This window comes from Terriglobus saanensis SP1PR4 (assembly GCF_000179915.2).
Lineage (GTDB): Bacteria > Acidobacteriota > Terriglobia > Terriglobales > Acidobacteriaceae > Terriglobus > Terriglobus saanensis.
Genome location: NC_014963.1, coordinates 4,304,226 through 4,361,896 on the forward strand (window position 1 = coordinate 4,304,226; position 57,671 = coordinate 4,361,896).

Annotated in this window: 48 protein-coding genes and 1 tRNA gene (2 of these 49 cut by a window edge); 16 read left to right on the forward strand and 33 right to left on the reverse strand. The window is 58.4% G+C overall.

Features of this window, described 5'->3' with window-relative positions; genetic code table 11:
• On the forward strand, positions 1 to 2,073 hold the 3' portion of the coding sequence (locus ACIPR4_RS17755) for an ADOP family duplicated permease (protein WP_013570047.1). 387 nt of this gene lie to the left of the window's left edge; only the last 2,073 of its 2,460 coding nucleotides appear in the window; its start codon lies beyond the left edge, outside the window; the stop codon is at positions 2,071 to 2,073.
• Between the two features lie 94 nt (positions 2,074 to 2,167).
• Here the strand turns inward: ACIPR4_RS17755 and ACIPR4_RS17760 are convergent, their stop codons facing one another.
• Positions 2,168 to 3,133: a helix-turn-helix transcriptional regulator gene (locus ACIPR4_RS17760; RefSeq protein WP_013570048.1), complete on the reverse strand. Its 966-nt coding sequence runs from the start codon at positions 3,131 to 3,133 to the stop codon at positions 2,168 to 2,170.
• A gap of 92 nt (positions 3,134 to 3,225) precedes the next feature.
• On the opposite strand from ACIPR4_RS17760, the gene ACIPR4_RS17765 reads away from it, so the two are divergent.
• A complete protein-coding gene (locus ACIPR4_RS17765; protein ID WP_013570049.1) occupies positions 3,226 to 3,708 on the forward strand; it encodes a DinB family protein in 483 nt (160 codons plus the stop codon).
• Between the two features lie 76 nt (positions 3,709 to 3,784).
• Here the strand turns inward: ACIPR4_RS17765 and ACIPR4_RS17770 are convergent, their stop codons facing one another.
• The 5 genes from ACIPR4_RS17770 to ACIPR4_RS23000 all read right to left on the reverse strand — a co-directional run bounded on the left by ACIPR4_RS17770 (position 3,785) and on the right by ACIPR4_RS23000 (position 7,428).
• Positions 3,785 to 4,906, reverse strand: coding sequence for a tetratricopeptide repeat protein (locus ACIPR4_RS17770; RefSeq protein WP_013570050.1), 1,122 nt, complete (start codon positions 4,904 to 4,906; stop codon positions 3,785 to 3,787).
• Positions 4,907 to 5,046: 140 nt separating this feature from the next.
• Positions 5,047 to 5,757, reverse strand: a complete 711-nt coding sequence (gene queC, locus ACIPR4_RS17775) for a 7-cyano-7-deazaguanine synthase QueC (protein WP_013570051.1) — start codon at positions 5,755 to 5,757, stop codon at positions 5,047 to 5,049.
• Entirely contained in the window at positions 5,738 to 5,992 is a 255-nt protein-coding gene (locus ACIPR4_RS17780) for a putative signal transducing protein (protein ID WP_013570052.1), read from the reverse strand. The genes queC and ACIPR4_RS17780 overlap by 20 nt, the downstream gene beginning before the upstream one ends.
• A gap of 75 nt (positions 5,993 to 6,067) precedes the next feature.
• The gene (locus ACIPR4_RS17785) at positions 6,068 to 7,108 is read right to left on the reverse strand and encodes a purine nucleoside permease (RefSeq protein WP_013570053.1); all 1,041 of its coding nucleotides are present in this window, start codon (positions 7,106 to 7,108) and stop codon (positions 6,068 to 6,070) included.
• A 116-nt stretch (positions 7,109 to 7,224) separates the two neighbouring features.
• Complete coding sequence (locus ACIPR4_RS23000) at positions 7,225 to 7,428, reverse strand: hypothetical protein (RefSeq protein ID WP_144312476.1); 204 nt, start codon at positions 7,426 to 7,428, stop codon at positions 7,225 to 7,227.
• Positions 7,429 to 7,468: 40 nt separating this feature from the next.
• Between ACIPR4_RS23000 and ACIPR4_RS22610 the strand changes: the two genes are divergently transcribed.
• Positions 7,469 to 8,125, forward strand: a complete 657-nt coding sequence (locus ACIPR4_RS22610) for a hypothetical protein (RefSeq protein ID WP_222829243.1) — start codon at positions 7,469 to 7,471, stop codon at positions 8,123 to 8,125.
• Positions 8,126 to 8,128: 3 nt separating this feature from the next.
• Here ACIPR4_RS22610 and purU read toward each other — a convergent pair whose 3' ends face one another.
• The 8 genes from purU to ACIPR4_RS17825 all read right to left on the reverse strand — a co-directional run bounded on the left by purU (position 8,129) and on the right by ACIPR4_RS17825 (position 16,437).
• Positions 8,129 to 8,986 carry a formyltetrahydrofolate deformylase gene (purU, locus tag ACIPR4_RS17795; RefSeq protein WP_013570055.1) on the reverse strand — a complete coding sequence of 286 codons (858 nt, stop codon included), beginning with the start codon at positions 8,984 to 8,986 and terminating at the stop codon, positions 8,129 to 8,131.
• A gap of 30 nt (positions 8,987 to 9,016) precedes the next feature.
• Complete coding sequence (locus ACIPR4_RS17800; RefSeq protein WP_013570056.1) at positions 9,017 to 9,706, reverse strand: 7-carboxy-7-deazaguanine synthase QueE; 690 nt, start codon at positions 9,704 to 9,706, stop codon at positions 9,017 to 9,019.
• Between the two features lie 2 nt (positions 9,707 to 9,708).
• Positions 9,709 to 10,086, reverse strand: coding sequence for a 6-carboxytetrahydropterin synthase QueD (gene queD, locus ACIPR4_RS17805; protein WP_013570057.1), 378 nt, complete (start codon positions 10,084 to 10,086; stop codon positions 9,709 to 9,711).
• A 44-nt stretch (positions 10,087 to 10,130) separates the two neighbouring features.
• Complete coding sequence (locus ACIPR4_RS17810; RefSeq protein WP_013570058.1) at positions 10,131 to 10,388, reverse strand: hypothetical protein; 258 nt, start codon at positions 10,386 to 10,388, stop codon at positions 10,131 to 10,133.
• A 44-nt stretch (positions 10,389 to 10,432) separates the two neighbouring features.
• Complete coding sequence (locus tag ACIPR4_RS17815; protein WP_013570059.1) at positions 10,433 to 10,675, reverse strand: hypothetical protein; 243 nt, start codon at positions 10,673 to 10,675, stop codon at positions 10,433 to 10,435.
• 56 nt (positions 10,676 to 10,731) lie between these two features.
• On the reverse strand, positions 10,732 to 11,688 hold the full coding sequence (locus ACIPR4_RS17820; protein ID WP_013570060.1) for a VWA domain-containing protein: 957 nt from the start codon (positions 11,686 to 11,688) through the stop codon (positions 10,732 to 10,734).
• On the reverse strand, positions 11,685 to 11,858 hold the full coding sequence (locus tag ACIPR4_RS22845) for a C1orf53 family protein (RefSeq protein ID WP_013570061.1): 174 nt from the start codon (positions 11,856 to 11,858) through the stop codon (positions 11,685 to 11,687). The genes ACIPR4_RS17820 and ACIPR4_RS22845 overlap by 4 nt, the downstream gene beginning before the upstream one ends.
• Positions 11,859 to 11,967: 109 nt before the next feature.
• Entirely contained in the window at positions 11,968 to 16,437 is a 4,470-nt protein-coding gene (locus ACIPR4_RS17825; RefSeq protein WP_013570062.1) for a DEAD/DEAH box helicase, read from the reverse strand.
• 443 nt (positions 16,438 to 16,880) lie between these two features.
• Between ACIPR4_RS17825 and ACIPR4_RS17830 the strand changes: the two genes are divergently transcribed.
• Positions 16,881 to 20,042: a TonB-dependent receptor gene (locus ACIPR4_RS17830; protein WP_013570063.1), complete on the forward strand. Its 3,162-nt coding sequence runs from the start codon at positions 16,881 to 16,883 to the stop codon at positions 20,040 to 20,042.
• A 172-nt stretch (positions 20,043 to 20,214) separates the two neighbouring features.
• Here ACIPR4_RS17830 and ACIPR4_RS17835 read toward each other — a convergent pair whose 3' ends face one another.
• The 3 genes from ACIPR4_RS17835 to ACIPR4_RS17845 form a co-directional block, all read right to left on the reverse strand.
• Positions 20,215 to 21,954, reverse strand: a complete 1,740-nt coding sequence (locus ACIPR4_RS17835) for a tetratricopeptide repeat protein (protein WP_013570064.1) — start codon at positions 21,952 to 21,954, stop codon at positions 20,215 to 20,217.
• Between the two features lie 75 nt (positions 21,955 to 22,029).
• On the reverse strand, positions 22,030 to 22,722 hold the full coding sequence (locus ACIPR4_RS17840; RefSeq protein ID WP_013570065.1) for an anti-sigma factor family protein: 693 nt from the start codon (positions 22,720 to 22,722) through the stop codon (positions 22,030 to 22,032).
• Positions 22,719 to 23,351, reverse strand: coding sequence for a sigma-70 family RNA polymerase sigma factor (locus ACIPR4_RS17845; protein ID WP_013570066.1), 633 nt, complete (start codon positions 23,349 to 23,351; stop codon positions 22,719 to 22,721). Before ACIPR4_RS17845 ends, ACIPR4_RS17840 begins: the two co-directional genes overlap by 4 nt.
• 296 nt (positions 23,352 to 23,647) lie before the next feature.
• Here ACIPR4_RS17845 and ACIPR4_RS17850 point away from each other — a divergent pair, with 296 nt between their 5' ends.
• Positions 23,648 to 23,953: a YXWGXW repeat-containing protein gene (locus ACIPR4_RS17850; protein ID WP_013570067.1), complete on the forward strand. Its 306-nt coding sequence runs from the start codon at positions 23,648 to 23,650 to the stop codon at positions 23,951 to 23,953.
• A gap of 32 nt (positions 23,954 to 23,985) precedes the next feature.
• Here ACIPR4_RS17850 and ACIPR4_RS17855 read toward each other — a convergent pair whose 3' ends face one another.
• A complete protein-coding gene (locus ACIPR4_RS17855) occupies positions 23,986 to 24,879 on the reverse strand; it encodes a LysR substrate-binding domain-containing protein (RefSeq protein WP_013570068.1) in 894 nt (297 codons plus the stop codon).
• A 102-nt stretch (positions 24,880 to 24,981) separates the two neighbouring features.
• Here ACIPR4_RS17855 and ACIPR4_RS17860 point away from each other — a divergent pair, with 102 nt between their 5' ends.
• Positions 24,982 to 25,449 (forward strand): GNAT family N-acetyltransferase, encoded by a 468-nt coding sequence (locus tag ACIPR4_RS17860; RefSeq protein WP_013570069.1) that lies wholly within the window; start codon positions 24,982 to 24,984, stop codon positions 25,447 to 25,449.
• A 16-nt stretch (positions 25,450 to 25,465) separates the two neighbouring features.
• On the opposite strand, the gene ACIPR4_RS17865 is transcribed toward ACIPR4_RS17860, so the two are convergent.
• Together ACIPR4_RS17865 and ACIPR4_RS17870 are read right to left on the reverse strand one after the other, a co-directional pair.
• The gene (locus ACIPR4_RS17865; RefSeq protein ID WP_013570070.1) at positions 25,466 to 25,963 is read right to left on the reverse strand and encodes a DUF2165 domain-containing protein; all 498 of its coding nucleotides are present in this window, start codon (positions 25,961 to 25,963) and stop codon (positions 25,466 to 25,468) included.
• Positions 25,960 to 26,844, reverse strand: coding sequence for a class I cytochrome c (locus ACIPR4_RS17870; RefSeq protein WP_013570071.1), 885 nt, complete (start codon positions 26,842 to 26,844; stop codon positions 25,960 to 25,962). The genes ACIPR4_RS17865 and ACIPR4_RS17870 overlap by 4 nt, the downstream gene beginning before the upstream one ends.
• A gap of 257 nt (positions 26,845 to 27,101) precedes the next feature.
• Here ACIPR4_RS17870 and ACIPR4_RS17875 point away from each other — a divergent pair, with 257 nt between their 5' ends.
• From ACIPR4_RS17875 to ACIPR4_RS17895, 5 genes are all read left to right on the forward strand, one after another.
• Positions 27,102 to 30,350 carry an efflux RND transporter permease subunit gene (locus ACIPR4_RS17875; RefSeq protein ID WP_013570072.1) on the forward strand — a complete coding sequence of 1,083 codons (3,249 nt, stop codon included), beginning with the start codon at positions 27,102 to 27,104 and terminating at the stop codon, positions 30,348 to 30,350.
• A 10-nt stretch (positions 30,351 to 30,360) separates the two neighbouring features.
• Positions 30,361 to 32,037, forward strand: coding sequence for an efflux RND transporter periplasmic adaptor subunit (locus ACIPR4_RS17880; RefSeq protein WP_013570073.1), 1,677 nt, complete (start codon positions 30,361 to 30,363; stop codon positions 32,035 to 32,037).
• Complete coding sequence (locus tag ACIPR4_RS17885) at positions 32,034 to 34,175, forward strand: TolC family protein (RefSeq protein ID WP_013570074.1); 2,142 nt, start codon at positions 32,034 to 32,036, stop codon at positions 34,173 to 34,175. Before ACIPR4_RS17880 ends, ACIPR4_RS17885 begins: the two co-directional genes overlap by 4 nt.
• Before the next feature lie 37 nt (positions 34,176 to 34,212).
• Positions 34,213 to 34,470 (forward strand): hypothetical protein, encoded by a 258-nt coding sequence (locus ACIPR4_RS17890; RefSeq protein ID WP_144312477.1) that lies wholly within the window; start codon positions 34,213 to 34,215, stop codon positions 34,468 to 34,470.
• Between the two features lie 151 nt (positions 34,471 to 34,621).
• A complete protein-coding gene (locus tag ACIPR4_RS17895; protein ID WP_013570076.1) occupies positions 34,622 to 35,683 on the forward strand; it encodes a bifunctional glycosyltransferase family 2/GtrA family protein in 1,062 nt (353 codons plus the stop codon).
• A 9-nt stretch (positions 35,684 to 35,692) separates the two neighbouring features.
• On the opposite strand, the gene ACIPR4_RS17900 is transcribed toward ACIPR4_RS17895, so the two are convergent.
• The 5 genes from ACIPR4_RS17900 to ACIPR4_RS17915 all read right to left on the reverse strand — a co-directional run bounded on the left by ACIPR4_RS17900 (position 35,693) and on the right by ACIPR4_RS17915 (position 41,188).
• Positions 35,693 to 37,978 carry a tetratricopeptide repeat protein gene (locus tag ACIPR4_RS17900; RefSeq protein WP_013570077.1) on the reverse strand — a complete coding sequence of 762 codons (2,286 nt, stop codon included), beginning with the start codon at positions 37,976 to 37,978 and terminating at the stop codon, positions 35,693 to 35,695.
• 60 nt (positions 37,979 to 38,038) lie between these two features.
• Positions 38,039 to 39,514 carry a GDL motif peptide-associated radical SAM/SPASM maturase gene (locus tag ACIPR4_RS17905; protein ID WP_144312478.1) on the reverse strand — a complete coding sequence of 492 codons (1,476 nt, stop codon included), beginning with the start codon at positions 39,512 to 39,514 and terminating at the stop codon, positions 38,039 to 38,041.
• 81 nt (positions 39,515 to 39,595) lie between these two features.
• Positions 39,596 to 39,961 carry a DUF1843 domain-containing protein gene (locus tag ACIPR4_RS22270; protein ID WP_013570079.1) on the reverse strand — a complete coding sequence of 122 codons (366 nt, stop codon included), beginning with the start codon at positions 39,959 to 39,961 and terminating at the stop codon, positions 39,596 to 39,598.
• Between the two features lie 18 nt (positions 39,962 to 39,979).
• Entirely contained in the window at positions 39,980 to 40,156 is a 177-nt protein-coding gene (locus ACIPR4_RS22275) for a DUF1843 domain-containing protein (protein WP_013570080.1), read from the reverse strand.
• Positions 40,157 to 41,098: 942 nt separating this feature from the next.
• Positions 41,099 to 41,188 (reverse strand) — tRNA-Ser (locus ACIPR4_RS17915).
• A gap of 254 nt (positions 41,189 to 41,442) precedes the next feature.
• Here ACIPR4_RS17915 and ACIPR4_RS17920 point away from each other — a divergent pair.
• Positions 41,443 to 43,278: an ABC transporter ATP-binding protein gene (locus ACIPR4_RS17920; RefSeq protein ID WP_013570081.1), complete on the forward strand. Its 1,836-nt coding sequence runs from the start codon at positions 41,443 to 41,445 to the stop codon at positions 43,276 to 43,278.
• On the forward strand, positions 43,275 to 47,735 hold the full coding sequence (locus ACIPR4_RS17925; RefSeq protein ID WP_013570082.1) for a glucoamylase family protein: 4,461 nt from the start codon (positions 43,275 to 43,277) through the stop codon (positions 47,733 to 47,735). The genes ACIPR4_RS17920 and ACIPR4_RS17925 overlap by 4 nt, the downstream gene beginning before the upstream one ends.
• Before the next feature lie 71 nt (positions 47,736 to 47,806).
• On the opposite strand, the gene ACIPR4_RS22615 is transcribed toward ACIPR4_RS17925, so the two are convergent.
• The gene (locus ACIPR4_RS22615; RefSeq protein WP_144312479.1) at positions 47,807 to 48,040 is read right to left on the reverse strand and encodes a hypothetical protein; all 234 of its coding nucleotides are present in this window, start codon (positions 48,038 to 48,040) and stop codon (positions 47,807 to 47,809) included.
• Between the two features lie 244 nt (positions 48,041 to 48,284).
• Positions 48,285 to 48,845, reverse strand: a complete 561-nt coding sequence (locus ACIPR4_RS17935; protein WP_187290209.1) for a chorismate mutase — start codon at positions 48,843 to 48,845, stop codon at positions 48,285 to 48,287.
• 248 nt (positions 48,846 to 49,093) lie between these two features.
• On the opposite strand from ACIPR4_RS17935, the gene ACIPR4_RS23355 reads away from it, so the two are divergent.
• From ACIPR4_RS23355 to ACIPR4_RS17950, 3 genes are read left to right on the forward strand one after another with little or no spacing between them, the layout of a single operon-like run.
• Entirely contained in the window at positions 49,094 to 49,216 is a 123-nt protein-coding gene (locus tag ACIPR4_RS23355; protein ID WP_013570085.1) for a hypothetical protein, read from the forward strand.
• Complete coding sequence (locus tag ACIPR4_RS17945; protein ID WP_013570086.1) at positions 49,210 to 50,178, forward strand: sterol desaturase family protein; 969 nt, start codon at positions 49,210 to 49,212, stop codon at positions 50,176 to 50,178. Before ACIPR4_RS23355 ends, ACIPR4_RS17945 begins: the two co-directional genes overlap by 7 nt.
• Positions 50,175 to 50,921: a YqcI/YcgG family protein gene (locus ACIPR4_RS17950; protein WP_013570087.1), complete on the forward strand. Its 747-nt coding sequence runs from the start codon at positions 50,175 to 50,177 to the stop codon at positions 50,919 to 50,921. The genes ACIPR4_RS17945 and ACIPR4_RS17950 overlap by 4 nt, the downstream gene beginning before the upstream one ends.
• Before the next feature lie 166 nt (positions 50,922 to 51,087).
• Here the strand turns inward: ACIPR4_RS17950 and ACIPR4_RS17955 are convergent, their stop codons facing one another.
• The 6 genes from ACIPR4_RS17955 to ACIPR4_RS17980 form a co-directional block, all read right to left on the reverse strand.
• Entirely contained in the window at positions 51,088 to 52,896 is a 1,809-nt protein-coding gene (locus ACIPR4_RS17955; protein WP_013570088.1) for a TonB-dependent receptor plug domain-containing protein, read from the reverse strand.
• Positions 52,896 to 53,819 carry a biotin synthase BioB gene (bioB, locus tag ACIPR4_RS17960; protein WP_013570089.1) on the reverse strand — a complete coding sequence of 308 codons (924 nt, stop codon included), beginning with the start codon at positions 53,817 to 53,819 and terminating at the stop codon, positions 52,896 to 52,898. Before bioB ends, ACIPR4_RS17955 begins: the two co-directional genes overlap by 1 nt.
• Positions 53,820 to 54,070: 251 nt before the next feature.
• Positions 54,071 to 54,793, reverse strand: a complete 723-nt coding sequence (locus ACIPR4_RS21870; RefSeq protein ID WP_013570090.1) for a hypothetical protein — start codon at positions 54,791 to 54,793, stop codon at positions 54,071 to 54,073.
• A gap of 4 nt (positions 54,794 to 54,797) precedes the next feature.
• Positions 54,798 to 55,547, reverse strand: a complete 750-nt coding sequence (locus ACIPR4_RS17970) for a hypothetical protein (protein WP_013570091.1) — start codon at positions 55,545 to 55,547, stop codon at positions 54,798 to 54,800.
• Positions 55,544 to 56,818, reverse strand: a complete 1,275-nt coding sequence (locus ACIPR4_RS21875; protein ID WP_013570092.1) for a hypothetical protein — start codon at positions 56,816 to 56,818, stop codon at positions 55,544 to 55,546. The genes ACIPR4_RS17970 and ACIPR4_RS21875 overlap by 4 nt, the downstream gene beginning before the upstream one ends.
• An 81-nt stretch (positions 56,819 to 56,899) precedes the next feature.
• A protein-coding gene (locus ACIPR4_RS17980; protein ID WP_013570093.1) for a hypothetical protein crosses the window boundary here: on the reverse strand, positions 56,900 to 57,671 show its 3' portion. It continues 416 nt past the right edge of the window; 772 of the gene's 1,188 nt are visible here — the last part of the coding sequence; the start codon falls outside the window, past its right edge; the stop codon is at positions 56,900 to 56,902.

Sequence of the window (57,671 nt, forward strand, 5' to 3'; positions counted from 1 at the left end):
GTGCTGGGACGCCTGCTGACTCCGGCCGATGACGGTCAGGGGGCCGCCGGAGCTGTGGTGCTGACCTATCCCTTCTGGAGGGATTCGCTTCACTCCGATCCGAGCGTGCTGGGAAGGCCGGTGCGGCTGGAGAGCCAGACTGGCGCTCGTTTGGCGACCGTAATTGGTGTTTTGGAACCATCCGTTCCCTATCCGGTGGCGACGGAGATCATCGCCAATATCGTCACCAGTCCGCATCATCTTTCCGCCACGATGGTGACGGGACGCGAGCATCGCATGACGGAAGTCTTCGGGCGGCTCGCCCCCGGCGCGAGTGTCGATCGCGCGCGTGCCGAGCTGCGCAGCGTATATGGCGCCATGGTGGCAGCGCACCCGGAGGTTTACAAGCCGGAGAGCCATTTCAAGATCGACGTAACCCGAATGCACGAGCAGATCAACTCGCGCGCGAACACGATCCTGTGGATACTCTTCGCGGCTTCGGGCCTGCTGTTCATGATTGCAAGTTCGAACGTCGCCAATCTGATGCTGGCGCGAACGGTGCGCCGCGAACCGGAGCTGGCGATCCGCTCGGCACTGGGCGCAAGCACAGCGATCCTGCGTCGTTCCCTGCTGGCGGAAAGCCTTGTGCTCTGCGGGAGCGGAGCGGTGGCGGCAGTGGCCCTCGCCATACCGATGGTGGCCGTGCTGGGTCGTTATGCTTCGCGTTTCTCCGTGCGCGCCAGCGAGCTTACGCTCGATTTCAGCCTGGTGTGGTTTGGGATTGGGCTGGCGCTGATCGCCTCTGTCTTCCTGGCATTTATTCCGCGGCTTCCATCCGCAGATGCGCCGCAAGGTGGGCTTACTGGCCGGGGGACACGTGTGGCCGGAGGGAGCAGCCGGCGGCTTCGCGTCTTTGCCGTGACACAGATCGCAGCCTCCTTCCTGCTGCTTGCTGGGGCGTGTGTGCTGATGAAGACCCTGTTTGTCCTGGAGCAGACGCGGCCGCCGTTCGACTCAGCCAACGTTCTGGCACTGAATCTTCCTCTGATGTCGTTTGGGCGAACATCCCAGCAGGTGGATGCGTTCTATCGCGACGTGCAACGGCGGATCAGCGCACTGCCGGGAGTGGAGCACGTCTCTTCGGGGTTCAGCGCTCCCTGGCGTGACGACCAGAGGCTGAGCATCGCCTTTCAATTTGCTGCGCAGGGCGCGAAACGGGCGGACAGTCAGGATTTCCGCGCAAAGTTCCGTACGGTCTCGCCGGGGTTCTTCGATACGTTTGGCGTACCGATCCAGGAGGGTCGCGACTTCAACGACGGGGACAAAGAAGGTTCAGAACGCGTGGTCATCATTAGCCAGAGCCTTGCAAAGATGCTCTATCCGGGGCAGGATGCGATGAACCATACTCTGCGGTGGACGGACGGCGTGATGAAGTTTATTGGTGTCAGCACCGAACCAAGGCGAATCATTGCGGTGGTGCCGGATTTCGATGATGAAAATATCATCCCGTCATCGGCCATGACGATCTATGAGCCGATCGAACAGGAGCAAGGATGGAACGGCCGCCTGTTCGTGCGCGCACATCAGGATGCTTACGCGCTTGTTCCAGCGATCTCGCAGACCATTCACCAGATGTCGGCAGACCAGCCGGTGGAAAAGGCCAGTACGCTCGGAGACGTTCGCGCGGAGGTGCTTTCGCCCGACCGCCTGAACGCGGTTGTGTTTGGAGGATTCGCCGCCGTAGCGCTACTGATCTCGGTGGTGGGCGTAGGTGGCGTTCTTGCGTTCTCTGTGAGCGGACGTACGCGCGAGTTCGGGATCCGCATGGCGCTGGGTGCTCCACCGCTCAACATCCTCGGCATTGTTCTCGTAGAGGGCGTAGCGATGGCCGGCATCGGCGTCGGCGCGGGTGTGATGCTGGGACTTGCGCTGGCACGCGTCATTGCCAGGTACGTCACGGCGATCCATCAGCCGGGGCCGCTCGCGTTTGTGGGGTCCGCTGTGGTCATTCTGGGTGCGGCCATCGTTGCTTCGGCTGTTCCTGCGGCCCGTGCGGCAAGAGTGGACGCCGTGGAAGCGCTGCGGTCCGAATAACTCGATTCTTTTCGATAGCATGGTTCTTGCTGAGGACGTTGAGGAATCGGCTGCGTGGCTAGGCTTTGCTTTTTGGGGAACTCCGCTGCACTCATCAGAGATCCGCGCAAGGGCCGTCCGCAACCTGTATCGCCAGTCGGGCCAGTTCGCGGAAGGTCTCTCGCAATTCGGAGGGACTATGGACAACGATCCGGCGTCTCATGCTAAGGAGCACGGCTGCGAACATCTCAAGGTGATCCCGACCACAACGCAGGCGTGTGCCGCCTTCATGTGCTTCCGTAGCCACTCTCCAGAGTGCGAAGCTGCGATTGGCCTCCTCAATGGGCATGTCGATCCACACATCGATCTGGTAGTCGGATTGAACGAAGGGCATGTGCTCTGCCAAGTAGCGGCGGGCATCGAAGCTGGTCGGCGGTTGGAACGTCGCGGTACAGATTTCGAGGTTCGTCAAACGGTCGAGGCGAAAGGTGCGCATTGCCTGTCGCGACAGGCAGTGGCCGATCAGATACCAGCGTCCGTCGGTGTGCATCACGGCGTAGGGCTCGATCTCCCGGTGAGAGGTCGTTTCGTTGTGGGATTGGTAGCCGAAGCGGATGCACTGGCCGGTGCGAATTGCGGTGGAAGCGCCGATGAGAGATTCCACCGACGCCGGAACCACCCAGGGACTTGGCTCCATGGACACCACATCCTCCACGGTCCGGATACTTTCGCGCAGCGTCTCGGGCAGGACACGTCCCAGCTTGGCGAGGGCGCCTTCGGTGGCAGGTGCAAACGCCGCCAAGCCCACCTGGCGCAGAGCGCGCAGCCCCAAGGCCAGCGCGAACGCCTCCTCGTTCGTCAGCAGCAGTGGTGGCAGTCGATAGCCCGGCCGCAGGCGGTACGCCCCACCTACACCGGAAGAAGAGCTAATGGGAATCCCGAGGTCCTTCAGACGAACGATGTACCGCTGCACGGTGCGCAGGTCGACTTCCAAACGCTCGGCGAGTTCCGCGCCGGTTACATGGTCGCGCGTCTGCAGAATTTCGAGGACGGTGAAGACGCGCATGATCGGGTCGTACATACGATTTCCATTCTTTCTGGAATTGACGACACAGTCTGTCGGGAATGCTGCCTACGCTAAGGCTAAGCCCAAATGGGGCATGGAGGATGGAAATGGCAACGGAAACGACATCAGTCAATCTGGTCACCGCAGACACGCTGCTGCAGAACTGGCAGGGACACAGACGACTCACGCGCAAGATTATCGAGACATTTCCGGAAGACAAGTTGTTTCAGTTTTCCCTGGGTGGCATGCGGACCTTTGGAGAGATGGCCCAGGAGTTAATTGGCATGACGATGCCTGTAGTGGACGGCGTGGCCACTGGAAAATGGGAAGCCTTTCAATCCGGGAAGCCCGCAACCAAGAGCGAACTTCTGCGCCTCTGGGACGCTCAAACCGCGAAGTTGGATGAGGAGTTTCCGAAGATCCCGCTGGCCCGATTCTGGGTCGTAGAAAAGGCGTTCGGCCAATGGGAGATGCCTGGAATCGTCATGATTCAGTACGCCATCGACAACGAGATTCATCATCGCGGAGAGGGATACGTTTACCTGCGGGCGCTGGGCATCGAGCCTCCGCCATTCTGGGAACGCAACTAACTTGCATCTGGGGCTCGTATTCGCGGGCATGAAAACGCCCCGAACACATGTGCGTCCGGGGCGTTCGGTGAGTGACTTACTTCTTCTTGCCAGCCCTATAGTTCGAGACGACCTTGTCGTCAAAGGCTGCGACGATCTGCTTGATTTCCGGAGCATGGGGGCCGGTCGGAGCGATTTCGAGGTATTTCTCGTAGGCTTCGACGCATCCCGGAGGAGGAACGATCTTCTGCGACTTCGGATCCACGGTGGACTTGCCGATTAGAGACTGCGCCTTGATGTAGTAGGCATCGGCCTTGGTCGGGTCCGCAGCGATCGCCTTATCGGCGGCGACACCGGCCTCATCGCGGTTGTTCACGTTGTAGAGCGTGGCAGCTTCGTTGAAGTAGTACATGCCAGCCTTGGCGGGTTCCGCCTGGGCTGCCTTCTCGTAAGCATCAGAGGCTTCCTTCAGCTTGCTGGAGCGAGCATAGGACTGGCCAAGCTGGTTGTAGGCAGCACCCGCGAGCGTCGGCTGCGGCTTCTTGGAGGCCGCGTTAAGGTCGATCGTTTTTTGGAAGGAGACGATGGCGTCGTCATACTTTTTGGCGCCGAGTTGGGCGTTGCCGAGTTCAATCCAGAGGAGCGGTTCGTCGGGCTTAGCTGCCGTGGCCTGCTGCATGTCGGTCAGAGCAGCGTCAAAGTTGTTCGCCTTCATCTCGTCGCGCGCCTTGGTCAGAAGGGCGTTAACGTTGGCGACCTTGGAGTTGGTGGCCATGACTTCGGCGTTCTTCTTCTTGAACTCGTCGAGCTGCTTCTTCTCTTCGGGCGTGAGGTGCTTGACATATTCTTCGCGGGTCATGTCATCGTCGGCGAGCGTATCTGCGCCGGCCTTGATGATGACGTGGTCGAGGAAGTCGATGGACTTGCCCTGGTCGTAATAGAAGAGGACGTAGTCGTCGGGCTTGATGTCTTTGCCTACGAAGTTACCATTGGCGTCTACCGGGAAGGTATAGGCGTACTTGCGTGCCTTCTCTTCGGACGAGCGGTCCGTGCTGAGGCGGACTTCGCCGGTCTTGACTGCGATTCCGCCATAGTTCTGTACATGCCCGTGGATGCTACCGGGGGCGGCCTGGGCCAGAGCGCTCGTAGCCGGAACGAATGCCAGAAGAGCGAGAGCAGCGGCCGCGAGAGTTGCGCGGAAGGGGGCGGTCAGTTTCATGGAAGATCCTTCTCTCTTTCGACGCTCGATGGATCGGCGCCTTTGGAATTACGCTGTGACTCACGTTGCCACAGCCTGGGTCCCGACATATAAAGACACCTGCCGGGAGATGATGTTGTCAGCCTTCCGTATTCCGGAACTCAGACATACGGAATTGGATCTTTTTCGCCAGCTTCTTTGAAAGCACGCAGCCGGAGAGAACAACTCTCGCAAACTCCACATGCTTTTTCTTCACCGGAATAGCATGACCAACTTACATGCAACGGTGCATGAAGTTCAACTCCGAGGCGCACGATTTCGGCTTTTTTGAGGTGAATCAGGGGCGTAATGACCCGGATATTCCCTTCTTTCGTACCCTGCTGGATCAGGGCGTTGAAGGCGTCATAATACGCCGGACGGCAGTCCGGGTATCCGGAAGAATCCTGCTCCACCGCGCCAATCGAGACGGTCGGCGCACCCAGAACCTCCGCCCAGCTTACGGCTGCGGAGAGGAAATGTGCGTTCCGGAATGGGACGTAGGTCACAGGAACTTCATGACCGATGGTGGCTTCGTCCTCAGGGGCATTTGGGACCGCGATGGAGGTATCGGTGAGCGCGGAGCCACCGATCTGGCGGAAGAGGTCCATGCGCAGGGGCAGGAACTCTTTTGCGCCGATGTACTCCGCCACGGCGCGTGCCGAGGCGAGTTCCCGCGCCTCCGTACGTTGACCGTAGCTGAAATGCAGGGCGTAGACGTCGAAATCGCGCGAGGCGAGGGTAGCGCAGACGGTGGAGTCCATCCCGCCTGACAGGCAGATTACGGCCCTTTCCCTGACACTATCCTCGGTGGGGCTAGAGGTCGTTGCCGTCATCGGCCAACGAGGCCTCCGGAAGATCGTTCAAAAGGGACTTCGCTACCGCTTCATCGCCGCGGCGGACGAGCAGGCGCGCGCCCAGCGTGGCGGGCAGGAGGGAGTTGCCTTCTTCGCCGGAGAGGAAGCTGTCGATGCCCGAGCCTTCCAGGACGCTCTGCGCAAGCTGCGCTTCCGGGGGATCCGAGTACCGCGCTACTACCACCATGTCGTCGGCGTCGAGGATATCTGCCATGTCGTTCTCCATTCTAAAAGTGCATTTATAGGATGCGCCCTGAGGGGCGTTTGTGTCGCGGGCGTTGTGTCGCGGTTAACGCGTGGAGGGTAGAGCCGCCTCATCATGCGGCCAGTGGGCTACGATATCGCGAACGACTACGTCGCCCACACGGTAAGCTGCGTCCAGCGCAGGCATAAATGCGCCGTATTTGACGATTTTGGTCTCCGCAAGGCTGTCGGCGGCAGAGATGCCCTCGCGCTGCTGATCGAAGTTGGAGGCGGTCCGCAGGACGAGAACGCGGTCGATATCGACGCGGTGCGCCTGGGCCAGCCATGTGAGCGACTGCAAGGTCCCTGTGTCTTCCATGCCGCAGATGGCATAGGTGCCTTTACCGTCGGTCTGGTACTTTACCCAGTCGCGTGCCCACTGGTTCATCAGCTTGCCGTGCCAGAAGGTGCTGGCCGATAGGTTATCGCCGCGGAGGACGAAGGGAGGGCGATGGGCGTTTTCGCCTACGAATTCCATGCGGCGGGATTTTATCTCCGGTGTGTCGCGCAGTTCCACGCCTTTGGTCTTTTCAAAGGCCCAGGCCACAAGCGCCGGGTTGAGGTGGAAGACGATCCCGTTATCGTCGGTACGCGGCCCTTCGTAAGGTACGGATTTGCGCAGGGGGACATATCCCGTTTTCCAGGTGGCGGGAGCCTCGCGCGGGTCGATCTCATGCGCCAGATCGCCGTCGACGATCCATTCGGACCAGACGGCGGAGCCCAGGGAGCCCATTTTGGGATCCATGCCACCAATACCGGCAATGATCCAGTAAGCGTGCGTAAGATCGAAGCGCTCGTCGGATCCCAGAGCCATAACGGTGGCCGCCGAACGCGCGGTGCCGATGCCGGTCACAATGCCCAGGACGCCGTCTTCGTTCATCATGGCGTCGTGATACGCGCCGGGCATAGGAAAACGGCGGGTAAGATGCTCGCCGTCGTACCAGTGCTGAAACTCACCGGGGATGTCGCCGGTGTCGTTTCCGATCTCGAACATGGTCACCACGACCACTTTTACCGGGATCTTTGCAGTCTCAGCCACCGAAGAAAGAGCGAAGAGAGTAAACAATATGGCGGAAAAGAGACGCATAAAAAGATGCTATCGCAGGTAGGCTGGATTCACGCCAACTTGAGTCAGTTGAATCTTGAAGGTCTCTCTCCCCGTCTTACACGGTTAAAGCACATCCAACGCGCGCTCTTTTGCGCCTATAAGGAATGGTCCCACTTGCGTCCTGCACTCTGTCTTACGCTCTTCTGTGGATCGCTGTTCTGCGGGCTCGCCGCCGAGGTTTCCGCCCAGCAAACCACGCTGGAGTTACCTGACGCTCCCCGCCCCTCTGCCGAGGTACTGATCGCAATGGTCAGGACGTCAGAGCCTATATCGTCTTCCGTGGCGTCTCCCTTCGACATGAGTTTCGATCCGGACGATTTTCAGCAGTCCACTCCCAGGATGAGTGACAGCTCGGATCCTCCAACGAAGAAGCTGGATGAGAATGGAAAGCCCGTTTCGAGAGCGGGCCAGCAGCCGAAGCGCATTCTTGGACTGATGCCAAATTACCGCTCTGTCTCCAGCGGAACGACGCCGCCTAAACCTACCTTCAAACATAACTTTGTTATCGCGACGCATCAGTCTTTCGACTACTCGTCCTTTATCTTTCTGGGCATCACATCGCTCTCAGCAGAAGGGATTGACTCGCATCCTGCACTGGGTAAAGGCGTAGGTGGCTTCTGGGGCTACACCTGGCGCGGGTTTCTCGACAAGACGGACGGCACCTACCTGGGAGCATGGCTTCTCCCCAGCATTCTGCACGAAGACACGCGCTACTACGCCATGGGCGAAGGAAGTAAGTGGAAGCGTGCGGGCTACGTGATCAGCCGGCAGGCTGTAGCGCGTACCTACGGTGGGCATCAGACGCCCAACATCGCCGGCCTGGGAGCTAAAGTGTTGACGCAGGTGATCTCAAGGAACTACTACCCTGCGGGCAGTACCGACTTTGGGACGCTGGCGACGAAGTTCGGTTATGCGATGGCGCGCGATATTGGCTTCACGATGTTCCGCGAGTTCTATCCGGACATCGCCATCCACGTGCTGCACCGCAAGCCGTAACGTCTAAGCGAAGATGACGGTCTTGTTTGCGTAGCTGAGGATGCGGTGGCCGAGATGCCACTGCACCGCACGCGAGAGAACGAGACGTTCTAAATCGCGGCCCTTCTGAATCAGGCTGGGCAGAGCGTCGTTCTGCGAAATGCGCGTGACATCCTGCTCGATGATCGGACCTTCGTCCAGCTCTGCCGTGACGTAGTGACTGCTTGCGCCGATGAGCTTCACCCCGCGCGCGAAAGCCGCGTGGTACGGCCTGGCTCCTGTGAAGGCGGGCAGGAACGAGTGGTGGACGTTGATGATCCGCTGCGGGTAGGCGTCGACGAACTGCGGCGAGACGATCTGCATGTACCGCGCGAGGATGACGAGGTCGACCTTCGCCTCGGCCAGTAGGGCAAGCTGCCGCTGCTCGACCTGCTGCTTGGTTGCGGCGGTCACCGGCGTGTAATGAAAGGGAATCTTGTAGAACTCCGCGAGAGGCCGTGCGTCCTCGTGATTGCTGACGATCATGGTCAGGTTGCACTGAAGCTCGCCCGTCTGGTGACGGTAGAGAAGGTCGGCGAGGCAATGCAGGTACTGTGAAACGAAGATTGCGACGTTCTGCTGCGTGTCTTCAAAGTCCATGCGCCAGTGCATGGCATACTTCGCTGCGATGGGCATGAAGCGCTCACGGAAGTGGTCCACAGTACACTCCTCGTTCTCCGTAACAAACTCAACGCGCATGAAAAAGAGGCCAAGCTCGGCATCCTGATGCTGGTCCGCATTCAGGATATTGACGTCGTAAGCCTCGATGAGAAAGTTATGGATGGCAGCGACGAGTCCCTTGCGATCGGGACAGTCTACGAGGAGAACCGCGGTTTTCGACATACTGCAAAGACCTTTCATAGCGCGAAACGACTACACGCCTTTTTTCTGGGGCTCCCAGATGAACTTATGCACCTGCAACGACAGGCGCGCGTCTAGGCCATCCGCGAGCATCCAGTCCACAAGGTGCCGGGCGTCCAGCTCCATGTTGTCCGCAGAACGAAGGATGGACGGAACCTTGATAAAGGCGGGCGAAAGCAGGATGCCGCCCGCCTTTTCGTTGAGGGAGTGTTCGCGGATAAAGTCGCGCGCGAACTCGTAGTCCACCCGATCCCGAAGAACAAACTTCACCTCGTCCCGCTGCGTGAGAATATCGAGATTGCTCATACGAAAGCTGCCAAACGCGGAACCTGCGCCGGGGCACTTTACATCGACGATCTTATGCACCGCGGTGGGAACATCCTGCAAAGGACGCTCGCCGCTGGTCTCCATCATGAGGGTATAGCCCCTGGGATCGGCAAGGAGACGTCGCATGAGCGGTAGGAGCTCCTTTGCGTGGAGCATGGGCTCGCCGCCGGTAAATTCGATCAGGCGGCAGGGCGCAAGGGCCTCAATCTGCGCGACGATCTCGTCTTCCGTAAACGGGGTGCCGCCCGAGAAGGTGTACTCCGAGTCGCACCAGGCGCAGCGAAGATTGCAGCCAGCAGAGCGCACAAAGATGCACGGCATGCCGGTGAAGCTGGATTCACCCTGGACGGATTTGTAGAGTTCGATGAGATGCATGACTACTCGTAGTAAGTCGCCATCGAGGTATCGGTCTCATAGATGGTGGACTGCTTGACGCTGACTCGGCCCTCACTCATCTCGAAGAGCTGCTTGCTGGTCTCGTCGAAGAAGTACTTCGCGAGATTTTCAGCCGAGGGGTTCACAGTGGTGAACGGCTCAAGATCGTTGATCATTTGATGATCGAGGTAATCGACGACAGGGCGCATAACCTGCTTGAGAAGCTTGAAGTCGAGCAGCAGGCCGCTGGCATCGAGTTCCTTCCCTACGAGCGTAACGAGGACCTTGTAGTTATGGCCGTGCGGATTCTCGCACTTCCCGCGATAATTGCGCAGGTAATGGCCGGAGGAAAAGGTCGCTTCAACGGTGACTTCGAACATGGTTCTACCAGTTTACCTTTATGGCGCTTTGTGGCCGCTTACGCTTAGTGCTTGCGGTTCCGTTCCCGCTGATCGATGCGGTGCTTCTCGTCGCGGCGCTCCGCCTGCTCGAACATAGTCTGCAGGACCCCGAGCAGGGCTGCGATCAGTGCTCCAGCGACAAGAAAGATCCCCATGGTGCGCCACAGGACACTGTCGGACGGGGAGCCGGGTTCATGCACGAGGCCGGTAAAGGCCAGCACGAAGCAGACGGCTCCGAAGAAACCCAGTGTGGCGGCGAGGATGTAGAGATTGCGGCCCATCGTGATGTCTTCAGTCTATCGAAGCGGGGAGCTGCGTGTTTTCTCTACTCTTCGATGCGGGCCTGCTTGGCTGCGCGGGCCCTGGGAGCGGAGGTTTCGGCGACGCATTTCTCGGAAACACGCTGCGGATTGCCGCATTTGGCGGCGGCGGTACGGGTAAACGCGCGGTAGAGGCGGTTGACGTCGACTTTTCCGTTCCGCACCTCGCGCTCCACCGCGGTATGCATGGCAGAGAGGAACTCCTCGCGCAGTTCATGGAAGATTCGGTCGACGTGGATATAAGGCATGCAAACTGCTCCGCTCCTTGAAGATACAGGGGCGATGGCCCTGTGTCCCGGACGAGTCACTTTTGCGGGGCGTAATAGCCGGTACGTGCCGAGAGGGAGACTGGGCGGTAGGGTGTTCTGAGTTGGATAGAATGGAATTTGCCGTCGTTCCTGAGTCCTGCTGGCCGGTAGACAAGCTCATACTCGTCACGCAGGTCGCGTTCGATCAGATGCAGATGGGCAAGATCGCTAGCCGTCACAGGGTTGGTTCCCTGCTTTCTGATGGAGAGATAATTATCCTCTTCCTTGCTGTAGAAGATGCGGCCGCCGCTCTGCTCCGCGAGTTCGCGAAGGACGCGCTGCGGCTGCCCGTGCGCTCCGGAGTCGAGGGAAAAGATGTAGACGGCGGTGTGCGTCTGCTGGCAGATGTCGATGACGTCGCGCATGTAGGCGTGGGAGGCGTTGTCGGCACCGTCGGTAAAGAGCAGGATGAAGTTGTTGGTCGGTGCGGAAGCGTGGACCTCCTGCGGTGTAAAGCGATCCCTGCAGGCACGGTAGAGTGTATCGAAGAGTGCCGTACCCGTCATCCTGGAGTAGGCGCGTTCGTCGACGTGGCGGAGTGCGGAGATTAACTTTGTAGAGTCCGCAGTGAAGGGCTGCAGCATGGTCGCTTCAGTGTCAAAGGCTTGCAGAAAAGCTGCATCGGTCCTGAGATTCAGGACTTCTGTAACCAGCGCGGCCGCAAGTCGGCGGTTCCGGTAGAGCGCATAACCCAGCATGGAGGGCGAGGTGTCGAAGAGGATGCCCGCGCGAATCGGGAGGCTGGTATGTTTGGTCAGGCGAACGATCGAAGCTGGCGGCTTCTTGTTATCCAGCAGTTGCAGGTCGGGAATCTGGAGGTCTGTGACGAACTGTTCTGAGGCATCGACCGCACGGAAGGTCACGTGGACTTCGTTCACCGAGACGGGGATGGTGAATGGCTCCTGCGCCGCCATGGAGAGTGCAAAGCACAGGACGACCGCGAGGCGGATCACTTCGCCAGCGCTGCGCGATCTTCGTCGCTGTTGCCGTAAGGGCAGTGGCGGCAGTTGTTGCCGCAGCAGTATCCCTGCTTCAACAGGTATTGCGCCGTGAAGACGAGATAGGGCCCATCCATGTAGGAGTCGCCTGGCTCAAGCGGAATATCGGTGGGGTTCTCGGACATGGCTCAGGCTTAGATTAGAGCAAAGCGCGTTGGGCTGTGGTCGGTCCCCTTTCATTTTGTCCTCCGCTTCGCTGCGGAATGACAAAAGGTTTGCCACGGAATGTTTTCACTACGCAAAGAGATGCGCCGTTCCGGGCACAGTCCTATTCGATAGAACGGGGACGACCTCGGCATCCGGCATATTTGCAGGCCCGACATCCTCGCTCTGAATCAAGCCCGTGCCGCAGACCACAACTTTCCTTCCCGCAATCGCGGTTGCGCGATCGCCGGGGACGACCACACCGATTAGGTGCATGGGGTCAGAGGCGGCCAGCGTGATCGCAGGATCGGATGTGAGCTGGCGCGAGGCACGAAGCGAGTCGACGGCTTCGGGAAGGGCGTACTGCTCACCGGAGAAGCCTGAGACGAAGCGACCGCCGCGCACCTCGCCGCGAGCTTCCAGTCTGCGCAACATCGCGACGAGCTCACGCCAGCGGGGAACGTTCGTCTCCCGGTCCAGCAGGTCGCGAAAGACGACGCCGTAGCGGCAGAGCAGCATGCGCGCGGAAGCGGCGACGCTGGCCTCTTCTTCGCGCGCGGCCTCGGTGATGGAGAGTGGTGTGTGGAACTCTTCGGTAAAGAGCGACCATCGCCCCGCCGTGGATCGCGTGGTGCGTTTGGCAGCGTTGGCGGGTGCGGCGGTGGCGCTCTGACGGCGCTTCGGATCCATGAAACAGCGGAGCTGGTCGAAGCCATCGCTTGACGCGAGGCCTGCCGTCGCCAGCTCCCAGAGTGCAGTCTGCGTCTGCTGCTTGGTGAGCGTAGCGAGGCGCTGAATGTCGGAGGCAAAGCAGGCTCCGCGCTCTGCGAGGAGGTATCGAACGCGGTTGGCCTCCGGAGAAAGCGCCTGTGCCAGCTTGACCTCGTCGATGGACTTCTGCGACAGGGCGCGGGGAAGCCAGTCGGCCGTGTCGCGAAGGAAGAAGGTAATGGGTGCCATATTGGTCGGGATCACGCGGCGCGGCGCGGTGCCGTTGCCCACGCCCCATGCCGGATGCGGAGAGATGCGTCCCCAACCGACTGCCCCGGAGAGGCAGAGCTGGTCCAGGGCACGGGGGTCGTAGTCGTGCACACGGGCGGGAAGGATCGACCGTTCCCATTCGATGGCGGGAGCTTCGAAGCCTTCGAGCTGCGATAGAGCTTCGAGAAGGCTTTCTTCTCCGGCAAGCTGCGTCTGCGGAGCGACGTGTTGCCAGCGCAGGAGCCAGCGGTAAAACTCCGCGGGCGTGACGGCCTGAATCTGCTTCCGCAGCGTCCCCAGCGTGAGCCGATGGATGCGCTGCAGAATGCGCCGCTCGCACCATTCAATCTCTTCGTTGACCTCTGTGGCGGTGTGCTCGTAGATGCCACGCAGCACAAGCCCCTGCGCCTCGATGGCAACCATCTGCGTGAACAGATCGACGGCGTCGAGGGAGAGCGTTTCGGCGAGGCTGCGCGAGGTGACGGGCCCGAGAAGCTGGAGCCAGCCTTGCGTGACGAGGCGCAGAGCATCTTCGCGCCCTGTGACAGCTTCGGCGGATACTTCAGGCCACAGCAGATCGGCCAGCGGAAGGCGTTCCGCCGCAACCCAGAACTCCTGTGCGTTCTCTGCGGTGCCGAGTCGAAGCTGCACGGCGCGGCCAGAGCGGGCGAGGCGTTCGAAGAACTCGGGCCAGTGGCGTGCGGCCTCTGTGCGATAGGCACGCGCGTCGTCCCCGGCAAAGAGCGCGATGGGCACGGCTATCGCGGAGAAGAGCAGGTCGTGGAGCTCATGCTCGTCACGGAGATCGGGCCAGCACTCTTCGCGGATCGTGGCAATGGCTGCGGGGTCGAGGCGCGAGGCTTCACCCAGGACGGCGTCAGGAATCGTTCGGCGCAGCGAGACGGCGCGTGCGCGACGCTCTTCCAGACCGGCCTCATCGAGGAAGGCGTTCTGGTTCGCATTCAGAAGTTCATGCGCAAACTGCGATGGAACGGGCGTATCGACGGCAATGCAGGTAAGCGTTCCATCCGCGATCCGTCGCAGGATCTCTTCCAGGCCTGCAAGGTCCATCGCCTCCTGTAGAACGTCCTGCATGACCTCGCGGACGAGGGGATGGTCGGGGATCTGGATGTCCCCGACGATGGTCTCGAAACAGGCCGCCGCCTGCGGAAAGACGCTCGCCAGGAGATCTTCACCGCGCGTTCTCTGGACCTGGGGCGGGACCTTCTTGCCCTTGATGAAGCGCAGGAGTTGCAGCGACCGGTTGGCGGCCCAGCGCCAGCGCGTTTTGAAGATGGGCGAGGCAATCGCGGCCTGTTCCAGCAGTTCCTTCGCCGTCTGCTCAGTGAGGAAGTGGAAGACGTCGGCCAGAGGGAAGCTGTGCTGCTCTGCCAAACAGATGTTGATGCCGTTGTCCGTTGCCGCCGCCTGCAACTCGTAGTTGAAGCCGCGGCAGAAGCGCTTTCTGAGCGCCAGACCCCACGCGCGGTTGATGCGTCCGCCAAAGGGTGCGTGCAGGATGAGCTGCATGCCTCCGCCTTCATCGAAGAAGCGTTCTGCGATCAACACGTTCTTCGTCGGCACGGCGCCCAGCACCGCGCGGCCAGCCACGATGTACTGCACGAGCTGCAGCGCCGCGGATTCGCAGATGGCGCACTGCTCGCACAACCACGCGACCGTGCTGGCTACGTCTTCATCCTGCTTTGTGACGTGCGCATGATGCACGTTCCGCGTGCGGTCGGAGATGGCCTCGCGGAGGTTTCCTACGAAGTCTGAGAGCACATCTGTACGCTGGGGCGCTTCGCCAAACCAGAACGGAACGCTGGGCGGAGCGCCGTGCGCATCCTCTACGAGGACGCGGCCTTCTTTCTCCACCGCGAGGACACGCCAGCTCGCATTGCCCAACTGGATCACGTCGCCGGGGCCGGAGTCCACCGCGAAGTGCTCGTCCAACGTGGCGATGACCTGTTCCTCCGGCATGAGCACCACGGAGTACAATGCGGAGTCCGGAATGCTGCCGCCGTTGCCGATGGCGGTGATGCGTGCGCCTCGGCGTGGATGCAGATGCCCGGCGATGCCGTCGCGCAGGAGATAGGCGCCGTAGCGGCCGCGTGAGCTTTCGATGCCCTGATGCAGGATGGTGATGAGTTCGTCGAACTCGGTGCGCGTGAAGTTGCGGTAGGGATAGGCCCGCGTGAGCACATGAAAGAGCGCGTCTTCTTCCCATGGCTCCGCAGCGCAGGCTGCGACGATCTGCTGCATGAGGACATCGCGCGGATGTGGCGGCACTTCGAGTCTGTCCAGCGATCCCGAACGCATCGCCTGCACCAGCGCCGCCTGCTCCATGAGGTCGTCGCGCGTGGTGGCGAAGAATCGCCCCTTGGGTACAGCGCCGCGCCAATGCCCTGCTCGCCCGACGCGCTGCATGGCGACCGCAACGGCCCGCGTGCTGTTGAGTTGGATGACGAGGTCGACCGCACCGATGTCGATACCCAGTTCCAGCGACGCCGTGGCGACGAGACACTGGATCTCGCCTGCCTTCAGCCGCTGTTCCGCGTCGAGGCGCAGGCTGCGCGAGAGCGATCCGTGATGCGCCGCGACGTTTTCCTGCCCGAGACGTTCGCCCAGAGCACCGCAGAGCCGCTCCACCATCCGTCGCGTATTGACGAAGACGAGCGTGGATTTGTGTTCGCGGCAGAGCTCCGCGATGCGATCAAAGATCCCTGTCCACATGGACGTGCTGCAGACCGAACCAAGCTCTTCATTCGGAATCTCGATGCCGAGATCGAGCACGCGCCGTTGGCCCACTTGCACGATGGTTGCTGTGACGCGGTCGCGATCCACGCCGGTGAGAAAGTCTGCCACCAGTTCGATAGGGTTTTGCGTTGCGCTGAGGCCAATGCGTTGCGGGGCCTCGGAGAGGCCAGTGAGGAAAGCACCGGGCGATAAGCGGTTTTCGCCTGTCACCAGGGCGTCCAGGCGCTCCAGCGTCAGGGCCAGATGGGCTCCGCGCTTATCGTCTGCTATCGCGTGGATCTCGTCGACGATGACGGTTCGGATGTGGCGGAGGTTTTCCCGCGCACGCGCCGAAGTGATGATCAGATAGAGAGATTCCGGTGTGGTGACGAGAATATGCGGCGGATGTTTGAGCATCGCCGCGCGTTCGCTCGGCAGCGTGTCTCCGGTGCGGACGCCTGTACGGATCGGCGCGCAGAGATAGCCACGTTCCATCGCGAGTTGCTGAATCTCCCGCAACGGCTGGTCGAGATTCTTCTGCACGTCGTTGGAGAGCGCCTTGAGCGGCGAGACATAGACCACCTGCGTCGTGAGGGGCAGGCTGCCATCGATGGCTGCCCGGAGCAACCGGTCAATTGCGACCAGAAAGGCGGCCAGCGTTTTTCCGCTACCGGTTGGTGCGGAGATCAGGGTAGGTTCGCCCCGCACGATGGCGGGCCAGCCTTCGATCTGCGGCTCCGTGGGCGTTCCAAACTTCGCCGTAAACCACTCGCGCACTACCGGATGCGCCCATGCGAGGTCCTGCGCGCAATCGGAGTCGAGAAGCGGAGCGATGGTAGCCATGGAATATTTTAGCGCGCTTGTTCGCTCCTTCTTCGCCAAGAAACAAACAGGAGACAGCGCCCCATTCAGTTCTTTCAGTTAGCGGAAAGCGTCAAGCGATCCGTGAAAATTTTTCATGGACAGAGCTTATGATCTGCAGCTTTCAAGGGTCAGAGGTCCGTACGCGCTCACCCTCAGGCCTCTTTTCGATTCCGGAGAGAGCAAAGCATTTTCGACTACGAGAAGCCCGTGAATATGCGATCTGCGGAAATCAAGTGGTTAAACGTTTACCTTTACGCCTATTGACCTAGTGGAAACTCCGTCGTATGCCCGTTGCGGGTGATCCCCAGGACGAGTAGATTCCCACTAACACTTCCTTCACCTCTTTTACAAAGAAGATCCCTACGGCCTGAAAATTTTCTCGTCCAAAAAGGGCCTTACCCGTTTTTAACTTCGGAGACACTATGCGCAAGCTTCTCACTTGTTTTATTTGCTCGCTCCTTCTTTTTTTGGGCTCGGTGATGTACAGCCAGAGCGTTGATACTGCGATCCTTGGAACCGCCACCGATCCGTCGGGCGCGGTGGTCGCAGGCGCAACCGTCACTGTCACCTCGGTGACCACAGGCATTACCAAGGTCGGGACTACCGGCTCTGAAGGCCAATACTCGATCCGCTATCTCACTCCCGGCAAATACAACGTCGAGATCACAGCGCCTGGATTTAGTTCTGCAGAGCGTAAGGGAGTAGATCTTGCCCTCGCCCAGCAGGCCAAGGTGGACTTCAAGGTCGCCATTGGTGCTTCCACGCAGGTGGTCGAAGTCGAAAGCACCATGCCTCTTCTCCAGAGTGAAAGCGCGGCGCTTGGTGCGACGATCGATACCGATCGAACCGCCAATCTCCCTCTCAATGGGCGCAAGTTCAACGATCTAGCCGTTCTGACTCCCGGCGTGACCGTCAACAACCCGGATAATCATTCCTCCAGCACGGCAGGATCTGCTGTCGGCGCAAACGGCGGACGCAATCGCTGGGGCCAGATCGACGTAGACGGCATCACGATGCTGAATAATCGTCAGGCGTATGTAAACTCTTATCCTTCCGTCGACGCAATTGAAGAGTTCCGCGTGCAGACTGGCAATTACTCTGCACAGTACGGCTTTTCGGCTGGAACCAATATCGGTGTGCAGCTCAAGTCGGGCGGAAACAGCTTCCACGGCAGCGCCTTCGAGTTTATCCGCAATAACGCCGTCGATGCACGCAACTACTTCACCAGAGCACCGCAGAAAAAGAATGTCCTGAAGCAGAACCAGTTTGGTGGAACGATTGGCGGGCCGATCTTCCGCGATAAGACCTTCTTCTTCTTCAGCTACGAAGGTCTCCGTTCCATCGCAGAAGTACCGGGGACAGCCAATGTGCTCACACAGGCGCAGCGGAATGGCGACTTTTCCGCACTGCTTACCCAGGCGACACCAGTCCAGCTCAAAAATCCCTTCGGCGGATTCTATGCCGGAAACATTATCCCGGTGAATGCGGTCTCGCAGGCGCTCATCAACCAATATGTTCCCTTGCCGAACTCGACCTCCGGACAGAACTACGCGGGATCGAGCATCGGAAACGAAAAGGTTGACCAGGAGATCGTTCGCCTGGATCACCGCTTCAATGATCGGAACCAGATCTTTGTTCACTACATCCACACGTATCGCGACTTTCCCAACTCTGACTTGAATCGCAACTTCACCTTCACCGGCACGTATCCCATGCACAACGCAGCGCTCCAGTACCTGCATATCTTCACACCAAGCCTGGTGAACGAGCTGCGCATGGGCGTCAACCTGGAGCACGTGAAGCAGCTCAGCACACGCACCAACACCAGCTTTACGATCGCTTCGCTGGGCATTACCGGCTTCAAAGTCGGTGGCCCCAGCGGCCGCGATCTTACCTCCAGCGAACAGGGTTTCCCCCTGCTGAACATCTCCGGCTTCCTCGGCATGGGCGATGACAAGGCAGCGTCGAACCTTGATTACAGCCGTACCTTTCAGCTTGCAGATAACCTCACCTGGACCCGCGGACGTCACACGCTGCTCTTCGGTGGAGACTTCCGCAAGGCAGAAGACAACGCCACGACCAACAACACACCCTTCGGTTCGGAGAGCTTTACCGGAGACATCACGGGCAATGCCGCTGCGGATTACATGCTCGGCTACCCCAAGACCTCCATCACCCCCGAAGGCGTGCCCATCACGGCAGCTCGCCAGTGGCGCACCGCCGAGTACTTCCAGGACAACTGGCGCGCAACCGACAAACTCACTCTCAACCTTGGCGTGCGTTATGAGATTTACGCGCCACCGTACGACACCAACAACGTCTCCCGTACGCTGGACTTCAGCACACCCACACCGACGCTCACACCAGCTCCGGGACAGCGTTTGGATGGTATCTGGCAGATCACGCACAAGGACATTGCACCGCGTCTCGGCTTTGCCTACAGCATGACGCCGAAGACGGTGATCCGCGGCGGTTATGGCATGACCTACTTCGGTGGTCAGTTCGACAACATCAATATCCTGCAGTTGAACCCTCCGACCGCGGGAAGTTTGACCATCATCAATCCGGCCACCAATCCTGTTGCGACAATCTCTACGCCTGTTCCTGCGTCGCTCTATCCCAACCCTCCCTTCTTCAATGTCACCACGGTTCCTCCGGATCGCAAGCGTCCCGATGTAAACGTGCAGACGTACAATCTCACGGTTTCGCAACAGTTCGGCAAGAGCGTTCTTGACGTCAGCTACGTCGGCGTAAAGGGATCCCATCTGGACACCAGCCTGCAGTACTTCAACTCGCCACAGCCTGGCGGCGTCGGAGCTGTTCAGGCACGTCGCCCGTACCCCACCTTTGCCCGTATTCGCGCGTTGGATTTCACGGGCGCTTCAAACTACAGCGCTCTGCAGGCGCACTTCGAGCACCGCCTGACGAGCCAACTCAACGTCACCGTGGTTTACTCCTACTCTCACCAGTTGGATAACCAGGGTGCCGACGTCAACAGCGGTGGTTGCTCCTGCCAGAACGTTCGTGCTCCGCATGAATACGCCAGCGGAACAACAGACCAGCGCCATAACCTGGTCATCGGTTATGTCTGGCATATGCCGAAGTTCACGCAGAATCGCGCTCTTGGTACGGCCATCAACGGATGGTCGCTCAACGGTTTGGTCCTGCTCAACAGCGGCAGCCCGCTGAATGTAACGCAGAGCACGGATGCTCAGAACGATGACAACTCCTGGCAGCGTCCCAACATGGTGCAGGGCGTGAGTCCTTATGCCACGACGAAGACATCGACGAACTGGTTCAACTCTGCGGCCTACGCGCTCAGCACGGCGACCTTCGGAACAACACCGCGTAACAGCCTCGTAGGTCCTGGAACCAAGACGGTCAACGCTGCGGTGATGAAGGACTTTGCCATGCCGTACAACGAAAGCCACAAACTGCAGGCGCGCTTTGAGGCCTTCAATGCCCTGAACACACCGCAGTTCTCCAACCCGGGTACGAGCTTTGGCTCCAGTAGCTTCGGTCAGATCTCTTCTACGAAGATCAACAACCGTGAACTGCAGGCCGCGGTGAAGTACATCTTCTAAACGGACTTCAAATCAAAAGGGAAAGGCCACGAAGATTTCTTCGTGGCCTTTTCTTTGGGTGGTAACAACAGATCCCTTCGCTTTGCTGCGGGATGACAAAGGTTGCTTATGCGCTCCGCGCGACCCCACCCTTTCGCGATGAGGCTGCAAAAGAATGGGGCACAAAGAAGGGTTAGTGCGGAGTGGGTTGGTAGGCCTCTTTTTGTTTTTTCCCGGTTGGATCCAGTGGTTCCTTATCGTCATCGGCGGCAGGTGCGTTCGCATCGATCTTTGGCGTGGCGAAGGGCTTTTTCAAGCCGTCCTCAGCCGCGGTATGCGTGTCGGTGTGCGCGTCGTGCGTTGCGAGCGCAGCCTTGTACTCGGCGACTGCCTGCTCGCGGTCGGGCAGCGTGTCATATAAACGTCCGAGATAGACGTGCGCCCAGGCCACGGTGTGCGGGTCTTTCGAAAGCGAAACGACCGCGTGCAGATGGTCGACCGCCGCTTCGGGATCGCGTTGCAAGAGGTCGACACGCGCAAGGATGTACATCGCCCGTCCGGATTTTGGGTCTTTCTCCAATTCGGCTTTGGCCAGTGCCTGGGCGGCGGGTGCGTCGCGCAGGAAGAGCTTCTGCTCCGCGAGATCGAGGCCAGCGAGCTTTGGCTGCGGGCCTCTGGGACCGCGACCACGGCTCAACAACTCATGCGAGCCCTCGGCGAAGAACTGAATCTGTTTGGCGACATTGACCTCGTGCTGCACGTCCATGCCATAGACCATTTCGCCGATGTCTTCTTTCAAAGAAATACCTGCGGAGTCCATCTGCGTCAGCTTCTCGTACAGATACTGCACCAGGATCCAGCCCTGCCGCATGTCGGTTTTGACGAGACCACGGCGAACGATCTCCGCCCGCTTCTCGTAGTCGATGATGTCCAGGTTGTAGTGGTCGATCTCCTGGCGCGACTTCGGGTTGACCGGCTTCTTCGGCTGGGGGAAGCCAACATCGATCGTCCGTGCCTCCACCGCCTTGATCAGACATTCGGCCACGAGCGCTACGATATCGGTCTTGTAGATATATTCGAGCGGTGCGTCCTGCACGCTCTTCAGCAGAGGCAGCAACCGCTCTGTCGATGCGGCGCGCGCATAGACGAGAGGCTCAATCTCATAGTGCAGATAGCTGTGACGGACCTCGTCCATGTGAACTCCGCCCGGATCGAGAGGCGTGTTCTCGGTTGAAGGGGAGGTCACTACGAATTGATCGGCTCCGTAGATGCGCGCGTTGGTCGCGGACGGGGAGAGCAACGGCTCCAGCAGAATGACAAAGCGCCGACCATCGTAGCTCGACACGGGCTGCCGGAGGTAGATATTCGCGGACAGGATCATCTTCGTCAGGGGATCGTGCACGCGGGACACAGCCGCCTCATACTCCGTGCGATGTTTGATCCAGAGCACGTGCAGATCCATCTGTTCGGAGAAGGTACGCAGCAGCGGCAGAACGTTGATGACCTGAAGCGAGTCGGGCGGCATCTCTGCTTCGCCGACTGCTGCAGTCAGCTCTGGTGGCTGCGTTGTGTACAGCGCCAGCGAGACGTACTGGGCAAGGTTCAACGCGCCATTTAGCTTATGCGAGTTCACATAGGTGCAGAGGGCGTCGCGGCTGGCGCGGGCGGGGCCCGAGTTTCCCAGCGTCTCATCCATTTCGCGGCGGATTTCGGCCCGCACCGGAAGAGAGTGCTCCAGGTCGGCGTCATAGCCACAAGCATTCAGGCCGGCAGCGATATCGAAGAGGGCTTCAGAGGTATCCAGCGTAATGGCCGAACCGGCAGCTTCGACGCGCCGGGTTTCGGTGGGTGTGCTGCTGGAGCTGCTGGAAGATACCTGCGCGGCCAGAGGCAGCGCGACGAGGAAAAGCGGAAGGATGGAATGCAGTTTCAATGGGGTCTCTATCGAATGGACGTATCTGGCGAGTCTATGGAAGCAGGGGCTCCCCGCGCAAACCGTCAGGCCACGTTAAGCGTGGACTGAGATTCCAGCGTACGTCAACAGGACCCGCCCGCGCACAGGCAATCCAAAGACATGCGCCGGCTCGAAGACGGCATGCACCATCTGGTTCCGCAGACGCGATTCGGTGTCCGTATCGTGCGGACCGGAGATCACCTTGTAGTCGTAGACGCGTCCCTGCGCATTGACCTGCGCTTCGACCAGCAGAGGACGGTCGGGAGCGACCTCGATATCCGCCGCTGAGCCCTGCACGGAGTACATGTAGCGCGGAGCGGAGAAACCCGTCAGCGGGGTGTCGTTCGCTTCGACCGAGGAAGGCGCGGCAACGGCACCCAGCAGACTGAAGGTGAAGACCAGAAGCACCACCGCCACAGTGGCAACTGCTGCCTGGACGCCAAAGGGGCGCAGGGTATTGTCGCGGTAGAGTTCCCAACGATCCACAAAACACTGAAGCAGGGTTCGCTGCGCATCGGAACGCTCGTGCGAAAGCGCAACCCGCAGCCGAACCGCCAGATTTTCGGGAAGAGGAGCAGAGCGCACGGCCATCAGGGCCCGCTGCATCGACTTCCACTCCGCGAACTCCTTACGGCAGTTCGGGCAGGTATCCAGGTGGGCGCTAATCTGCTGCATCTCGAGGCCGTTGACATCGCCATCCAGATAAAAGGAGAAACGTTCGCGAATCGGTGTGCAGATATCGTTCATCGCATCGTCTCCTTTTGCTGACGTAACAGGGCTTCCCGCAGTGTCGCGCGCCCCCGGAGTAAACGGCTCTTCACCGTGCCCATGTTCAAGTTCAAAATCTCTGCAATTTCGTCGTACTGCATGCCTTCGATCTCACGCAGAATCAGAACGGACCGAAATGCCTCTGGAACCTCTCGCAGCGCCTCTTCCACACGCGCTCGCGTCTCGGCCTGGCTGGCGCACTCAAAGGGGGAATCACGCTGATCGGCCAGCGAATCCCGCAGAGAAAAGGTCTCTGTATCTTCATCCTGCGACGAGGTGTCGATATCGATGGTGACTTCCTGTTTGCGGTGCCGTGTCCACCAGCGGCGCTGGTTGGAGGCCTCGTGCAGGGCGATGCGGTAGATCCAGGTCTTCAGGGAGGAGTCGCCGTGGAACCCTCCGATCGATCGAAAGACCTTGATGAAAACTTCCTGAGTAATGTCTGCGGCGTCGGTGGGGTTTTGCAGACTGCGCGCAATCAGCGAATACAGCGGCGCGTGGTACTGGGCAATCAAGAGGTCGAAGGCATGCTCGGAGCCGGCCTGCAGTTCGCGCACGAGTTCGGCATCTTCCGCCCGCAACCCTACCGCGCTTGCAACCTCGCTCATCGCCAACCTTTGTGCCCACATACTGGAACCCTTTCAGCCTACTTCCCCGCGTACCTGCGAGGCAAACATCTACAGAAAGAAAGAATTTCGCCGCCGGCGGCAGAGTGCTCTCGCGTTCACTCTGCTTTTATAGACACCGAATGTAGCCTTTTGTTCCCAAACTTTCCCTATTCGATGCAGCACGAGGACAAAAATCGGCATCTTTTTGAAGCAAAAGATCCGCCCCCCACAGCGAAACTTGCAGTGGAAGCTCGGGTTTCAGGGAGGGTACGAAGAACGTACGAAGGAGAAGAACGATGAAATTTCAAAGCCTCTGGAAGACTCTGGCAGTTGGCGTTCTCAGTTTCGGTATGGCTGCGGCTGTGGCCGAAGCCCAGGTCTACGTGCACATCGGGCCGCCACGGCCCATCGTGGAGCGACGTCCTCCTCCCCCCCGGCCGGGCTATGTATGGCGGGCGGGATACCACCGCTGGGATGGCGGTCGCTATGTCTGGGTACCGGGCGAATATCTCGCTCCCCCGCGTCCGCACGCACATTACTACCAGGGCGCGTGGGTCCACGATGGACATGGTTATCGCTGGCGTGATGGTTATTGGCGCTAACTCTTTGAACCCACCTCAGCGGCTGAGAAAGTTCAGCCGCTGAGGTGCGTCTGGGCGATGGCGAGGAAGTTCTTGGCGGGTTGGGTGTCGTGGTCCTGGCGAAAGGCCACGTCGATGGTGGTGCGACTGATCGTACGGACTGGGCGGTAGACGGTTCCCGGTATGGTGACCGCAGTGACACAGGCGGGTGCAAGTGAGACGCCGAGGCCTGCAGCGACGAGCCGAACAACCGTAGGCCACTGCGGCGCGTTCTGAATAATGTTGGGGCGGAAGCCAGCGCGTTCGCAGCACGCGACCGTGCGGTCGAAGGCGAGCGGACCCATGCGGCGGTCGAAGAGAACGAAGGGTTCCCCGGCGAGGTCTTTGACCTGCAGCGTTTTTTTCGAGGCGAGAGGATGCTTTTCAGAAAGGATCGCGACGTACGGCTCTTTGCGGAGCGTCAGTTGCGTAAGGCCCTCCGTCGGATCTCCGTCACGGAGGAAGGCCAGATCCAGCGTTCCGTTGTGCAGAGCGGCAATCTGCCCGGAGGTGAACATCTCTTGCAGGCGAAGTTCTACGCGTGGATAGAGGCGGCGGAAGGTACGGATAGCTGCGGGGAGCGGCGTGAAGATGACGGAGCCAGCGAAGCCGACGGTAAGCGTTCCTTCTTCTCCACGTCCGATGTGGCGGACCTGTTCGATATCGTCATTCACCTTGGCCAGTGTGGAGCGAGCGCGTTCGACGAGCAGAGAGCCTGCGGGCGTGAGGCGTACGCCGCGCGTGGTGCGGTTGAAGAGCTGGTGACCGAGGATCTCCTCAAGACGCTTGATCTGCTGCGAGAGCGGAGGCTGCGCCATGCCGAGACGGCGGGCGGCTTCGCTGAAGTGAAGCGTCTCTGCAACCGCCAGAAAATATCGGAGATGGCGGAGTTCTATCTCTTCATTCATATCAAGTAAGTATAGATCGACGTCTTTTAGATATTGGACATCTTGGCTTAGGGGTTTTAGCGTTCAGATATGGGAGTGATGTGTCGTATGGAGGGAGTTGTGATGGATGTAAAGATGCGGGAGTTTATGGACGGGGATGAGGCTGCGTTTCGGGAGCTGAACGAAGCGTGGATCAAGAAGATGTTTGCCATGGAGGCGAAGGACGAAGCGACGTTTGCCGATCCGCGGAAGAAGATCCTTGAGCCGGGCGGAAGGATTCTGCTGGCAGAGGCAGACGGGGCGGTGGTAGGATGCTGCGCGCTGGTGGCGATGGGGCCGGATGAGTATGAGGTCGCGAAGATGTCTGTCGCCGAAGACCTGCGGGGCGCAGGGATCGGGCGCAAGGTGCTGCAAGGGATAATCGACCTGGCACGGAGGATCGGAGCGAAGCGGCTTTATCTGGAATCGAGCAGCAAGCTGAAGAATGCGGTCCATTTGTACGAGGCACTGGGATTTCAGCACCTGCCACCGGAGCGAATCGTGCCTTCGCCCTATGCGCGGGCGGATGTCTATATGGAGATGGCGCTATAGCCGACTCGCATTCTCTTCAGGGTTGAGCTTCGGCCTCCGGAAGCGCCAGCACGACGAGGACGATGCCGATCGATGCGAACATGCGAAAGGCCTCCTCCTGTCCGTTCCAAAGTTTGGATTGCCACATAAGAAACCACTCGCCTCCCAGCGTCAGGAAGCCTACGAACCAGAGCATGAGCCCGAACGTAAGCGCAAAGATCGGGATACGTTTGGATAAGTTGAAGGTATCGGCTGGTTCGCGAAGCGCGACCGTCAATCGAATCACACCGCACCACGTCAGCACCATGGCCGCCGCCTCCCAGATGATGATGGCGTAATAAGCCAACGTCTCACCCAGCGGCGAACGGATCGCACGGCCCAGGTGGGGACTTCCGGGAAAGACCGTATCCATCTGCAGTACATGGCGTACGAACTGATCGTTGGCTTCATAGTCAGTCAAATTATTGAAGACGACCAGTGTGTAGAACAGAGCAACAGACGCAAGCAGGGCAATTTTAGACAGACGCAGGATCATTGGGACGATGACCCGGAAGCGAAGGTTTGAAAATAGGCTGTCAATGCGGAGAGCGTTACCTCATCGTATTCCGGAAAGCCCGGCATCTGGGCGAACCTGTTTACGGAGTGAGGGTCTTTGATGTAGCGCGCAAAGTCTTCTGGATTTGTCTGGGCAAGGCGGGCGAGTGAACTCCAGGGCCTGCCCGACTTGTTTCCACCATAGTCACCAGAATTGTGGCAACGGAAGCAATTTTCCCGTGCGATCGTATAGCCCAACCTCTGGGATGAGCCTCCAGCGGAGGGGCCGCGCGGATGGATCGCCTCAAAGACCTCATGCTCTTTGGAGAATCGCAACTCAAGCACACCATTCGGTATCTGCGCCTCTTCCGCGTAACTGAGTACTCGAAACCTTGGGGTGAACGAGGCGTGCGAGATCAGATATGGACCATACGTGCCTCCGTCTCCGGTTCGAGACCGTTGGCTTAGCGGCTTACCGTTGATCTGCAGGACAAGAATGGGGTGATGCGCGGCCCGGTATGCAACGGGGTAGTGGGCTTCGTACTTGTCGTCGCAGATCGCGGCGATCAGCGTACCTTCTTCGGATATACCGAGCGCGCGCAGAACTTCTTCAAGATAAACACCGCCAATCTCCGTCGCCTCTTTGAAATTGGGATCGTCCGTTACCTTGAAATTGACCTGGGGAAGCCTGAGCAAGTCGGGGTATGAGACGAAGCGTACGGCCTTCGCAGGTAGTCCGGGCAAATCGCCGGAGACGGTCAAATCCTCTGATGCAATGCGGCTCTCATGCAACGGAAGCTTGTCATGGAACGGAGGCAGCTCTTGTATCCCAACCTTCTTCGTATCGGGCGAAACTGCGGCAAACGAGAGCAGGCCTGCCATCCAGAGATTTTTTATTCGATTAAGCAAGTTCCAACCCCAACATTCAGATCGTTTCTGTCAGGGATTAACACGGCCGATTGCATTTCTATTCCAAGGATGAAGGCAAGCGATCTCATCGATCACTTGGCTAAGCGTTTGAATAAGTAGAAACTCCAGGAACTTTGCTTCGATCACGCCGCAATACGCCTGTGACGTAACACCGAAAACTTTATCCTCGGAAGTTGCGTCCTAAGACTAATTCTGTTTTCGAGGGACCTATGTGGATCGTTCGGCTCGCGCTTAGGCGACCCTATACTTTCGTCGTCTTCTCGATGCTGATGATGCTGCTTGGGATTGCCACGTGTATTGAGGCTCCGAAAGATGTTTATCCCTACATCAATATTCCAGTCGTAAGCATTGTCTGGAGCTATAGTGGTCTGCCTCCACAGGACATGGAAGGCCGCATTGTAACGGTGTGCGAGCGTGCCCTGACCACGACGGTCAACGACATTGAGCATACGCAATCCGAAAGCTACCAGGGCGTCTCAGTCATCCGGGTCTTCTTTCAGCCGAACGTAAAGATCGAGTTGGCGCTATCGCAGATTACGGCGATCGTACAGACGATTCTGCGCAATCTTCCCCCAGGAACCTTTCCCCCGAATGTTCTGAAATACGATGCTTCCAGCGTACCGATTGTGCAACTAGGACTTTCTGGAAAGGGCCTGAGCGAAGAAGATCTTTACGATCTGGGCCTTTCGTTCATACGGCCGCGACTGGCGAACGTCGAGGGCGCTTCGGTGCCGCTACCCTATGGCGGCAAGGTGCGGCAGGTTCAGGTGGATGTCGATCCGAACCTGCTGTATGCGAAGCATCTTTCGGCAACGGATGTTTCCACGGCATTCAATCAGCAGAATCTGATTCTTCCGGCGGGCGTGGCGCGCATGGGAGATCGTGAGTTCATCGTCAAGCTGAACTCTTCTCCGGCTGTCGTTTCGGCCTTGAACGACCTTCCGATTCGAGCCACGAATGGTGCTGTGGTTCTGGTAAAGGATGTGGCGCAGGTACGCCTGGGCTATGCGCCGCAAGTCAACGTGGTGCGTCAGGATGGGAAGCGCGCGGCCCTGCTGACGGTTTTGAAGAATGGCGAGACGTCCACACTGGACATTGTGAAGAACGTGAAGAAGATGATTCCACAGGTGAAGGCTGGGCTACCGCCGGAACTGACGATCACGCCGCTCTTCGATCAATCCATCTTTGTGTCTGCATCGATCAACGAAGTCGTGCGCGAAGCCTCCATCGCGGCTGCGCTGACAGGCCTCATGATCCTGCTGTTCCTGGGATCGTGGCGCTCGACGCTGATTGTCTGTACCTCGATTCCACTGTCGATCGCAACGTCGCTCGTGATTCTGTACGCGCTGCACCAGACAATTAACGTGATGACGTTGGGTGGGCTGGCGCTTGCCGTGGGCATCCTGGTGGACGACGCAACAGTAGAGATTGAAAACACCCATCGCAACATGATGGAGAGCAAACCACTGGTGCGGGCGATTCTGGATAGCGCGCAGCAAGTGGCCGCGCCTGCGTTTGTGTCTACGCTGGCGATCTGCATTGTGTTCATGCCGGTTGTTTTGCTGTCCGGACCGGCACGTTATCTCTTTACACCGCTGGCGATGGCAGTGGTCTTTGCGATGATGGCTTCCTATTTTCTTTCGCGAACGCTTGTGCCGACGATGATGCACTTCCTGCTGGGAAGTGAGATCTTCCTCTATCAGGATCCGGAGGCTGCAAAAAAGGAAGAAGACGAGAACTGGATCTGGCGAGTGCATTCAAAATTCGACCGCTGGTTTGAGCGTCGGCGCGAGAACTACAAGGGTCTGCTGGAGTGGGCCTTGGAGAATCGCGGATTGACGGTGGGTATCTTCGGATTATTTGTCCTGCTGTCGCTGCCGCTGATCTTTATGATTGGCGAGGATTTTTTCCCCTATGTGGATTCGGGACAGATGCGGCTCCATATCTATCCGCCGCAAGGTATGCGCCCGGAAGATTCCGAGTTGTACTTTGCTGCTGTAGAAAAGGAGATCCGCAAGGTACTTCCCGCGGAAGAGACGAAGATGATTCTGGATAATATCGGGCTTCCGAATGGCGGCATCAATCTGGCGTTTTCCAATAGCGCCGTCACGTCCGATACCGACGGCGACATTATGATTTCGCTCGATCCGGGTAAGCGCCATACGCAGCTTTATATGCGACAGCTGCGCGCGGACCTTCATCAGAAGTTTCCCGATGCGACGTTCTTCTTTACTCCAGCGAATATTACGAACCAGATTCTGGATTTTGGTTTGCCTGCGCCAATTGACTTACAGGTAACTGGCCGTGGAGCGCAAAACTACCAGATCGCGCAGAAACTTCTGAAACAGGTGCAGGCGATTCCGGGAGTGGTGGACGCACACATCCATCAGCAGATCGCCCTGCCCACCATCGACGTGAATGTAGACCGAACAAAGGCGCGGCAGATTGGTCTGACGCAGCAAGACGTTGCGCAGAGCATGCTGATCTCGCTGACAGGAACGGGGCAGACAGCGCCGAATGAGTGGCTGAATCCACAGAATGGCGTGAACTACCAGGTAGTGGTCCAGACACCGCAGTACCGGATCGATTCGCTGCAATCGCTCGCGCGTGTTCCCATAACTTCGCCTGCGGGCAATGCGAGTCAGCTTCTTGGGAATGTCGCGAATTTTCAAAGAGACGTTACTCCCGTGATCATCGATCACTACAACATTCAGCCGGTCTATGACATCTACGCGGACGCAGACCAGCGCGACCTGGGCGGCGTGGCGAGCGACATCCGCAAGATCATGGACAAGGCGCAGCCCGACCTCCCCGCCAGCACGACGCTTGCGCTACGCGGCGAGGTGAAGACGATGAGCGACTCGTTCCTGCGGCTCGGCATCGGCATCATCTTCGCCATCATCCTGGTCTACCTTTTGATGGCGGTCAACTTCCAGAGCTGGCTCGACCCACTCCTGATTTTGATGGCGCTGCCCGTGGCCTTTGCGGGCGTGCTCTGGATGCTCTTCCTTACGGGGACGACCTTCAATGTGCCCTCGCTGATGGGTGCGATTATGACCATCGGCGTAGCCACGGCGAACAGCATTCTTCTGGTGGTGTTTGCGAACGATGAGCGTGCTACGGGCAAAGACAGCGTGGAGGCGGCGCTCAGTGCAGGATTTACACGGCTCCGCCCAGTCTGCATGACAGCGCTCGCGATGATCATCGGCATGCTACCGATGGCGCTGGCGCTGGGCGAAGGTGGAGAGCAGAATGCACCGCTGGGCCGGGCCGTAATTGGCGGACTTCTGTTAGCAACGATGGGAACGCTGTTTGTCGTGCCGGTGATGTACTCCTGGCTGCAGACGAAGCCGCCGCGCAACTACGACGAAGAGATTGATAAGGCGTATCACGAGGGCGATGAGCAGAGGCAGGCCGCGCCGCCGGGGCAGAGTGGGGGCGAGCCGCAGCCGGCTTGAACGGGAGACTATGAGCGACGACTTACAGCAGAAGATGTATCCCGAAGATGAGCGCCTGCATCGCGTGCAGGACGACCCCGACCGCCGCATGACGCGCGATGAGTGGGAGCACGAGGAGTCGCTGGCGCGGCAGGCTGCGCACAAGCGGCATACCGACGTTGCGCACGACCGTGAAGTGCAGCAGGAGTTCGATCGCAAGCAGCGCAGCAAACATCGCAATTGGAAGAAGATTTTTCTCTGGGCAGGTGCAGCTTTGGTGGTGTTGCTCCTGATTTTTCTGCTGGGATATCTTCCCCGGCACGCGGAGCAGAAGAAGGCGGCAACGCTGGCAGAGCAGCGCGAACACGAAGAGCCGGAGGTAGATGTGATCCAGGTAAAGCGCTCTCACGCGCCGGGTCAACTTACCGTGCCGGGAACCACGTCGCCGATTACAGAGGCTTACATTTATGCACGGGCGAATGGCTATCTGCGTAAGCGCTTCGTCGACATTGGAGATCATGTGAAGAAGGGTCAACTGCTCGCATTGATCGATGCTCCCGATCTCGATGCGCAGGTGGACCAAGCACGCGAGCAGTTGCGGCAGGCAGAGTCGCAGGTCTCACAGCAGCAGGCACAGCTTGCGCTTAGCCGCGTGACCTGGGAACGTTGGCGGACGCTGGTCGCGAAAGGTGTTTTTTCGCGGCAGGATGGGGATCAGAGAGAAGCTGATTATCTGGCCCAGGCGGCAGTGGTCGCTTCGGCGCAGAGGAATGTGGAGAGCTATCGCGCCAATCTGCGCAGGTCGATCGCGCTGCAGAGTTACGAACGCGTCACAGCACCCTTCGACGGCATCATCACTCAACGTAACTCGGACGTGGGAGCCCTTGTGGGTGCTTCTGGTGCTGCGGCGAGCATGCCCATGTCGAGTTCGCAGACGCCCAGTGGAGGCTCTGCGAACGTGGGCAGCAGCAACACGAGCGGGAGCTCCGGCACGGCCAACCAATCCGCCGCGCCCGCGACCGATCAGGCACAGGGCGGCGCGCTGTTCGGGATAGCGCAGTTGGATAAGCTGCGGATTCTTGTCTCTGTGCCTGAAGGTTATGCGTCCAGCATCCAACAGGGTATGGGCGCTCAGATCTTCGTGCAGGAGCGCGCGGGGAAACCGATCTCTGGGATTGTTGCCCGCACTTCGGGTTCTGTCGATCAGAACAGTCGCACGATGCTGACAGAGATCGATGTCGACAACAGGAACGGTTCGCTCCTTCCGGGTATGTATGCCGTCGTGACGTTTGTACAAGTGCGTGGCGTGCCTCCTTTGACCGTGCCGGGCGACGCGGTCATCGTGCGACAGGACAAAACAACCATCGCCACGGTGCGCGATCAGAAGATTCAACTGGTGCCCGTGGAGATCGGTCGCGACTACGGCCCAACGGTGGAGATCCTGAGCGGTTTGCGCGAGGGCGACTGGGTAGTGTCGACCGTAACTGACGACGTACGGCAGGGCGTCAAGGTGCGTCCTCGTGTTTCAAACGAGAGCGGCCAGGGTGGAGCGCAGACGAATCAGGCTCCGGACTCCGGCCCCAGCCAGTACGGCGATCAATCCATTGTGAACTCCAAGACGGAGAGCACGACTCAGCAAGGCAAGAAGGGCGGAGATAAGTCTGGCGGCGGCCAGCAAAAGCAGGCACAAAAGGGAGCCTCGAAATGAGGACGCTTCGGAGATATTCCGCGGTTCTCTTCGTGCTCACCTGCGGTCTGTCGCGAGCGCAGACGGGGCAGCAGCCGCCACCGTTTACTGCGCCCAATCCACCTACGCCTGCAGCGACTCAAGCGCCGGGACAGAAGTCCGTGCCCGACCAACAGACGCCTGCGGCAGCTCCGGATGCGCCGCTGCCACAGACCGATCAGACAACGGTGGATCTTCGCTCCGTACCACCGATGAGCCCGCAGCTGCAGACACCTGCGGAGCCTTCAGCAGCTGTGAATCACGCTACAGAGATGACCCTGCTTCCGCAGAAGGAAGCAGGCCCTGCACGCAAGGATGGTTTCTACAATCTCATCGACGCTTATCGTGGACCGAACACGCCTCCGCTTCCTGTGGTCTCCGGAGATCGTCTGAGCGCGCTGATCCACGATGGTCGTCTATACCTCTCGCTACATGACGCTCTTTCACTTGCGATTGAGAACAATCTGGATGTGGAAGTAAGTCGTTACAACCTTCTTCTTGCGCATACCGACCTGACACGCGCCAAGGGCGGAGGTAACCTGCGCGGCATTGATTACACCGTGCAGCAGATGGCGCCGGGCGTGGGCGCGGCGACCAGCCCCCTTCTGATTACAGCTACGACGGGGAATGCCTCTTCGACGAATGCATCGATTGCCGATCTCTCGCAGGTGACGCAGACGGGCAGCGGAACACAGCAGGACCTCTCGCAGAACGGACCATTTCCCTACTCTCCAGGCCCTTCGATCCCGCTCTTCGATCCGACCTTGTTTACACAGGTGGGCTATCTTCGCAGGTCCGATCAGAATTCGCTTATCGACACCGGAACAACTGCCCCAACAGGTCCGCTCAGCTTTCTCAGCGCGGGGCTTGACTACCAGCAGGGCTTCTCCACGGGAGCGCAGCTGGAAGCCTATGCCGACAACGCGCCACAGGTGCTATATGCCAATGGGTCGCAGTACGATCCCTTCCATGCTCCTTCGACTTCGGTGACTCTGACGCAACCGCTTCTGCGTGGTCGTGGACGCGATGTCAATCTTCGCTTTATCCGTATCGCGCGGCTGCAGCAGAAGCAATCGCGGCTGCTCTTCGAACAGCAGGTGCTGGAGACGGTCTATGGTATCTCGCGGCTCTACTACGATCTGGTTTCGCTCGGGGAAAACGTCGGTGTGAAGGAACAGACGCTCGCCGCTGCAGAACAACTTTATCGCGATGACAAGGCGCAGGTCGACGAAGGTACACTGGCGCCGATCGAACTGACGCGAGCACAGGCGCTGGTCTCCTCGAACCGCCTGGACCTGATTCAAGCGAAGGGTGAATACCGGCAGCAGGAAGCCATCCTGCGGCAGCAGTTGCTGCGTCGCCTGGGAGATCCCTCAGCGGGCATTGTGGGCATCTTTCCGACGGACCACATTACCGTTCCGGATGCCGCGCCTTCGCTCGACATCTCTTCGCTCATTGCCGATGCGCTGACGAATCGGCCTGACCTGGCCCAGGCATCGTTACAGATCAAGGATGATCAGATTGCGACGAGCGCCGCGCGGAACAACGTGAAGCCTGCGCTCAACGTCTATGCCAACATTCAGACGCGTGGATCGACCCTGATGTCGTCGACGCCTTTGGGTTCTCCGGGAACGGGTGTTTCAAGCGTCGCACCAGCGCTGACCCAAGGTGGACTCCGGCTTTCGACGATCTACCAGGGTGGTATTCAGCTGAATCTTCCGCTGCGCAACCGCATTGCGCAGGCCGATGCGGAGCGCGATCAGATCCAGCTGCGACAGGCGGAGGCTCGATCGATTCGTCTGGAAAATGAGATCCGTCAACAGGTTGAAAACGCTGCCATCGCTCTCGAAAGTGCACACCAGGCATATGCTGCCGCCGTAGAAAGCAGGAACTATCAGGACCAGCTTTTGCAGGCGGAGAAGGACAAATTCGCCGTCGGTGCGAGCACCAACTTCCTGATCATCCAGGACCAGTCTTACCTGGCGCAGGCACGCTCCACCGAAGTTGCCGCGAGATCCGATTGGATGAAGGCGCAGATGTCGCTGGACCGTGCGCTCGGCGATCTGCTGGAGAAGAATCATATTCTTCTGGACGACACGGTTCGCGGAACACTGCCGTAAACTCTGAGCCCGCGGCGACATGCTAGGCTCGACAACGATGGATACGAATCTTGTGCACTTCACATTACGCAGGGTCGGGGCGACCTTGCACTTCGCCACAGATCCTGTGAAGTCTGGCTCGCAGAGTTTTGTGATGCATAGTCTTCAGCTGCAGCGTCTTCCTTCGGAGTACGAAGCGCTGAAGGCGCTGGAGCGAGTCGGCATTGGATATTGGTCGTCCTTTCCACCCGATGGCATTCAGGCCACGGTCACCCGCGACCAGCTGCGGGCCATGGGATTTCGCGGCAACTACTAGGCTGCATGTCGGCCGTAGCGCAACAGATCCCTTCGCTAACGCTACGGGATGACAAAGTTATATAAGCAGCCGCGCACATCTACTGAATACTTCTTTACTCTCACGCAAGAGGGTTCTCCTGCAGCGTCCCGCGCGCTATGCTTACCCGCACATGAGTTCCGACCCCATCGGCGAGTTGAACCTGTCGGCCATCGCTGTACTGATTCCGGTGCGGCATATCGAACCTGTCCTCGAAGAAACGATTGCAGAGCTCATGGCCTGCGGATTTGCACTCGTCGTGTTGGTCGATGATGGGAGCCCGCAGAAAGATCGACCGATCTTCAACCGCTTTGCCAGAGCAGGCCTCCCTGTTCTTCGCCACAGCGTAAATCTTGGCAAGGGACGGGCGCTTAAAACCGGCTTCAACTACATCTTGACGGAGTACCCTCACCTGCTCGGTGTGGTTACGGCGGATGCCGATGGACAACATACCGTAGCCGATATCGCACACGTCGCGGCACGGCTGGCTGTGAGCGGTTCGGAACCCATCTTGGGCGTGAGGTCTTTCTCAGGAAACGTCCCGCTCCGCAGTCGATTCGGGAACACGCTGACACGTGTTCTCTTCGCCTTTGGCACGGGCGTTCGCGTCGGCGATACACAGACCGGACTGCGAGGCCTTCCGATGGCCTCGCTTCCGGAGTTGATGACCCTCGATGGCGAGCGCTACGAGTACGAGATGACGATGCTCGCGCACCTTTGCCGCGAGGGAAACAAGCCTGTCGAGGTGCCAATCGAAACGGTCTACATCGAAGGTAATCGCTCGTCGCACTTCGATCCGGTGTGGGACTCGATGCGCATCTATTTTGTGCTTGCGCGGTTCTTTCTCTCGTCCATCCTTGCGTCGGGGATCGACTTCCTCGGATTCACCGTGGCTTTTGCACTGACGCATCACCTCGCCGCGAGTGTTGCGTTCGGACGCTTCAGCTCCCTGGTGAACTTCGCGTTGAACCGCCGCTTCGTCTTTCGGAATCGTGGTTCTGTTACCGTGGCGCTCCTGCGTTACTACGCACTTGTGATCCTCATCGCTTTTCTCAGTTATGCACTCATCTGGGTCACCGTGCAGCGGCTGCATTGGAACGTCTTTGTCGCGAAGCTTTGCGTCGATGCTGCTCTGAGCCTGATGAGCTTCTCTGTTCAACGCACCTTTATCTTCCGCCGCTCCACCGCGGTCTGATGGAATGCCTTAGCGCACACCTTGCCTCTTCTGCGCCTCCGACCAAGCCAGATTGTTCTTCGCGAGCGGGAAGTCGGGCTGCAGTGCGATGGCCGTCTTTGCCGCCGCAATCGCATCATCCCACTGATGCATCGCTTCGTAATTGGCCGCGATGTTATTCCATGCGAGGGCTGAGTTTGGATCAAGCTTCAGAGCCTGCCGCGCGGTGTCGATACTCTCCGCAAACTTGCCCGCCTGGTTCAGCGCCATGGATCGGTTGATGAGATCCGCAACGACAGACGGCGGACCAGTTGTCGCAGCTCGCTTCTGTTGGAAGATCGCCAGGTTGTTCTTCGCGATGTCGAGCTCCGGATTGATCTGGAGCGCCTTGATTTCGTTTGCGACGGCGTCGTCCCATCGGCCCATCGCACCGTAAGCTGCGCCGATGTTGTTGTATGCCTCTGCCATCTTGGGATCGAACACCAGGGCCCTCTGCGCGGACTCCAATGATTGAGCGTACTGGCCCTGGCGATACTGGGCCAGCGAAAGGTTCAGGGCGTCGGTTGCATTCGTGGGATGTGCCTGCTGAAGGAACGCACGCGCCGTCGCATCTTCCGGAATAATGGCCAGCGTCTCAATCGCGGCCTGACGCAGAGAAGCTTCATCGCCGGTGCGGCTGAGAACCGTAAGCAGGAGATCGCGCTGTATGGAGCGCTGCGGATTCAGCGCGACAGCCCGTTGCTCTTCCGCAAGAGCTTCAGGAATTCGCTCTTCCCCGAGGAGCCAGCGCCCATAAAAGGCGTGCACCTGATCGTCGTTCGGGGTCAACAGCATGGCACGGCGAAAATGCTCCTCCGCCTCAGAGCGATGTCCCATGACGCCATGCACCACACCAAGATTGATCTCCAGCGTGGCATAGTTCGGTGTGTATTGCAGGGCCTTCGTAAAGTACTCCAACGCAGTGGGGTAGTCCCCCTTATTCATCTGCGTGAGGCCGTAGATCATCAACCCACGGCCGTTGTGCGACGACTTGATCACGTCGTCCAGCCAAAGCGATTCTTCCGTCTTCCAAACACGGTTGCGTACGTGTGCGCCCCAAGCGTAGCCACACAGCAGCACAATAGCCACGCCGATCAGAATCGGCGTCAGTGTGCGCAGCTTTTCAGTTGTCATGACGTGCTGCAACACCAGCCACATTCCCCACACCACCGCCAGCATCAGTCCAGGAAAGGAAAAGAACATGCGATGATCGTTTTCCATCTCAGACAGGGCGTAGGCCGAAGTGGGTATCTGCGTGACCAGGAACCAGATCAGGCCAAAAGCGATGGGGTAGGCGCTTCGACGCCGCGCTGCCCACACGATCACCGCAATCAGAGTCAGTGCGAAGAGTATTCCAAGCACGGCCCGCCCATCCAGCGAATCGAACGGCGATAAGTCAGAGTCCACATTGAGATGGATCGGAAGAAATAGTTGTCCGAAGTAGCGCAGCCAGACGAAGGGCTGTCCCCTGCGATAGGCCCAAGGATCGAGGATCGAAGGCGCAAAGCTCTTGGGCGTCATGGCGCTTTGCAGGCAAAGACCCGCGAGTGTGACCATCAGCGCAGGCAGTATTGCCACCAGGCTCTTCCGCCAACGTCCGCGATCCTCACCGAACTCGAAGAAAACGGCGTAGGCAAACAGAAGGAAGGGAAAGACCGCTGCTGGCGGCTTGCTCAGAAGTGCAAGCGCAAACGGCACCAGGTAAAGCCCAAACCTCCGCCCCTGCGGCCATCGCGCCCACAACACCAACGCTGCCACGCAACCCAGCGTGCAGTAAAGATCGCTGCGCTGAATGACGTAGTTCACCGTCTCGGCCATGGCCGGATGTACTCCGAACCACGTTGCACCCAGCAGAGCGAGCGTCGCATTCCGGTTACTCGGCCATGACCCCGCAGGATCCGCACGCTGATAGACGTCTTGGAAGAGTGCCCAAAGAAGAGCGACAAGAATTAGAAAAAAAATAAAAGTACTGAGATGAAACCAGAACGGGCTATAGCCATGTCCGAGCGCGTAATCCAATGCAAGCGACACAGACACCACAGGCCGGTAAGTCTGATTTGGGGGCAACACGCTGAACAAGTGCGTATCGGTAAAAAACCGGCCCAGGTTGGTCAAATGCCGCACTGCGGGGTTATCCGTAACGGTGTGAAAGTCGTCGAAGTGAAACGTGTTCGCAAACGAATTGGAGTACACCACGCAGATGGTCAGGAGCGGCAATCCTGCCCCAATCAGCAAGTTGCGACGTGCTGGTGACCTCCATTGTCTGCCATCAATCATCGCAACTAACTTACGCCTTCATGACGTACATGACTTGCTCATAAATCATTTCGCGGCAAATCATGTGGATGGCACAACCGAGGTCTCCGCTGCTCGATAGCTCTCTATGAGCGCGCGGACAGCGTCCATGGCTTCACGGCGGCGGCGCGTGTCTTCCTGGTACTGCGCCAGCGACGCGGCGATGTTTTCTCCGCAGTGTGGACAATCGACTTCATGCGGCCACACATATTCGTTACACGCGCGGCAAAGTTTGAGCGTCGGAGGCACACGGCCTTCGCGCGGCGACCATCTTTCGTCGTTACTTAAACCCAGTTGGACGAGTTGCTTTTGCGATACCGAACTGGCGGCTACAGTGCCATCCTCGATCCGTTCCGTGATCAGCTCAAACTCACCGACTGCGAAGGAGTCCGGAGCGGCATCGCGGATCTTGACCACGCGCTCGCGGAGCCCCTGCTTTTCCAGCTCCAGGGCACGGTAGTGGCAGTATGGATTGTTTCCCGGTTTGCCAAGAAGCGAGTGTGAGGTCCATGTGCAGCCGCCGCGACAGACCTCGGCGTAGTAGCAGGTGCGACAAAACCCCCAAAGGTCTTCGATGGAACGGAGGCGGCCGAAGTGGATCTCCTTACTGTGGTTCCAGATGTGTTCGAGCGTGAGGTCACGAACGTTACCGCCCGAGAAGCCAACGGTCGCCAGCGAAGGACAGCCCTTCACCGTACCGTCGGCTTCGAGAGCCAGACCGGTATGACCCGCATTGCAGCCGCTCCAGTGGACACGCTCGTCGCCGAAGCCTCGCCAGATGTGCTCATAGGGGCCGAAGTAACCAATGTTATTGCCAGTGACCATCAGCATCCCGCGCTCTGCCGCTTCCTGATAGAGGCGTGCAAGCATGGGCATCAGTTCGAGCACACGGTGAGGTTGCAAGAGCAACTCCGGGTGATCGACAGCATTGCCCATGGCGACCGTAATCTGGATCTGCCATTGCTTGGCACCAGCTCCGAGAATAATCTCCATAAGCTCAGGAAGTTGTGGAATGATCTCGGCGCCGATTTGCGTATTCACGCTGATGCTAAGTCCAGCATCGTGGGCGCGCTGGAGTGTATCGAGGGCCTGGCGGAAGGAACCGGGGACACCTCGGAGTCTGTCATGCAGAGGCTCAAGGCCATCGAGTGAGACACCCAATCCGTTCATCCCTGCGTCGATAGCTTCCTGCAGGCGCTGCTGCGTGAAGTTGCGGCCACCCGTCTGGGTAGCGCAGTAGATACCGTGGTCAGCGCAACGGCGGATGATCTGCGTCCAGTCCTTGCGCAGATAGGCTTCGCCGCCAATCAGCGTGACCTCGCGCGTGCCTAGACGCGCGAGCGCGTCAACGACATCGAGGCACTCTTGCGTTGTAAGTTCGTCAGGGCGGCGATGGCCAGCGCGGGAGCCGCAGTGCATGCACTTGAGATCGCAGGCCAGCGTGATCTCCCAGACGACATGAACGGGAATGTAGCGCTGGAAATCCTGATTGGTGAGATAGCGTGGGGGCGTTTCCATCTTGCGGGGCTCCGATAGAAGCATCCCGCCACACCATCCTTGAAAGAGGACGATGCGGTGGGATACCCAGGATAAAGGGAGTTACTTACCTTCCAGTTTGGCAATCTCGGCGTTGAGTTTTTTGACCTCAGCAGAGATGTCGCTGCCTTTGTAGCTCTTTGCTTCAGCAGCGATAGCCTTCATCTTTTGCAAATCGCCACTCTTGATCGCGTCGTCGATAGGACGGCCGTAGAGCGGGCGAATGATTGGGCCTTTTGTATCGGATTCTAGCTTGGCTATCTCTACCTTGAGCGCTTCTACGGCCGCGCCCACGTTGCCGTACGTCTTCAAATGCTCCTCGGCATCGGTGACAGTCTTCTTCATAGCAGCTAGATCGCCGCTGGCCGCTGCATTGTGAATACTGACGGCATACAGAGGGATGGGGTGGTGGGAACCTGTCTCGGACATTTCTAAATCTCCTTTGGCTTATTTGTGAGCTTCGAGTTTTGCTATTTCGATTTTGAGCACTTCGAGCGCGGAAGATACGTCACCGTAGTCGGCAACATGTTTTTCCGCGGTGAGCAAGGTCGATTTCATCTTTTGGAGATCGCCGCTTGCTACTGCTTGCTGGATTGCGACGCCGTAAGGCCTGACATCTGTCATCGATATACCTTTCTTCCTGGCAGCGGAGAACGGCCCGCACGTAAGGGTCTGAAGAACTAACCGGAAGCGCGCCTGGTCCGCACTCTTCACTGAGTGTGGCTTGGGAATCTGTCATCGGGAGATAGCGGGAGAGTTGTTTCGGCGGGAGAAGAATCCCGCAGAGGGAGATGCTGCGTTCGATCCTCACCAACGTTATGGCGAGAGATCTATACCCTTTTTGGGCGACTAAGTTGGAAGCCATAAAAATCTCCGCGTGGCAGTAGCAATAGTAAGAGCGCACGAAGATCTAATGTCAAGAGGCTTATCAAATATTAATTCCGAATTAAGGTCGGCGCCTTTGCCGAAATTACACACAAGCTATCTACTTACAGAACAGACAGAAGAAGTAAGCCGCTACGTCAGAGTTATGCTGAACTCAAGGCGCAGGCACGCGCAGATAATTGGCCGCAGCCATCCTCGCATCGCACTCTTTCGTGTTGCGATGTGCCATAGAACGCGGACTAACTGGCGTACAAATCCCAGACGGCAGTCAGCTAAAGCCTTATAAGGTACTGCTTAGGCGAAGGCCTCATTTGCCAGCGATCATAGTTTTTCTCCGTAACGAGATCTTGGCGGTGCGTCCAGATGGAGAAAATCCGACAAAGACTACGAAAGATATTTTGAGAGGAAGAGCACCTTCGCTCGTCGGCGCCGGACAGAGTGGGGCGAACCATCTCATCTATCACATGCTCGCGAGTTTGTGTCCAACAGATGAAATGTATTTTTCCTTCAAGTCAAGCAGAATTCGCTCTATAAAATTGCGTTTGGACGAACCGCATTTGTATTGCTACTCGCCAGAGACCATCGCCCCGGTACCTGAGCACAAGCGTTGAGGACTACCGTGACATCAACCGGGTTGCTTCTACGAATGACTAAGGACGGAGAGAGCGTCCCGAGATTATATGGCGGAGGGAGAGGGATTCGAACCCCCGTTACCCGCAAAGGTAAAGCGGTTTTCAAGACCGCCTGTTTCAACCACTCACACATCCCTCCGCAGGGTGCGTCGTATTCAGCGTAACAAATCGTTGAGTCGGTTGGGCTTCGCCCCCTTGAAATCGTTGACTGAAGGCCCATTTGGCCGATCGAAATTGCGCTCATGCGAGACTTCATAGAGAGAATCGGGAGATGCGAGCCAATTCCTGCGGCAAAGAACGCATCTATTCAAAAAGATCCTGAAAACGAGGCTGCGACCTTCGCAGTCTCCCCGGAAGAGCATCAACGCCACCGCAGCGTGAGCAGGAGAGTGAATGGAATCGACGGAAAAACAGGTGGAGCATGGCTTCGCAAAGGTCTTCCACGAAAGAGTACAGGCGATGCGCAGCATTCCGCCTGTACTGGGAATAGTTTGGGCGGCTGCTCCGGCCATCGTTGCATGGGGTGTTGTTCTCCGGGTCGTGATTGCGCTGCTACCTCTCGCTCTTCTGTTCGTCTCCCGCCTCATCATTAATGGTGTAGTGGCGGTAGTGGAGCGGCATGAGCTGTTAGGCTTGCGTTTCTGGTGGCTGGTTGGTCTGGAGTTTGGCCTGGCGATTCTTATCGCCGTGCTCTCCCGCGTGCTCTCCTACCTGGATGCCGTGCTGGCCGACCGGTATACGCACCACATCAGCGTTCGCGTGATCGAGCACGCTTCGCAGCTGGATCTGACCCTGTATGAGGATCCCGTCTTCTACGACCGTCTGGAGCGAGCGCGTGTGCAGGCCACCGACCGCTTGGTAATGATCCAGGCCATTGGCAATCTCATCCAGCAGATGGTCACGACCATCGCTCTCTCTCTTGCGATTCTTTGGCTCGCGCCGTGGCTGCTTCTGCTTCTGCTGGCCGGCGTTATTCCGGGTTTCCTGGGAGAGACGCACTTTGCTTTCCTCGGTTATGCAAAAAATTTCCGCCAGACACCGCTCAACCGGCAACTGGATTACCTCCGTCTGCTCGGTGGAAGCAAAGAAGCGGCGAAGGAACTCAAACTCTTCGGTCTGCATAAGTTTTTAACCGATCGCTTTACAAAGATTTCGGAGACCATCCGGAAAGAAAATCTTGCCCTCTCCGTGCGGCGGCTTCGTGTCGGTGCTGCACTTTCGATCATCAGCACCCTCGGTTATTACACCGCGTATGCGTGGACGATCTGGAAGACACTCCAGGGTGGCTTCGATATCGGCACACTCGCCTTCCTGACCGGTGCGATTCTCCAGGCCAGCGGCGCTCTGCAGCAGGTCTTCTCTACGCTCTCTGGCATTGCGGATCAGGCGCTCTTTCTTACCGATCTGCTGGCCTTCTTCGATATGCAGCCGACGGTCAAATCGAAACCCAATCCGCTTCCTGTGCCAGTGCCTATCCTCAAAGGCTTTGAGTTCCGCAATGTCTCGTTCTCCTACCCTGGAAGCTCGCGCAAGGTGCTGGCGGACTTCAACCTGTTTCTCGCACGCGGTCAGCGCATTGCGCTGATCGGCGAAAATGGTCAGGGCAAGACCACGATTGTGAAGCTGCTCACGCGGCTTTACGATCCGACTGAAGGGCAGATTCTGCTGGATGGAATCGATCTGCGCGAGTACAGCATGGAGCAGTTGCATCACGAAACCGGTGTGATCTTTCAGGACTTCATGCGCTACGAGATGACCGTGCGCGAGAACATCGGCATCGGCCGTATCGAACAACTGGACCAGGACCAAGACATTGAGCGCGCCGCGGAGAAGAGCCTTGCGGATGATGTTGTCAAGCGATTGGGCGGAGGATATGAGCAGATGCTGGGTCGCCGCTTTGCTTCGGGCGTCGATCTCTCTGGAGGCGAGTGGCAGAAGCTTGCTTTGGCAAGAGCGTATCTTCGCGATGCTCAACTTCTGATTCTCGACGAGCCTACTGCCGCACTCGATGCGCGCAGCGAGGCAGAGGTCTTCGAGCGTTTTGCCGAACTAACGCAGGGAAAGATGGCGGTGCTGATCTCGCATCGCTTCTCGACCGTCCGAATGGTGGACCGGATCGTGGTCCTCGAGGGCGGCCGTCTTGTAGAAGAAGGCACCCACGATGAACTGCTCCGTCTGGGCGGACGCTATGCCACGATGTTTGAACTACAGGCGGCGAGCTACCGATGAATTCAACGATCGATGAAAACTTCAATCGAACCCAAGGAGCCGAGCAGCGCGAGATGCTGCAGGCCGAGGCAGACCACTTTATTGCGACCTACGGCACATCGTTTCAGCCGCTGGGAGCACAGGGCACGGACCACTACTGGAAGTACTTTTCTGATAGTTACCACGCTCTTCTTGAAGTACCCGCCAACAAAGATGCGGACGACGCGTCTTTCGCCACCAAAGAGATCGACCACCGCCAGAAGCTGATTCTTGAAAATGGCCGATTGTTGCGTGGCGAGTATCGAGAGATTAAAGCCGTCAGGCGCTTCTGGAAAGAGCTTCCTGCAGCAACCGACAAGTCCGGCATCCTCAAGCCCCGTATTGTACTTCTTGCGACCGCCTTTCTCGAGGCCACAAACGACGACTGGACCAAGGAAAGCTGGTCGTTCTTTGTTAAAGAAATAGAGGGCCGCGAAGCTCTGCTGGGAGATGAGATCTGGGCACTCGTGTCTGTGCTCAAAGTGGCCCTGCTGGAACGATTCATGTTCCACGCCGGAAGCGAGACCGACACCCACTTGCAGCACACAGAAGGCTCCCAACTCCACCGGATGGGACGTTGCCTCAAGAGCATGGAGCGGCTCGGTCAGCTCGACTGGCCTCGCTACCTCGGAACACTCATCGGCTACGAGTCGGTGCTCCGCGAAGATCCTTCAGGCACGTATCCCTCGATGGAGCAGGACAGCAGGGAACACTACCAGAAGGCCGTCGCCGAAATCGCACACAGGGCTGATTTCTCCGAGATGCAGGTCGCGAAGGCCGCGCTGGAACTTGCGCGCAACGCGCCGGAAGACATCTCTCCCGCAGGTTTCAAGCTGAGGCACATTGGCTACTACCTCGTCGGTGCGGGACGTCCGCAGCTTCTTCGGCGGGTAGGCTACCACCCGCGCCTATCTCAGCGTCTTGAAGTCTTTCTCAGGAAGCACGCCGACTACTTCTATATCGGCGGCATCATTCTGGTGACAGAATTCCTGCTCGCCGCCATCATTCTGCCGCATATCAGTCGCCACGCCTCCATGACGGGACTCGTGTTTGGCATGTTGCTGATGGTGTTGCCCGCGAGCCAGACCGCAACCGACCTTCTCAACAACCTGGTAACGCTGGCCTTCCCTGCGAAGGCTCTGCCCAAGTGGGATTTCAGCAAAGGCGTTCCCTCGGAGTGTGCCACGCTCGTCGCTGTTCCTACCTTATTGACCTCAGTCACCCAGGTAGAACGGCTTGTGGAAGAGATCGAAGTTCGCTATCTCGCGAATCGCGATCCCAATATTCACTTTGCCCTGTTGACCGATCTTCCGGATTCGTTGACGCAGCCTGCGGAAAAAGACGGTAGCCCGCTCGTGGACTACGCTGTTTCGCTAATCGAAAAGCTCAATGAACGATACGCAAAAGAACAGCACGGTACCTTTCTTCTGCTTCACCGGCATCGTATCTTCGACTTCCGGCAGGGCGTATGGATGGGTTGGGAGCGCAAGCGCGGCAAGCTGCTCGACCTCAACAAGCTGATCCGCGGAGAGCACGATGCTTTCCCCGTAAAGTCGATGACACTGAACGACCTCCACGGCATCCGCTATGTCATCACGCTCGACAGCGACACGCAGCTGCCCCGTGGAGCGGCGCATCGCCTCATCGGCACGATGGCGCATCCTCTCAACCGCGCCGTGGTCGATCCGAAAGACAAAATCGTGCGGCAGGGATACGGCATTCTGCAGCCACGCGTGGACGTCAGCGTGCACTCGGCGAACCATTCCCGACTGGCGTCGCTGCAGTCGGGTGAGAGCGGCATGGACCCGTACTCGCGCGCTGTCTCTGATGTCTATCAGGACCTCTACGGTGAAGCGATCTTCACCGGCAAGGGCATCTACGATGTCGCGGTACTTCACGAAATCCTCGACAAGCGTTTTCCACGCGGTGCGTTGCTGAGCCACGACCTCATTGAAGGCGCGTACGCACGTGTCGGTCTGGTCAGCGATGTCGAAGTGATTGACGACTATCCCTCGCACTACAGCGCCTGGACGCGTCGGCGTCATCGCTGGGTGCGTGGCGACTGGCAGATTGTGCAGTGGCTCTTCGATCGTGTTCCCAACGAAGAAAACCGCATGGTCAACAACCCCATCTCAAATACCTCGCGATGGAAGATCCTGGACAACCTGCGACGCAGTCTCGTGGAAACCTCCACCTTTGTTCTGTTGCTGGTGGGCCTGTTCGCCCTGCCCACGGAAAGAGTGTTCTGGACAGCATGCGTTCTTGTGCTTCTCTTCCTGTCTGCCTACTCACAACTCTTTTTAGCGCTGAGCATCGCCGTTTGGAAGGGAAACTGGAAGGCGGTAGGCAAGGCATTCTCCGCCAGCGTTTCGTCGCAGGCCGTTGTCCTGATCTCGCTCGCCTTCCTGCCCTCGCAGGTTCTCACCACAATCGATGCCATCATTCGGTCGATGTTCCGACGCTTCGTCTCGGGAGAGAAACTTCTCGAATGGGAGACAGCAGAACAGGCAGAGTCAGGCACGTCTACGGCCGCTTCCGATACGTATCTAAAACTAACGCCTGTACTCGCAATCATTCTGGCCGTGCTTCTGGTGTTGCAGAGCCACCACGGTCTCTGGATCTGCCTGCCCATCCTCGCTCTCTGGGTCTTTACAGGCCCGCTCATGCGCTGGCTGGATGGAAGACCTTCGACCAAATTTGTCCTAAGTTCGCCACAGGAGAAGTTCCTGCGACATGTCGCTCTCCGCACCTGGAGATACTTTGCCGAGTTCAGCACAGCAGAGAACAACTGGCTGATCCCCGACAACGTACAGGAAGGCGATCTGCGGCAGGCAGATCGCATCTCGCCAACGAACGTTGGTCTTCTCTTGAATGCGCGACAGGCTGCGCTTGCGTTCGGCTATCTCACCCTGCCGGAGTTCACCTCTCTTACCGCGAAGACGCTCGACTCCTTTGCGCGCATGCCCAAACACCTCGGACATATCTTCAACTTTCACGATACGTCGACGCTCGCCATGATGGACCCTCCCATGGTGACGACCGTCGATAGCGGCAATCTCTGCGCTTCGCTCATCTCGCTGCGCATGGGAGCACTGGAGCAACTCAAGCAGCCACTGGTCTCCAGTGTTCTGCAGAACGGCCTGCGCGACTGTCAGGGCGTGCTCGAATCGATGAATGCCTCCACGTCCGCACGTCTCTTCGTTATTCCCGAAGACGCGGATGCGCTGGACGCGATGGAGCATCTGTCTCAACTCAGCCTCTCCGTACATCTCTCACAAGTAGAAGAACGGGACAGCGACACCGCATGGTGGACACGCCAGGTCGACGAACGTTTACAGGCTGCCCAGAGTTACCTGAGCCGATACATGCCGTGGCTTCTCGCAAAATATGCGCCTCTGCGCCGATCCACGTTGAAGGCGTTCGATGCGTCCATGCGTTCTGTAACGCTGACGGATATCACTTCGCTCATGGATCAGATCGAAGCCGATCTCAAACGTCTCGCACCACCGAGAGCCGAAGAGGAGCAGTCCGCTGGACTTGCGGAAGCTCTGCTTGCACAGATCGCAGAAGCACGCATCGAAGTCGCTTCTATGATTGCAGACCTGGAAAGAATTGCGGAACAGGCGCAGGATCTTCTGCTCGCAACCGACTTCTGCCATCTGCAAAGTCCGGATCGAGAGTTGCTCTCCATCGGCTTCACACCAAAAGACGGGACGCTTGATTCTTCCTGCTTCGATTTGCTCGCTTCCGAAGCACGCATGGCGGTCTTCGTGGCCATCGCCAAGGGCGACATTCCACAGCAGACATGGTTCCGCCTGGGAAGAAATCAGGTGCGTGCCTTCGGACGCTCGGTACTGCTTTCGTGGACGGGCACGATGTTCGAATATCTGATGCCGACGCTATGGATGGAGAGCTATCCGAACACGATGCTCTGGCGGTCGCTGCATAGTATCGTGTGCGTACAGGAAGAGTATGCAAAACGGCGCCGCATTCCGTGGGGTATCTCGGAGTCTGGTTACAGCCAGACCGATGCCTGGGGCAACTACCTTTACCACGCGTTCGGTGTGCCTTTGGTCGCGCTCAAATACGGAGCTGAAGCAGGGCCTGTGATCTCGCCCTACTCCACCTGCCTGGCACTTGAGTTTGAGCCTGAAGCTGCGCTTCGCAATCTCAGCCGCATGCAGAAGATGGGCTGGATCGGGAGCTTCGGATTCTATGAAGCCGCGGACTACAGCAGCGCTTCAGCGTCGCGACGTCATCCGGACTGCGTTCTGGTGAAGTCGTGGATGGTGCATCATCAGGGCATGTCCTTGATGGCGATCTGCAATCTCTTGAATGATCGCTTGTTCCAGAGAGCGTTTCATGCCGCGCCGATGGTTCGCGCTACAGAACGTCTTCTACATGAACGGCCACAGATTGGGCAGGAAGAGCAAAGCTAGGATCCAGATACCGCCTGCAGTATGCACCGACCGCTGCTGCAGGCAGCACGTTCACCGGATTTTGTTTCAACTTAATACTTAAGCGTTACGCAGGGAACACCACCGACCTGGTTCTTCGGAGCGTCCAGGTTCCTGGTGACCTGCATGTCCATCTGGATGTTGCGCAGGACGTGCTCCTCGCCACATACGTCGAACCGGAGAAGCGTTGAAGGTCCATCTGGATCACCGACTCCTACAACTAGCCGGATCCTCTTCGAGACTTTTTCCTCGTTGGCCAGCATGAGGAAGCCATGATTCGAATCCATGACAATCCTGTAGTAGCCCGCCGGAAAATGCTCCCCTGCGGCTACGAAGTCGAAGGGGAGATTTACCCGTGCTGCGTCTTGGGAGTAAGCGGCAGTCGCACAGACAACCGCAAGGGAGAGTAATGTGTTTCGAAAGATGTGTCGCAAGTTCTTGTCCTCTGCAAACAAAGACAAAGTTTTGCGGGTTCTATTCCCTTGAAACAGCACTTACAAAAAACACTCACTTGCTTTCCGATAGCAGCAGTTATCGTGCACACGTTGCTGCAAGCGAGCGATCCAAAGCAATTGCATGAAGAGCGTCGGCGTTGCGCTTGTGCAGCGCGAGATACTTCCCAACAGCTTTCGCTACGTCGTCTTTACAAGCGGGATCTGAACGCATCGCCTTCGTCTCTGCCAACGCTGTCACGAGCGCTATCTGTATCCAATCCAGCTGTGGACGAATCGTCGCAACTAAATCGATGGGTGCATGTTTAGGGGCGCCTCCAGAACGACGCCACTTCGCAAGCAGTCCATACTGAACAATTTTGTTCGATTCAATTTGTGCCTTGAAGAAATTGGCCACAGAAACAGAATCCAGATCCTTGGATTCGCCTGACTTGACTGCTCCGGCGATAACACTCGCCTCGCGGGTTGCGTCCTCGATCGGCATGCCACTATCCCATTTCGCCAGGGCAACCTGGTCGGCAAGAGCGAGCCTCTGGGCGGATGCCTCGACCAGCGGTTGCAACCGGTCGATCGGAGTGCTTGATTGTGCATGCACATTGGAGATGCTGACTACCGCAAAAGCGACAATCGCAATAGACATTCTGTTCTGACTCATCATTCTCGAATTCCCTGTTGAAGCATGGTGCCAAAAGTGCCGAAGGCACATCGTGTGAAAATTCAGTTTGTCTTCGGCCACCAATCAGCTTCTCTCGATCCTTCGGTGGCCTGCAATCGGGAAGCGCGTCGGCGCGAAGAAGGACGCTGATAGAACGTTCTCAGCGGTTTTTTATTCCCTGGATCCGCAGGCGATTTTTGTTACAAGCCTCATGGTACGGGAGAAGCCGGAACATGTCCGACCAGAAATTCTCGAAGTTCCCTGCCGAAAACGCGGCGCTCCCTGCAAACGGCTGGCGGCTGTTTTTCTTCTCGGCGAAGATGGGCACTGGACCTGAGGAGACGGGACGATGGTGAAACTTCCAGCCAGCTCTTTGACTACGCTGAGCACCCATTCCACTCTCGGCACGATCCAGGCGTTCCTGAACAAACTGGGTCTCGGACAGAATCACTACATACTGTCGCTCTGGGTCTTCTTCGCCGCGTGCGGGGTCGCAGAGTTGTGTATCAGCTTTCTGATCTGTACTCCTCTGGAACGCTTCTGGCCTCTTACGAGTTGGCAGAAACGTAACTCGATTGCGGCTGACGTCTCCTATGCGTTCTTCGTCCGCATCGTTCTCTTTCCGCTGATTGCTTACTTCGAATACAACTGGCTCCGCCAAAGTCTGGAAGGATTTCTTCGCATCCATGATCTGGCAACGCCGTCGCTTTCGCGGTTACTTCCCGCTCGCGTTGCTTGGCCGACGTTGACTTTCGTACTCAACTTCGCCGTTCTTGATCTTGCCGACTACTGGCGCCATCGGATCTCGCATCGGGTTAGCTGGTGGTATGGCATTCACTCTTTGCACCATGCGGAAGAGCAGTTGACCTTCTGGTCGGATGACCGGTCGCATGTCCTTGAGGACACCATCACGTATGTCTGGTTGATTGCTGTCGCCCTGGTCATTGGCGTCCCCGGAATGCAATTCCCATTCCTCATCCTCTGCTTCCGGCTTCTGGGCAGCATTTCACATGCAAATACGCGTATGGATTATGGCTGGCTAGGTAGTTACATCTTTGTCTCCCCTCAGTTCCATCGCACCCACCATGCCTTGAAGGCGGCCGGACGTCGCAGCACAAACTTCGGCACGGCATTATCTCTCTGGGACGTTCTCTTCGGCACTGCCAGGTTCGGAGACCACACGATAGAGACCGGCGATGCGGGCGCCGAACCTGCACTCGTCAACGGATCCTGGGGCGAGCAGCAGTTGGCGGGCTTGCGCCGCATGATGCGTCTAGGCCGCCGCAGCAAAGTATCGCCAACAAGGACAGCGTCATGATCCGTGTCGCACCCCAGAATTGGATGGATCGGGTTCTCGATCAAGGAAAGCTCGGCATCACTCCCAAGGAAACCTGGAAGCACATCGCGTATGAGGAATATCGGGCTAAGCTTCGCGCTCCTGAGTATCCCTGTTTCTTCGGACAAGGTGGCGAGTTGCGCGGCGAGATGATCTATACCTTCATCCCCAACAAGAAACTCCAAGACCTCGTCACCAGCATGCGGCGGTTCGTCGACCTCGTTCAGACCCCCGAGCATGAACGCTCCAGTCTGGTCGCATTCTTTGAACCAGATCCTTCGATTTCGGATCATGCCGCCTTCGTCACTCGTTTTTGGCAGACGCTGCAATTCCTTCATGAACATGATCCCGACCCGTCAACGGAAAGAACACCTGAAGATCCTCTCTGGGAGTTCTCCTTCGAGCATTGCGAGATGTTTGTTGTTGGAGCCTCCCCTACCTACCGAATCCGCCGCAGCAGGAACCTCGGTCCCGGGCTCGTATTCGTCTTCCAGCCGAGGTTTCTCTTCATCGATCCGATGACATCGCGGCCCATCGCCGCGGAGGTTCGGCGGCGCATTCACGCGCGCATGCTGGCCTATGACGGAATGCCGGTGCATCCCAACATAGGATTCTATGGCGAACCAGCCAACAGAGAATGGAAGCAGTACGCACTCCCGGATGACAATGGGCCGGAGATAGGAATCTGTCCATTCCATGTAGGCACCAGGCAAGGATCGCTATAACGCTCGGAGGCAGGAATGACCCTCAAAACGTACGGCGCATGCTCAGAGAGCCTAATATTTTAAAGGGGTTATTTGGTGGACCTCCGAGATAGCACTTCGTCCATCTCTGATAATGAGATTCGAGTTCTCCGTCGATAGGCGTGTCCTTAAACCTTGATCCGTCGACTCAGGATCCGCTTCGCGGCTTTCGAAGGACAATCTCGAATCCGCCGACGAACCCTCGCGGCGGCATACGCACGTTTACGATCTCCTCATAGCCGGTGTTGGTTAGATTGGTCATTTGCAGATATGGGCGAATCCGTCCCAGTTGGCGCACCAACGAAACGTCCCAGACTGCATAAGGGTTCTTCTCGAACCGCTGAAGCACTCCGAAGCGAGTATTCAACACCACCTGCGATGAGATCTGCTGCGTCCAAGTAAGGCGAGCATTGTTGATGGGGTAGTTGAAGACATATTCGGACTGGAGACCGTGCAGTGCGCTTTGCGCCCCGACGAGATTGGTCCAACTGACAGTGAGGCGTTCCCTGGAAAGCGGCTGCCATGCGACGGACGCCTCAACGCCCGTGAAGCATACACCAGGAAGATTGCTTGCATGCCATGGATCTGCCTCGGAAGCGCGGGTGTAGTCGATGGTGTTGTGCTGTCGCGCGTAGAAGACTGTGATGCTTGCCGTCACCTGAGGCTTCGGAAACCAACTCACTCCCGCATCAAAGTTCCAAGCCGATTCCGGTTTGAGGTTTGGATTGCCGAGCGTAGAGGGATCGCTGTAATAGAGATCGAGGAAGGTGGGGATGCGAAAGCCATGGCCAATGGAGGCGTGCAGTGATGTCTTGTGGGGAAGCCAGCGCGTCGCGGAAAACATCGGACTGAACACAGAGCCGCCTCCATCGAAGACTTCTTCGCGTGCTCCAAGCGAAAGTGAGCCACGGCCCGGTTGCAGCCATTCGGCGACCGCATAGCCTGCACCACGGTTTCTGCCGTGTTGTCCAAGGTTGGTGCTGACAATCTGGTCCGTATCTTCTTCAAGGCCGGTGGCGAGCGTCAGATTTTTTGCGAGGACTCGCTGATCACGAACCGCTCCCTCAAAGCCGTCATCGATGTGTTGATTTTTATACCCCGTGGGCTCATCGCGCTCCAGCAGGTAAATATCGGAATGCCGGCGGTAGGAAGCCGAGACCTGCGTGTTGGGGTTGAACTGTTGCGTGAGGGCTGCAAACCATCCCTTCGTTCTTTCCCATGAATCATAGGGACCGTAAAACTGATTGGCACCAAAGGCTCGATCATCTCCCGCGATGAGCATGTCGCTGTGACCGAGCACCGAGGCAAATCGAAGTTCGTTGCTGGCGTTTTCGGTTCGATAGTCACGGCCGGTCATGAAACCTGTCGAGAACTCGCGGTCTCCGGCGAGAACGTCGCTCCAGTTCTTCTTCGCGATCGAAGCAAGCATCGCCTGCTCGTTCTCGCCGAAGCTTCCGACTCCTGTCTTCAAGCGAAGAGACGTATCGGCAGGTGTGACGGTGCGGACATCGACGACACCTCCAATTGCATCGGAACCGTACAGTGTTGATCCGTCGCCGTGCAGCACGTCGAGACGCTCAATGGTAAAGAGCGGGATCGGTAAGTCCAGGTTGAAATGAGCCGTCTCCGCGTTGTCCATGCGAAGACCGTTAACCAGCACCAGCGTCTGCTCAAAGGATGCGCCTCGTACGGATATGTCCGCCATGATTCCGCCGCCGCCCCGTTGCTGGATGTCCACCGAAGAATCGGTGCGGAGATAGTCTTCGATCTGGTGGAATGCAAGCGGAGCACGTTGCGCGTCCAGGCTTACCACGGCGCGTGCAGACTCTTGTTCGGAGACCGGTATCGGGCTGCCGAGAACGACGATGGTTATATCGACGAAAGGGAACGCTGGCTTTTGCCGTGCTTCAGCGCAGGCCGACACGAGAGACGCGATCAACAAGACTGAGCGGCGCATCAGGCTCCCACCTCGGCAAGGAGACGCTGATCGTCATGCTCTGTCGCGTTTGGGGTGGTCAGGAGTTTATCGCCGATAAAGATGGAGTTCGCTCCTGCAAAGAACGCGAGAAGCTGTGCTTCATGATTGAGTGAAAGACGGCCTGCGGACAGGCGCACACGTGACTGCGGCATGAGGATGCGCGCTACGGCAATGACTCGTATCAGGTCGGTGCTCTTCACGGGATCGGCAGACCGGAGCGGCGTTCCTTCAATCGGAACTAAAAGGTTGATCGGGACCGATTCCGGCTGCGGCTGCATCGCTGCAAGCTCCGCGAGAAGCCCGCAACGATCGATTTCACTTTCTCCCAGCCCCAGAATCCCCCCGCAGCAGACAGTGATTCCAGCTTTGCGCACTGCTTCAATGGTGCGGAGGCGGTCGTCGAAGGTTCGCGTGGTGATGACCTGTCCGTAGAACTCGCGGCTTGTATCCAGGTTGTGGTTGTAGGCATCGAGACCTGCTTCTTTCAAGCGATGTGCCTGTTCCTGATCCAGCATTCCCAGGGTTGCACATGCTTCAAGTCCGAAGGACTTGACCTCTCGAACCATGCCGAGAACTCGTTCGAAGGGCTCGCCATAGGGAGCGCTTCTCCAGGCCGCTCCCATGCAGAAGCGGGTTGCTCCGCGCTCTTTCGCGTGTTGCGCCGCGGTTCGGACTTCGTCAATTGTGAGCAGAGGCAGGCGCGGCACATTCGTAGCGTGGTGGGCCGACTGTGAACAATAGCCGCAATCCTCCGGGCAGCCACCTGTCTTGATGGAAAGCAACACGCAGCGTTGAACGTCGGCAGGATCATGGCATTGCCGGTGCACCTGATGTGCCTGATCGATCAATTCGAAAAGTGGAAGATGATAGAGCTCTAACGCGCGTTCAAGAAGCGGATTCATGAAGACCTCTCCCAGAGATTGGGGTACAGGGAGAGAACTTTCAAGCATGGTTTTGTATCGTCGTAGATAATTGAATTATTCAATCAATCATGACGATGCAAATCGAAACCTCCCGACACAAAGTCTAATGTTCTGCGTTAGTCTCGCCGCCCGCCGTTTTGATGCACTGAGGACACGCCTGCTGAAAGCGGACGGACTGAGCTTTCTTGAGGCGTTGATTCTTGCGGCACTTTTCGAATCACCTTCTCCCGTTAAACTGAGGACGCGTTGGCGTTGCGCGGAGTGAACTTGATCATCCCGGCCCGCGGCCGTCCGCCCGCGCTCAGGTCATGGTCCAGAGCCTCGCCCAGCCTGTTGCCACAAACGTCTTCGAGACGTTCAGAGACGACGAGGCGGTGCTCCCCGGCGCGCCAAGGTTTGCTCGGGATAAGCTGCGCTGCGGTTCCGTCCAGTGCGAGCGACACACGCGTCTGAACGACCTCTCCGGAAGGGGTCAGGACTCCGATCTCGTCCTCGCAAAGCGCAGCGTCCATAACCCTGTCGAAGTGCATGACGGCGGGATCGAGGCTCCCCACTGTTGGAGAGACGAGACGCCAGTAGGTCTCGTTGACCGCTTCCAGAACTGGATCGCTTACGCGGAACGTATGGCGCGCTGTCTGCCCGAACGCCGTGACGACAAGGCTGTACGCCCGCCCAACGACAAGCGCCGGGTCGTGAGGCGGGTCCGCCCCAAGGCCGCGTTTGATCCTTCCCGGCTCCATCAACACCGTTAGGCGGCGCCCATCAGGTGACCAGAGCTCCTGCGACAACACGAGGAAGGGGTCGCGCACCACCTGATCGTCCTCGTTCAGCAAGCAGAGTTGGTCACGATCGAAGTGCGCCTCTCCTGGCCTCGGAAAATGTACGTAGAAACGCAGGGTGTTGGCGGGGAGGACCTTGGCCTCAGGAGAGATCCGGATTGGTATCTCAGTCATAAAGTCACTCCCGATGACGCTCGACCGTGAAACGGATGGCCAGACTCTCGTGGGGCGCGTCCGGTGAACCGACGTCGTGGTCGAGCGCTTCCCCGACCCGGTTTCCACTGACGTCTTCCAGGCTGCTCCCTACAGCGAGTCGATAGGCGCCGATGCGCCAGCCGTGCTTCGGACGCCAGGACCAGACTCGTCCGCTGGCGGACGCTGTCACCTGCCCAGGTTGGGATCGTCCCTGAGCGTCTACAACTTCAAGTTGGTCGCGCAGAAGAGCGTCGTCCATCTCACGGTCGAATGTAACCGTAAGGGCCTCACGCGACCCGGCCTTGGGCAAGGCAAGGCGCCAGGTTTGCGGGGCGATGGCTGTGCGGACCGCAGGTGTGACCTGGTAGTGAAAGCGCTTGCCGGATACTTCGACTGTAAAACTGCGGCCGACCTGAAGAGGGGCGGCGCTTTCGCCGTCCCCTTCGACGCCTCGTTTGACGCGACCTGGGTCAAATAAGACCGTAAGGCGCCGGCCATCGGGACTCCAGAGATCCTGACCGAAGTCCATGAACGCCCCGTCGATCGTCCGACCAGCGTCGTCGAGCAGCCGTAGATCCCGCGTCGCCACCACTCCCCGCGCCGGATGGTCGAAGGTGACATAGAGGCGGAGGGTGTTTGCCGGGATCGATCTCGCCGATGGCGAGATCGACACCACTTGCGGAGCGGCGCTGGTGGAGGCCAGCGCCATCCCGGCTATGAGGGCAGCGATCACTTTCCGCCGGGGCCGCCGCCCTTGAAGTCTTGCTCCGCCCAGACCTCGCCCAGGTTGTTAACCGGCAATGGAAAAGTCAGCACTGCCTGAAGATTGAGAGAGCCGGAAGGAGCGTCACGCGTTACGGACACCAGGTGATTGTCGTCAAGTTTGTCCGCAAACAGGGATGATCCGATAAACATTAGCGACTTGCCCACTGGGCCCAGCGGGTATTCGGCGCGCCAGTCTCCAACGCCGCCATGAGGCGAATTTTCAGGCAGATAGGCGACCGCCTTCTGCAATCCGGAAATCGGGATCATGCGCGGGTCGTGACCCACATTCGTCACGAACAGGCTCGACTCTCCTTTGAACGACACCGAAACAACGCTGAGCGGCTGTCCGTTGCCTATGTCGGCAACGGTCCGACCGGTCACCTTGGCGCCGTCTTTCAATTCCGCGATCGGGATCTCGACGACCGGGCTGCAAGTGAGAAAGGCGATGAGCGTGTCCTGACCATCGATGGTGGCGAACCCCATGGCGCGGATGGGCGCTCGGGTCTCATAGCGCTCGTGGGCGACATGGTAGATTCGAACGGCAGTCGATGAGGACCGACCGTTAAAGGGATAGGACACCCGCCGAAGCGTCGATGAGAATTCCTGGTTAGATATGCCCGCGAGGAACAGCTCTCCATTGTGAACTTTCATGTCGACAATGGTCATGGACCGCATCGGCGTCATCGCCTTGAGGTGATCTCGGGCGGCGGCCGTCGGCAAGGGCAAATCGCCAGTTCGGTCACGGAAGTGTTCATCCGGGGTCGGGGCGTCAGGGACAACCCAACTGGTGGGCTTGGCGCGCGCCAGATCCACCTTGGACAGAACGCCGGCCGGCGAGACCTTCACCAAGGCTGGGCTTCCAGCGCCGAACGAAACCGACAGATAGACGTCGTGGCTGGTTGGATGGACCGCCATGCCGTTGATGTGGACGCTGGACTTGGGCGTCTTGAGGAGCGCGGCGATCCGGACATCGATACCTTCGATGTCCAAAGCCGCCGCCATTGTGGAAGCCGCCCCTTCACTCATTGGGTAGGCGAACACCGCACCGCTAATGTTGTCGCCTACGAAGAGGACGCCGTCCGGGCTGAACGTCAGTGCCCCGGCGTACTGCAGCTTCGCTGCGGCTCGTGAGGACTCGATGGTCGCAGCCCCGGAGGCTGCCTGAGCCGGCGCGGGCGCCAAAGCCAACGTGGCGATGATAAGGCCGCTTGCTGCCGGGAGGAGATTGAGCTTCGTCATATTTTTCCTTTTTTTCGGTTCTGGGTTGGGACGGCGCCAGAGATGCACGTCTCTGTCGCCCTCAAAGGACAAGCCCGCCGTTCACGCCGCGTGCTTTGGCGTGAACTGGACGCCTGGGAAATCGGCCTCCACCCAGATCTTGTCTAGCCGTGCGGGCAGGGGGCTGACCATCAGGGTCTCAAGCGTCAGGTCGCCGGTATCTGCGTAGCGGGTCAGCGAGACGAAGAAGCGGTCACTGAACAGGTCCGCCCGCAACGACGATCCGACGAACAGCACCTGTTTGCCGACTGGGCCGGCCGGCATGAAGGGCGATTGGTCCAGCATAGGGCCCTGGGTCGGCCGGTTCTCGGGTGTGAAGCCTTCGGCGGAGCGGACGCCAGAGAGCGGAACGATCATGGGGCCGCGACCGAGATTTGTGATGAACAGCTTGTCCTCGTCTCCGTCACGGTAGGCGACCATGCTGATGGGCTGACCGTTGCCCATATCGCCGATCGTCTTGCCTCTCACCTTCGCGCCGTGCTGCAGCTCTGAAACCGGAATGGTGACGAGTGGGCTGCAGGCGTACGCGGCGACGAGCGTGTCTACGCCATCGAGCGTGGCGAACTGCATGGTCCGGATCGGCGCGCGCGTTTCGTAGCGGCCATGAGCGACGTGATAAATCTCCAGTTGGGTCTCGCTGGCTGCCCCAGTGAATGGATAGGCGATTCGGCGCAGCGTGGACGAGAACTCCTGGTTCGAGACGCCAGCGACAAACACCTCGCCGTCATGAAACTTCAGATCCACGATTGTCATGGACCGGATCGGCGTACGTGCCTTCTCGTCGAAGACCTCTGCAGGCGGATATGGGAAAGTC

Coding starts and splice junctions, on each gene's coding strand:
- ACIPR4_RS17760 (WP_013570048.1), bottom strand. CDS start 3,133: ATGTACGACCCGATCATGCGCGTCTTCACCGTCCTCGAAATTCTGCAG.
- ACIPR4_RS17765 (WP_013570049.1), top strand. CDS start 3,226: ATGGCAACGGAAACGACATCAGTCAATCTGGTCACCGCAGACACGCTG.
- ACIPR4_RS17770 (WP_013570050.1), bottom strand. CDS start 4,906: ATGAAACTGACCGCCCCCTTCCGCGCAACTCTCGCGGCCGCTGCTCTC.
- queC (WP_013570051.1), bottom strand. CDS start 5,757: ATGACGGCAACGACCTCTAGCCCCACCGAGGATAGTGTCAGGGAAAGG.
- ACIPR4_RS17780 (WP_013570052.1), bottom strand. CDS start 5,992: ATGGCAGATATCCTCGACGCCGACGACATGGTGGTAGTAGCGCGGTAC.
- ACIPR4_RS17785 (WP_013570053.1), bottom strand. CDS start 7,108: ATGCGTCTCTTTTCCGCCATATTGTTTACTCTCTTCGCTCTTTCTTCG.
- ACIPR4_RS23000 (WP_144312476.1), bottom strand. CDS start 7,428: ATGTCGAAGGGAGACGCCACGGAAGACGATATAGGCTCTGACGTCCTG.
- ACIPR4_RS22610 (WP_222829243.1), top strand. CDS start 7,469: ATGAGTGACAGCTCGGATCCTCCAACGAAGAAGCTGGATGAGAATGGA.
- purU (WP_013570055.1), bottom strand. CDS start 8,986: ATGTCGAAAACCGCGGTTCTCCTCGTAGACTGTCCCGATCGCAAGGGA.
- ACIPR4_RS17800 (WP_013570056.1), bottom strand. CDS start 9,706: ATGCATCTCATCGAACTCTACAAATCCGTCCAGGGTGAATCCAGCTTC.
- queD (WP_013570057.1), bottom strand. CDS start 10,086: ATGTTCGAAGTCACCGTTGAAGCGACCTTTTCCTCCGGCCATTACCTG.
- ACIPR4_RS17810 (WP_013570058.1), bottom strand. CDS start 10,388: ATGGGCCGCAATCTCTACATCCTCGCCGCCACACTGGGTTTCTTCGGA.
- ACIPR4_RS17815 (WP_013570059.1), bottom strand. CDS start 10,675: ATGCCTTATATCCACGTCGACCGAATCTTCCATGAACTGCGCGAGGAG.
- ACIPR4_RS22845 (WP_013570061.1), bottom strand. CDS start 11,858: ATGTCCGAGAACCCCACCGATATTCCGCTTGAGCCAGGCGACTCCTAC.
- ACIPR4_RS17825 (WP_013570062.1), bottom strand. CDS start 16,437: ATGGCTACCATCGCTCCGCTTCTCGACTCCGATTGCGCGCAGGACCTC.
- ACIPR4_RS17830 (WP_013570063.1), top strand. CDS start 16,881: ATGCGCAAGCTTCTCACTTGTTTTATTTGCTCGCTCCTTCTTTTTTTG.
- ACIPR4_RS17840 (WP_013570065.1), bottom strand. CDS start 22,722: ATGAACGATATCTGCACACCGATTCGCGAACGTTTCTCCTTTTATCTG.
- ACIPR4_RS17845 (WP_013570066.1), bottom strand. CDS start 23,351: ATGAGCGAGGTTGCAAGCGCGGTAGGGTTGCGGGCGGAAGATGCCGAA.
- ACIPR4_RS17850 (WP_013570067.1), top strand. CDS start 23,648: ATGAAATTTCAAAGCCTCTGGAAGACTCTGGCAGTTGGCGTTCTCAGT.
- ACIPR4_RS17855 (WP_013570068.1), bottom strand. CDS start 24,879: ATGAATGAAGAGATAGAACTCCGCCATCTCCGATATTTTCTGGCGGTT.
- ACIPR4_RS17860 (WP_013570069.1), top strand. CDS start 24,982: ATGGATGTAAAGATGCGGGAGTTTATGGACGGGGATGAGGCTGCGTTT.
- ACIPR4_RS17865 (WP_013570070.1), bottom strand. CDS start 25,963: ATGATCCTGCGTCTGTCTAAAATTGCCCTGCTTGCGTCTGTTGCTCTG.
- ACIPR4_RS17870 (WP_013570071.1), bottom strand. CDS start 26,844: ATGGCAGGCCTGCTCTCGTTTGCCGCAGTTTCGCCCGATACGAAGAAG.
- ACIPR4_RS17875 (WP_013570072.1), top strand. CDS start 27,102: ATGTGGATCGTTCGGCTCGCGCTTAGGCGACCCTATACTTTCGTCGTC.
- ACIPR4_RS17880 (WP_013570073.1), top strand. CDS start 30,361: ATGAGCGACGACTTACAGCAGAAGATGTATCCCGAAGATGAGCGCCTG.
- ACIPR4_RS17885 (WP_013570074.1), top strand. CDS start 32,034: ATGAGGACGCTTCGGAGATATTCCGCGGTTCTCTTCGTGCTCACCTGC.
- ACIPR4_RS17890 (WP_144312477.1), top strand. CDS start 34,213: ATGGATACGAATCTTGTGCACTTCACATTACGCAGGGTCGGGGCGACC.
- ACIPR4_RS17895 (WP_013570076.1), top strand. CDS start 34,622: ATGAGTTCCGACCCCATCGGCGAGTTGAACCTGTCGGCCATCGCTGTA.
- ACIPR4_RS17900 (WP_013570077.1), bottom strand. CDS start 37,978: ATGATTGATGGCAGACAATGGAGGTCACCAGCACGTCGCAACTTGCTG.
- ACIPR4_RS17905 (WP_144312478.1), bottom strand. CDS start 39,514: ATGGAAACGCCCCCACGCTATCTCACCAATCAGGATTTCCAGCGCTAC.
- ACIPR4_RS22270 (WP_013570079.1), bottom strand. CDS start 39,961: ATGTCCGAGACAGGTTCCCACCACCCCATCCCTCTGTATGCCGTCAGT.
- ACIPR4_RS22275 (WP_013570080.1), bottom strand. CDS start 40,156: ATGACAGATGTCAGGCCTTACGGCGTCGCAATCCAGCAAGCAGTAGCA.
- ACIPR4_RS17920 (WP_013570081.1), top strand. CDS start 41,443: ATGGAATCGACGGAAAAACAGGTGGAGCATGGCTTCGCAAAGGTCTTC.
- ACIPR4_RS17925 (WP_013570082.1), top strand. CDS start 43,275: ATGAATTCAACGATCGATGAAAACTTCAATCGAACCCAAGGAGCCGAG.
- ACIPR4_RS22615 (WP_144312479.1), bottom strand. CDS start 48,040: ATGGATTCGAATCATGGCTTCCTCATGCTGGCCAACGAGGAAAAAGTC.
- ACIPR4_RS17935 (WP_187290209.1), bottom strand. CDS start 48,845: ATGTCTATTGCGATTGTCGCTTTTGCGGTAGTCAGCATCTCCAATGTG.
- ACIPR4_RS23355 (WP_013570085.1), top strand. CDS start 49,094: ATGTCCGACCAGAAATTCTCGAAGTTCCCTGCCGAAAACGCGGCGCTC.
- ACIPR4_RS17945 (WP_013570086.1), top strand. CDS start 49,210: ATGGTGAAACTTCCAGCCAGCTCTTTGACTACGCTGAGCACCCATTCC.
- ACIPR4_RS17950 (WP_013570087.1), top strand. CDS start 50,175: ATGATCCGTGTCGCACCCCAGAATTGGATGGATCGGGTTCTCGATCAA.
- ACIPR4_RS17955 (WP_013570088.1), bottom strand. CDS start 52,896: ATGCGCCGCTCAGTCTTGTTGATCGCGTCTCTCGTGTCGGCCTGCGCT.
- bioB (WP_013570089.1), bottom strand. CDS start 53,819: ATGAATCCGCTTCTTGAACGCGCGTTAGAGCTCTATCATCTTCCACTT.
- ACIPR4_RS21870 (WP_013570090.1), bottom strand. CDS start 54,793: ATGACTGAGATACCAATCCGGATCTCTCCTGAGGCCAAGGTCCTCCCC.
- ACIPR4_RS21875 (WP_013570092.1), bottom strand. CDS start 56,818: ATGACGAAGCTCAATCTCCTCCCGGCAGCAAGCGGCCTTATCATCGCC.